Consider the following 57671-nt stretch of genomic DNA (forward strand, 5'->3'; position numbering starts at 1 on the left):
AGGTGACGTCCTTGCCTTCGCCTGCCATCCAGTCGTCGAGCGCCACGGCCTGCTTGTAGCGGAAGTGAGTGCCGATGAGGTCGGAATCGTTGACCCAGGCGTCGTAGATGTTGCGGCCCGACTGCATCTGGGTCTGGATCTTCTCCACCACGTCGCCTTCCTGGATCAGGTCGTGGGTGAGCTTGATGCCGGTGATTTCCGAGAAGGCTTTGGCAAGTGTCCGCGCCTCGTATTCATGGGTCGTGATGGTCTCGGAAACCACGTTGATCTCCATGCCGGCGAAGGGCTTCGCCGCATTCACGAACCATTCCATTTCCTTCAGCTGCTCGTCCTTCGAGAGCGTCGAGGGCTGGAACTCGCTGTCGATCCAGCGACGGGCTTCTTCCATGCCGGCGAAAGCGGCGCCGGTGCCGAGCGCCATGGCAAGGACGCTTGTCGAGACGAAGAGCTTCAAGCGCCTGTGTGACTGTGTCAGCTTCATTCAATCCTCCCAAGTTGTGCCCTGCCGGCTGAGACGCCGGTCTTGGTCCCTGGGGTCCGGGCGAACCGAAGGGCTATGATCGCGGGCTTGTCACACGTAGCGGAACACCGCCGCCGCATAGACAAGCGAAAGAGCAGAGGCCCACCACAGGTCCGGGCCGACAAGCCCTAGCCAGGCGAGGTGGATGAAGGCGGAGCCGAGGAGCGAGATGAAGAGCCGGTCGCCGCGCGTGGTGGGGATGCGTAAGGCTCCGACGCGCTCCGTCTCGGGCCGGTAGACGGCCAGCAGCGTCATGATCAACAGCAGGCTCGCGATGCCCACGAAGAAGAGGCCGGTCTGCCATGTCCAGGCCATCCAGGCGAGATCAAACATGGTGCTCTCCTTCAGACCCGTCCGAGGGCAAAGCCCTTGGCGATGTAGTTGCGGACGAACCAGATCACGAGGGCGCCCGGCACGATGGTCAGCACGCCGGCGGCGGCCAGGAGGCCCCAATCCATGCCGGCGGCCGAGACGGTGCGCGTCATGGTGGCGGCGATGGGTTTTGCCGTCACGGAGGTCAACGTGCGCGCCAGCAGCAACTCGACCCAGGAGAACATGAAGCAGAAGAAGGCCGCCACGCCGATGCCCGAGGCGATCAGCGGCATGAAGATCTTCACGAAGAAGCGTGGGAAGGAATAGCCGTCGATGGCTGCGGTCTCGTCAATCTCCCGCGGCACGCCTGACATGAAGCCTTCCAGAATCCACACGGCAAGGGGCACGTTGAACAGGCAATGGGCCAGCGCCACGGCCCAGGGCGTGTCGAAGAGGCCGATGGCCGAGTAGAGGTTGAAGAACGGGAGGGCGAAAACGGCCGGCGGCGCCATGCGGTTGGTGAGAAGCCAGAAGAACAGGTGCTTGTCGCCCAGAAACCGGTAGCGGGAAAAGGCATAGGCTGCCGGCAGTGCGAACGCGATCGACAGCACCGTGTTGATGACCACGTAGGTGAGCGAGTTGATATAACCCGAGTACCAGCTCTCATCCGTGAAGATCTTGATGTAGTTGTCGAAGGTGATCTCGCGTGGCCAAAGCGTGAGCCCTGAGGTGATTTCCATATTGGTCTTCAGGCTCATGTTCACGAGCCAGTAGATCGGCAGCATCAAAAACAGGAGGTAGAGCGTCATCACCACTATCCGCCCGGTCACCCGCGGGCCGGACAGCGCGCGGTTTGCGGCCAGCGGTGCCGCGACAGGCTTCACGTCCGAGGGGCCGACGGCGATGGTTCCGGTCATGCTTCGACTCTCTCGCGCTCGGCGTCCACATTGGTCATGACGGTGTAGAAGACCCAGCAGATGGCGAGGATGATCAGGTTGTAGACCAGCGACATGGCGGCGGCCTTGCCGAGATCGAACTGGCCGAGCGCCAGCTTCACCAGATCGATGGACAGAAAGGTAGTGGCATTGCCTGGACCGCCGCCGGTGAGCACGAAGGGCTCGGTATAGATCATGAAGGAATCCATGAACCGCAGCAGCACGGCGATCAGCAGAACGCGGCGCATCTTCGGCAGCTGGATCGTGCGGAACACGGCCCAGCGCGAGGCGCCGTCGATGCGGGCCGCCTGATAATACGCATCCGGTATGGATTTCAGCCCGGCATAGCAGAGAAGGGCCACGAGGCTCGTCCAGTGCCACACATCCATGACGATGATCGTCACCCAGGCGTCGATGGGATCGCCCGTATAGTTGTAGTCGATGCCGAGACGGTTGACGGTCCAGCCGAGGAGGCCGATGTCGCCGCGGCCGAAGACCTGCCAGATCGTGCCGACCACGTTCCACGGAATGAGCAGCGGCAGCGCCATGAGCACGAGGCAGAGCGCCACCGTCCAGCCCTCGCGCGGCATGGACAGAGCCACCGCGATGCCGAGCGGCACTTCGATGAGCAGGATGATGGCGGAGAACAGCAGCGTGCGCAGGAGCGAGGACAGGAACTGCTCGCCGAGCTGGCTCGACGGATCGAGCAGTTCCTGGAACCAGCCGATGCCGTTCCAGAAGAACTGGTTGTTGCCGAAGGTGTCCTGAACCGAGTAGTTCACCACGGTCATCAGCGGCAGGATCGCCGAGAATGCGACGATTAAGAAGACGGGCAGAACGAAGAACCAGGCCCTGTTGTTGAGGGTCTTCGTCATGCCCCATGCCCTCCGTTGGCTTCGCCTGCGACGAGATGCCCGTTGGCATAGATGTGCACATGGTTCGGATCGAGCACGAGCGAGGCCTCACTCCCTTCGATGGAGATGCCGTCCGGAACGCTTGCGGCAAGGGGGCGGCCGCTCATTTCCACACGGGCAATGCGCGCGCGCCCGATATCGTCGATGCGCCGCACCTGGACGGGCAGACCCGCCCCTTTCGGCTGGAGCCGAACGAATTCAGGCCGGATGCCGAGCTCGATGCGCTCGCCGCCGGAGAGCGTGCGATAGGAGCGCCGAAGGGAGATCATGGTGTTGCCGATGAAGGCGATGGCGCCCTCGACCCGACACGGCAGGATGTTCATGCCGGGCGACCCGATGAAGTGACCCACGAAAGTATGGGCAGGGCGTTCGAACAGCTCGTCCGGGGTGCCGGTCTGCACGACGGCGCCGTCATGCATCACCACGACCTTGTCGGCGAAGGTGAGCGCCTCGGTCTGGTCGTGCGTCACGTAAATCATGGTGATGTCCAGCGCCCGGTGGATCTCCTTCAGGGTGGAGCGCAGCTGCCACTTCAGATGCGGGTCGATCACCGTCAGCGGCTCGTCGAACAGGATTGCGGCCACGTCGGGGCGCACAAGGCCGCGTCCAAGGGAGATCTTCTGCTTCATGTCCGCCGTGAGATTGCTGGCCTTGCGGTCGAGCACGCGGGTGAGGTCGAGGAGGCCTGCAATCTCTTCCACCCGTCGGGCCGTCCTGTCGCGGGGCACGTTCCTGTTCTTGAGCGGAAAGGCGAGGTTCTCGCGCACGGTCATCGTGTCGTAGACCACCGGGAACTGGAACACCTGGGCGATGTTGCGCGCTTCCGTGGGCAGATCCGTCACATCGATTTCGTCGAAGAGCACACGCCCGCGCGTCGGGCGTACGAGGCCGGAGATGATGTTGAGAAGCGTGGTCTTGCCGCAGCCCGAAGGTCCCAGAAGGGCATAGGCTCCGCCCTGGCTCCAGACGTGTTTGATCTCCTTGAGGGCATAATCTTCCGCCGTGCGGGGATTGGCTCTATAGGCATGGGCGAGATGATCGAGCGTGATGCGGGCCATCCGTCTCTCCTCACGCGGCTTTCTGAGCGGGATCAGCTGCGGCGAGCCTGCCATCCGCATCGAAGAGGAAGAGGCGGCGGGGATCGAGATAGGCAGTCACCGGAGATTTCGGCTCCAGGCGCCGCACGCCGGGGACCAGAGCCACGAAGCGATGGTCGTCCGCATCGAGATGCACGTAGCTCTCCGATCCTGTGATCTCGGCGACGGATACGGTTGCGGGGATCGTGATCTCATGCGCGCCGGTGGGATCAAGACTCAGATGATGGGCTCGAAACCCGACCGTGTATTCGCCGTCGGGAACGCTGGCGAGAGGCCCGGTCGCAGGGATCTGCCCGCCGGTGCTCAAGGTGGCGCTGCCGTCCGCCTTGCGGGCTTTCAAGGTATTGAGCGGCGGATCGGAAAAGACCCGGGCGGTGATCAGATCATGCGGCTGGCGGTAGACCTGCGGAGTCGGGCCGAACTGCGTCATCCGGCCCTGAAACAGGGTAGCCGTGTTGCCGCCGAGCAGCAGGGCCTCCGACGGTTCGGTCGTGGCATAGACGAAGATCGCGCCCGAGGCCGCAAAGACGCGCGGCAACTCCTCCCTCAGTTCCTCGCGCAGCTTGTAATCGAGGTTCGCCAGCGGCTCGTCGAGGAGGACGAGGTCGGCACGCTTCACCAGGGCCCTGGCGATGGCGGTCCGCTGCTGCTGGCCGCCGGAGAGATTGAGCGGCTTGCGGTCGAGATAGGGCTCAAGCTTCAGAAGCTTGGCGGCATCGCGCACGCGCGCATCGACCTCGCTCTGGCTTGCGCCGGAGACACGCAAGGGCGAGGCGATGTTCTCGTAGACGGTGAGCGACGGGTAATTGATGAATTGCTGGTAGACCATCGCGACGCTGCGCCGTTGCACGGGCCAGCCGGTCACATCCTGACCCTCGACGAGGACACGGCCGCTCGTCGGGGCATCAAGCCCGGCCATGAGCCGCATGAGGGAGGTTTTGCCGGACAGGGTGGCGCCGAGCAGTACGTTGAGTGAACCGCGCTCCAGGGTGAGATTGACATCCTCGATGTGAGTGGAGGCTCCGACCTTCTTCGAGACGCCATCAAGCACGAGAGTCATCGGCACTTCCCTGGACATCGAGCGGCATCGAAGAGGCGGATAGACGGAAGGGGCGTGCTGATCTGCTCAGGTCGGGGTCTCAGAACCGTTCCGGCTTTGGCAAAGGCTGATCCTGCGGCATGTCCTGCCGCGTTTCGGGCTCTGTCATGCCCATATGCGCTATCCCTCACCGCGACGCATAGCGTCGCCGTTTCCTGTGGAACCAAGAGCGCTTCTCCCGACTGCCGACCCTCCGGGTCTGATCTGTCGTTATTGTTATGGCGAAGGTATCTTGCCCTCCGGGCGAAAGCAACCGGGTGGTACTGGCTTCCCACTGGTCTTTGACTGGACTGAGGTTGCTGTGTGACACGATACTTGGTGCAAGACTTGGTGCAAGTCGCGGCAAGCCATTGAACTCTCGCGTGCCTCAGGAGTTCAAGCCCATGTGCCGGGCTCACTCGTCTCCCGCAGTGGCCGGTTGAATACCGTCACACCTGCAAGAGAGAGCGTCATGCCGGATACATCCAGACCACTCGCCGTCGTCACCGGAGCCTCGACCGGCATCGGATATGAGCTTGCCAAGCTGTGCGCCCAGAACGGTCATGATCTGCTGATTGCTGCAGATCAGGCGGCCATTCACAACGCCGCGAAGGATTTCGAAGCACTCGGTGCTGCAGTCGATGCCGTCGAGGTTGACCTGGCCACGATTGAGGGCGTCGACCAGCTCTATGCGGCAATCAGAGGCCGGCCGGTCGGCGCGCTTCTGGCCAATGCGGGGCATGGGCTCGGGCATGCCTTCCTGGATCAGGACTTTGCCCAGGCTCGCCATGTGATCGACACCAACATCACCGGCACGATCTACCTCATCCATAAGGTCGGGCAGGATATGCGGGCGCGTGGTGAGGGGCGCATCCTGATTACCGGTTCCATTGCCGGCTTCATGCCGGGCTCGTTCCAGGCGGTCTATAACGGCACCAAGGCTTTCATCGATTCCTTCTCCTTCGCGCTCCGGAACGAGCTGAAGGACACGGGCGTGACGGTCACCTGCCTCATGCCCGGCGCGACCGACACCGAGTTTTTCGAGCGGGCCGACATGATGGATACGCAGGTCGGGCAGGACAAGAAGGACGATCCCGCCGACGTGGCCAAGGTCGGGTTTGACGCCATGATGCGCGGCGACGGCGACGTGGTGAGCGGGTGGAAGAACAAGTTTACCACCGTTCTGGCCTCCGTCACCCCGGCCGGTATGCTGGCTGAGCAGCACCGCAAGATGGCCGAGCCCGGATCAGGGAAGAAGTGAGCGCAACGCTGCTGCATTCACTCTGCCTCTCATGGATGTCGCGTTGACGTTCGCACCGTGATCCGTCAGGAGCGGTATCGAGCGCCGTGAATGAGACCGGCCATGAGGGTTTTGCGATGACGATGCCGATGGATCTCCTGCAGCGCCTGACGGGTCTTGTCGGATCGGCAGGTGTCGTCACAAACGCTTCCGATCTCGAACCCTATGCGGTGGACTGGCGTAAGCTCTTCCCGGGCAAGCCCGCCTGCGTCGTTCGCCCGACCTCGACCGAGCAGGTGGCCGGGATCGTGCAGATCTGCCGTGAGTCGGGGACTGCTATCGTGCCCCAGGGCGGTAATACAGGGCTCGCCGGCGGGGCGGTGCCGGATCCGTCAGGCACGCAGGTGGTCCTGTCCCTCAACCGCATGGCGGCCATCCGTCATGTCGATCCGGTGGGCCTGACCATCGAGGCGGAGGCCGGATGCATTCTCAAAGTCGCGCAGGACGCTGCCGCCGCTGCCGGCCGGCTTCTGCCGATCAGCCTGGCGGCGGAGGGCTCGGCCACCATCGGTGGGGTCGTGGCGGCGAATGCCGGCGGAGTGAACGTCCTGCGCTACGGCATGACCCGCAGCCTCGTGCTCGGCCTCGAGGTGGTGCTGCCGGACGGCACCGTCGCCAACGGGCTGCGCCGCCTGCGCAAGGACAATGCGGGCTATGATTGGAAGCAGCTCTTCATCGGCAGCGAGGGCACGCTCGGAATCGTGACGGCGGCGGTCTTAAGGCTGCTGCCGCGGCCCAAGCATGCCGCAACGGCGCTGCTGTCCGTCGCCGATCCTGCGGCCGCCCTGCGGCTCCTGGCGCTGGCCCAGGACGAACTGGGGGATCAGATCTCGGCCTTCGAGCTGATCTCTGCCACCTCCATGCAGCTCGTCGCCAGGCACGCCGGCCTGAAGGCGCCGATTGCCGAGGGCGAGTGGTTCGTGCTGATCGAGGCAGCCTCCAGCCTTGCAGGCCTGCGCGAGGCGGCCGAGACCATGCTCGGGGCAGCTTTCGAGCAGGGGATCGCGCTCGATGGCGTCATTGCCGAATCAGGCGCGCAGGCGGCCCAGCTCTGGGCCCTTCGCGAGCACGTGACGGAATCGGAGGCGCGCGAGGGCAAGAGCGTCAAGCATGACGTCTCAGTGCCGCTTACGGACGTGCCGCGCTTCCTGTCCGAAGCTGGCGAGGCGCTGGCCGCCGGAGCACCCGGAACCCGCGTGAATGCCTTCGGACATCTGGGCGACGGCAACATCCACTACAACGTCCTTGTCGGAGCGGACCATGACGCAGGTGTCGTGAACCGCATCGTTCACGATGTGGTGGCGGCCTTCGGCGGCAGCATCTCGGCGGAGCACGGCATCGGCCAGTATCGCGTCGGTGAACTCGCTCGCTACCGCCCATCAACTGAGATGGAACTCGCCCGCACGATCAAGCGGGCGCTCGATCCCGACAACCGGCTCAACCCGGGCAAGGTGCTGTTGCCTTAAGCCTGCTTTTCGACGCGGCCGAGCATGTAGAACTCGTCGTTCGGCCGCATGCTGCTGACATTGGCGAGACGGTTGGACATGGCGAAGAAGGCAGCGATCGCCGCGATGTCCCAGACGTCTTCTTCGCTGAAGCCGTGGCCGCTGAGAGCCGCTATGTCCGCGTCACCTGCGGTGTGGGCCTCAAGCGCCACCTTCATGGCGAAATCGAGCATCGCCCTCTGGCGGGGCGTGATGTCGGCCTTGCGGTAGTTGACGGCGACCTGATCGGCGATCAGCGGGTTCTTGGCCCGGATGCGCAGGATCGCTCCGTGCGCAATGACGCAATACTGGCACTGGTTCGCGTTGCTCGTCGCCACCACGATCATCTCGCGCTCGGCCTTCGTGAGATTGCCGGGCTTGTCCATCAGTGCGTCGTGGTAGGCGAAGAAGGCACGGAACTCGTCGGGCCGGCGGGCGAGGACCAGGAAGACGTTCGGCACGAAGCCCGATTTTTCCTGAACAGCCAGGATGCGCGTGCGGATGTCGTCCGGCAGGTCGGCGATCTCGGGGACGGGGAAACGGCTGATCGGCGGCTTGCTCACGGGACACCTCTTCTCAATGGGCTTCTCCGGAGGGGCATTCCAGAGGCTTCTTGCCAGATCGAGCTTATTCGGGTTGGATTCCGTAAACAATGTGCCCTGACCCGAAGGAGAGCATCCATGAGCGCCCAGCAGGCCTTGTCCCACGCGAGCATCCTGCTGCGAGAGGAGCAGGGCGGGGTGGTCACCCTCACCCTCAATCGCCCGGCTCAGTTCAATGCCCTGTCCGAGGAGATGCTGTCGGCCCTCCAAGAGTCGCTCGACGACCTGAAGCAGGACGAGACGGTTCGCTGCGTCGTGATCGCCGCATCGGGCAAGGCCTTCTGCGCCGGTCACGACCTCAAGCAGATGCGCGCCAATCCGCGCCAGGATTACTACGAGGCGCTGTTCGCCCGATGCAGCCGGGTCATGCAGGCCATCGTAAACCTGCCGGTTCCAGTCATTGCCCGCGTGCATGGCATGGCCACCGCCGCCGGCTGCCAGCTGGTGGCCTCCTGCGATCTGGCCATAGCCACCGAGAGCGCCACCTTCGCGGTCTCCGGCATCAATGTAGGTTTGTTCTGCTCCACCCCGGCGGTGGCGCTCTCGCGCAACGTTTCGCCCAAGCATGCCTTCGACATGCTCGTGACGGGCCGCTTCATCTCATCCGCCGAAGCTCTGTCCTTTGGGCTCGTCAGCCGTGTGGCGCCTGATGCTGAGCTGGACGAAGCAGTCGCCGCATTGACGGCAAGCATCTGCGCGAAGAGCCCGGTGGCGATCCGCACAGGCAAGGCCATGTTCGGCCGACAGCGCTCCATGAGCCTGGAAGAGGCCTATTCCTACGCCGGCAACGTCATGGCCTGCAACATGATGGCCGAGGATGCCGCGGAAGGCATCGACGCCTTCATCGAAAAGCGCAAGCCGGTGTGGAAGGGGCGCTGAAACGCCCCTCCGTCAGTTCGCAGTTTTATAAGCCCGCGCCATCTCGCGCAGCTGGAATTTCTGGATCTTGCCCGTAGAGGTCTTAGGCAGTTCCGTGAAGATCACCGTGCGCGGGCACTTGTAGGACGCGAGGTTCTGACGGCACCATGCGATGATGTCCTCAGGCGTTACCGACTGGTCGGGCTTCAGCTCCACGAAAGCGCAGGGCGTCTCGCCCCATTTCTCGTCGGGCATGGCCACGACTGCGGCCGCCTGAATGGCCGGGTGCTTGTAGAGCGCATCCTCCACCTCGATGGACGAGATGTTCTCGCCGCCGGAGATGATGATGTCCTTCGAGCGGTCCTTCAGCTGCACATAGCCGTCCGGGTACTTCACGCCGAGATCGCCGGAGTGGAACCAGCCGCCCTCGAAGGCCTTGGCCGTGCCGGCGGGGTTCTTGAGATAGCCCTTCATCACCACGTTGCCGCGGAACATCACTTCGCCCAGGGTCTGGCCGTCCGCCGGCACGGGCTGCATGGTCATCGGATCGAGCACATTGAGGGATTCGAGCACCGGATAACGCACACCCTGGCGTGCCTTCTTCGCCGCGTACTCGCCCGACTCGAGATTGTCCCATTCCTGGTGCCACTCGTTGACGACGGCAGGGCCGTAGACTTCCGTCAGGCCATAGACATGGGTGACGTCGAAGCCCGCTCTCTTCATGGCAGCGAGAACCGCTTCCGGCGGCGGGGCGGCCGCCGTCATGAACTTCACCGTATGCGGCACCGGCCGCTTCTCGGCCTCAGGCGCATTGAGCAGGGTCGACATGACGATGGGCGCACCGCAGAGATGCGTAACCTTGTGATCAGCGAGCGCATCGTACACGGGCTTGGCACGCACGGCCCGCAGGCACACATGGGTGCCGGCCACGATGGACAGCGACCAGGGGAAGCACCAGCCGTTGCAGTGGAACATGGGCAGGGTCCACAGATAGACCGGGTGCTGACCCATGCCGCCCGTGATGATGTTGCCCATGGCGAGCAGATAAGCGCCGCGATGGTGATAGACGACGCCTTTCGGATCGCCGGTGGTGCCGGAGGTGTAGTTCAGGGTGATGGCGTCCCACTCGTCCTGCGGCGGGCTCCAGGCGAAGTTCGGATCGCCATGGCTCACGAATTCCTCGTATTCCATGCTGCCGAGGCGCTCGCCCGACCCGGTAAATTCCGGATCGTCATAGTCGATCACCAGAGGCTTGTTCGCACTCAGTTCGAGGGCGGCTTTGACGGTGGCGGAGAACTCCCTGTCCGTGATCAGAACCTTGGCTTCGCTGTGCTCCAGCGAAAAGGCGATGATCTTCGCGTCCAGGCGCGTGTTGAGGGTGTTGAGCACCGCCCCGGCCATCGGTACGCCGTAATGGCACTCGAGCATGGCCGGCGTGTTCGGCAGCATGACCGAGACCGTATCGCCCCGCCCGATGCCGCGCTGGGCCAAGGCTGAGGCGAGGCGCCGCGCGCGCGCATAGAGGTCACTGTAGGTGCGCCTCAATGGACCGTGGATAACGGCGATCCGGTCAGGATGCACACTCGCTGCGCGCTCCAGGAAGCTGAGGGGCGTCAGCGGCTGGTAGTTCGCCGGGTTCTTGCCGAGATCGGTGTTGTAGATGCTCGGAGCCACGTCTGGTCCTCCCCCTTAGAGCATCGTGCGGAAAAGGGATTCCGGTTTCCCTGTCACACGATGCTCTCATCTAGAAGAAAGCATCGGATCTGATCCCAAAAGTGGTGTCCACTTTTGGGTCCGATGCTTTAGCCGTAAGTATTGCCATGAGCAGGGAGCCTGACAATCCTACCAAATGTGAGGAGCCGCGTTCACGCCTTGGCTGCTGCAACAGCCCTCTGCGCTTTCGCCGTGATCTCATCCCAGGCTCCGGCGCGGATGTCCGAGAGCGGGCAGATCCATGAGCCGCCGATGGCCACCACATTGGGGAGGGCGAGCCAATCCTTGGCGTTCTTCTCATCGACGCCGCCTGTGGGGCAGAAGCGCGCCTGCGGGAACGGACCTGCAAGAGCCTTCAGGGCAGGAATGCCTCCTGCGGCGACGGCGGGGAAGAACTTGACGGTCTGGAAGCCATGGGCCAGCGCCATCATCAGTTCCGACGCCGTGGCGATGCCGGGAATGAACGGCATCTCGCTTCGGGATGCGGCATCGAGCAGGTCCGGCGTTGCGCCGGGGCTCAGGGCATAGCGGGCACCGAGCGCCTGAGCCCGCTCCAGATCCTTCGGCGTCAGAACCGTTCCGATGCCGACGATGGCCTCCGGCACATCGTGGATGATGGCCGCCGCCGCATCGGCCGCCGCCGGTGTGCGCAGGGTGATCTCGAGGAGGCGCAGGCCGCCCGCCACGAGGGCGCGCGCGAGAGGAACCGCATCCTCCACACGCTCCAGAGTGATGACCGGAACGACGGGCCCGGAGCGGAGCAGATCGGCAAGCTGCCGGTCGCGGGATTCAGCGAGAGCTGACAGATCTTGGGTCATCCGAGGAACTCCTTGGGCCATGTGTTCATGCAGAGCGGCTTATAATTGGGGCATGGCATCGCGCGGAATGATTGCGCCACGGTAGCGCACAACCTGGCCGGCGAGGCGGTGGCCGGCCTGGGCCGCCGCCTCAGGGCCTTGTCCCAAAAGACGCGCGTGCAGATAGGCCGCCGCGAAGCTGTCTCCGGCTGCAGTCGTGTCGACCACATCGTCCGCAGGCGTGCCCTGAACGACGAACTCCTTACCCTTCAGCATAACCCGGCACGTGAGATCAGGATATTTGAGCACGATCTCTGCCCGGTCCGCGAAGGCCAGCACTTCATCGACTCCCGCGCTTCCAAACAGCAGATCGAGGTCTTCCGTCGAGGCGAGAATGATATCGGCGCACACGAAGGCCTGCCGGAACGCCGTCCGGGCGATCTCCCGATCGGGCCAGCCGCGCGGGCGGAAATTGGTATCGAAGGCCACACGCTTTCCAGCCGAGCGCACGTCACGAAGGGCGTCAAACAGGCGATCGCGCCCTTCATCCCCGTAGAGGGACAGCGAGATCCCCGAGAAATAGACGAGGTCGTCATTGGCAAGAGAGGTGATGATCGAGCGGGCTTCGGGAGCCTGGAAGAGCAGGCGGGCGGCTGCGGTCTCGCGCCAATACGAGAACCGGCGCTCGCCCTTGGAATCCGTCTGAATGATGTAAAGGCCTGGCAAGCGGCCGGCCAGGCGCAGCACGCGGCTCGTGCCCACGCCCTCCGCCTGCCACGCGGCCATCAGCCCGTCGCTCCAGCTGTCATCTCCCAAGGCCGTGACGTAATCGACCGGTGAACCGAGGCGGGCGAGATAGACGGCCGTATTGAGGGTGTCTCCGCCAAAGCTTCGGGACAGCCTGCCATCGGCCTCCTCCCGCAGCTCGATCATGCATTCCCCAATGCAGGCGACCCGTGTCATGCTTTCACCGTGGCGTTGTTCGATCCCGCTAGGGAATATGATGGGACGAGGCTCTTTGTCGATCCGAATATTGCAATCATCGGCTTGGCCCACCGAACGATGAAGATCAAGCCATGATGGCTGTAAAACTGATTCTCCCGTACGGCCTAAACCTCTGCCGCAATCGTCCGAAGTTGAACGAAATCGGCCGCGCAACAATCTGGAGCCCACGAAGGCAAGGCAGCAAACAGGCGGCTCTTGACGAGATATGAGCAAGTATCCCTTGTCAATTGTGCGTAAAACCAACTTTGCCACTTTAATTCCTGGCTGAACGCGCTAATGAGGATTTGCTGTCTTATGCATTCACCGTCGAAAACAAGGAGTTCCTGATGGCCAAGACTGCAACCAAGGTTTCCAAGAAGGCCCCGGCCAAGAAGGCTGCGGCGCCGAAGGCTGCAGCAAAGGCAACGTCGAAGACCGCAAAGGCGCCCGCCAAGGCTGCCGGCAAGGCGGCTGCGACGAAGGCTGCCAGCAAGACGTCGAAGGCTGCCGTGAAGAAGACCGCGAAGGCCTCGGCCTCGTCGGCTTCCCCGATCCTGACGCTGCGCAACATTGCCGATCGTCTGTCCGAGATGCACGAGGTTCCCAAGCGCCAGGCCAACGAGATGTTGACCCAGGTGGTCGAGATGATCGCCAAGAGCCTGAAGAAGGGCGACAAGATCCGCCTGGCCGGCCTCGGCATCCTGCAGGTGCGCAAGCGCGCCGCCCGCATGGGCCGCAATCCCCAGACCGGCGAACCGGTGAAGATCAAGGCTTCGAAGAAGATCGCCTTCCGCGCGGCCAAGGATCTCAAGGACTCCATCTGAGCGACCTCGATGGGTCGGAGGGATCTCTTCGACCACGGAAGACGCCGGATCTCTCTATAAGCAAGGCAGGAAGCTGCCTTGCTTTTTTGTTGCCCGGTGCTTGTGGCGCATGGGCTTTCCGGCTTTGACGTCGTCAGCAGATCCTTCCGCCGCGGCGTTCGGGTGGACCCTGAACGGATCAGCCCTAGAACAGGAGCGTGCATGATGATCGTCCTCAACAGCAGCGGCACAGCAGTATCGTAAGGGTTGTCGTCATCCGCTTGGCCCTTGCTCTCGTGCTCGGGCTGGCCGTCACGGCAGGATTGATCCGGGCTGGTTTTCTCGACATTCCGAGCAGGTTCAATCCATTCGCGCCTTTGCAGATCGCGGACGAGGTCAACTGGCTGACCCGATGGAAGCTCGCCCGTCTTGAGCGGGATCGCCGGCAATGCTTGGCCGTCCTGGATGGGTCACCGGTCTCGCACAGAGCCGTACCGGATCGCGCACCTGAGGAAGGCTGCGGATTGTCGAATGCCGTCGAGGTGTCGCGGTCCTCAGTCGGATTGAACGGGGGTTTTACGGCCACGTGTCCGCTGACGGTAGCCTGGGCCTTGTTCGAGCAGCACGTCCTGCGACCGGCCGCGCAGGAACACCTCAGCCAGGAAGTCGTGAGGGTCGCGCATCTCGGCACCTATGCCTGCCGAAACATCAATCACCGCGCCGGCGGGCGGCGCAGCGAACATGCCACCGCCAACGCCATCGATATTGCAGGCTTCGTGCTTGCCAGCGGGCAGCAGGTTACGGTGAGGGGTGACTGGACCGGAGGCGATCAAAACCGCGAGGCCTTCCTGCGCGCTCTGAGAGATGGGGCCTGTCGGTTCTTCGATGTGGTGCTCAGCCCCGATTACAACGAGGCTCACCATGATCATTTTCACTTCGATATGGGGTCTTACCGGGCGTGCCGGTGACAAGCCCGTCTTCGCTGAGAAGCAAGCGGCTTAGTTCATCGCGTAGCTGGGGGCCTCACCCATTTGAGCCGCTTTGGCGGCCAGAAGCAGGGCTTCGCCGAGTTCCCGCGCATGTTCGGGGGTCATGGCCACCGGCATCTGACGCCGAATGCCCTGCTCGTATTCCTCAGGAGTCGTCGCGAGTTCAATCACCATCATCGCGTCCCGGCCGTCCAACGTGCCGACGGAGAAGCTGGTGAGAGCACCGATCAGGTCCATATCCGGTTTCATGTTTAAAGCCCCTTGCGTAGCGTCATTGAACTTTAATGAACTCACCGGACCCTGTCTGCTCTGCGTATAGAGAGTGGATTTTGTTACGTTCCTGTTTTCCAAGCGATATCGTTGTATTCATTGCATTTTCTGCCGCATGTGAGGACTAAAAATAACCCGCCATCTCGTTGAGGCCTAAGATCCGCTGGCAGGATTTGTGATGATCCCGGCGCATCAAATGCTCGATTGGCGCGTTGACCTCGCGCAGCCTTGGCATTGATCGATGGATCGCGAGCCGGGAGCGGAGGTAGTCATGGCGAACAGGCTCCTGAGTACTCTCGCGTTCATTCTTCTGGCCGGTGAGGTTCTTGCGGCCGGCCCCATCGCCTCAGAGTCAGAACTCGATATTGCTCTCGTCATCGCCGTTGACGTATCCTCGTCCATGGAAGGCGAGGAGCAGGGCCTGCAGCGGGAAGGCTTCGTGGAGGCGTTCCGTTCGTCTCTCGTCCACGAAGCCATTGCAGGCGGCCTGAATGGCCGCATCGCCGTCACTTATGTGGAATGGTCGGGCGTGAAGGATCAGCGCGTTCTCGTGCCGTGGACCATCATCGACAGCCCCGAGAGAGCGACGTCATTCGCTAATCAACTTTCTTATCAGCCTATCCGCCAAGCAGGGATGACATCGATTTCCGGCATCATCGATCACAGCCGCAAGCTGTTCGATCAGCTGGGCGGGGATCCGATCCGCCGTGTCGTCGATGTGTCCGGGGACGGTCCCAACAACGACGGCCGTCATGTCACCTATGCGCGGGATGAGGCCGTGGCGGACGGTATCGTGATCAATGGTCTGCCGATCATGATCAGGCGAGCGTCAGGCAGCACGGAACAGCAGGATCTCGACCTCTACTTCAAGGAATGCGTGATCGGCGGTGTCGGCTCGTTCGTTCTGCCCCTGTACGATCCCGAGCAGTTCGCCATGGTCATTCGCACGAAGATCATGCGCGAGATCGCAGGAATCGATGATCCTGCACCTCGCATCATCCCGGCGCAGGCCAGCATGCCGAGCATGAATTGCGTGACAGGCGAGAAGCGCAAGCAGGAAGACCTGCTGAGTCAGGAGAGAAAACCACAGAAGTGAATGGACCGGGCTCCCACGGATGCCCGGCCCTCGGCCCTCGCTCGCGCGTTTTCCAGCCGACCTACTTCATCAAACCTGCCGCCCTGAGGGCCTTCGTGATCACCGCCCCCACATCCATGTGCGGTGCGCCCGGGTTGGGGGTATCTTGGCGCGGCTTGCGAGCGGCCCATTCATCTGCAGCGGGCCGCCTGCCGGTGAACACCGTGGGCAGGTCTTGCGGAACGTGCTCTGGTGCAGTGCGGTCCCGCGTGATGTCATCGGCCTGTTCGGTCAAACCCCAGAACTGTGCAATCCGGTAGCTTGATGAAATGCCCACGTCGAGCAGGAAGGGACCAGCCGCACCATAGCTGTTCTCATCGCGCCCAATGGCCAGAGGCGTGCCATGAGCCATGCCGGTGATGACATATTCCTCGATCACATCGTCGCCGGACGCATTGGTCCAGACGCGGCGCGGATAACCATCGACTGTCTCACTGAAGCTCGGGCTCGATTTGAGACCATGGACATCCGTCCATTGCTTGATGATCTCGCCGGCGTTCATCGGCTTCACGGTCGCGTCGGCGCTGCCATGCCAGACGGAGACCTTGGGCCATGGCCCCCGGTGGGATGAAGCGTTGCGCACGAGGCTGCCCCATTCCTGTGCCGACCGGGATTGTCCCTGAAACATGCATTCGAAGGCCTCGGGGACGCTGGTGGCGCAGCGATAGGGAAGACCTGCGACGATGGCGCCTGCCGCGAACACATCCGGATAGGTTGCGAGCATGGTGGAGGTCATGGCCCCGCCGGCCGACAATCCCGTGACGAAGACGCGGCTGCGATCCAGATCGTGCTGCTGGATCGCATGCTCCACCATCTGGCGGATCGAGTGAGCTTCGCCCTTGTTGCGATCGGTGTCTTGGACCTGGAACCAGTTGAAGCAGCGCTTGGGATTGTTCGCCTCCTGCTGCTCCGCATAGAGAATGACGAAGCCGTAACGGTCCGCCAGGGAGGACCAGCCGGAGCCATGGTCATAGCCGGCTGCCGTCTGCGTGCAGCCATGCAGAACCACGACGAGAGCCGGGGAGGGGGGCAGAGCCTCCGGCACATAGGTCAGCATGCGCAGATTGCCGGGGTTGGAACCGAAGCCGGCCGTCTCGGTCAGGCGGTTCGGCACGGCTGAGCTTTCGAAGGAGGACGCCGCTGTCTTGGCGGCTTTCATGGCGGTGTCCCACTGGCGGCGGTAACGCGCCAATTGCTGAATCATCTGACCTAAGCGTTGCATTATCGTTTGGCCCTTCCGGGTAAGATCTGAAGCTAACGCTGATATGGGGTCGTTGTTGCAATGCACAATGATTTTGGTGCAATGCAGCAGAAAAGTCCGTCTGCAGAGTTCGACCTGATCTGTGCCCGATGGAGAGCAGGATGGTTGCCCAATCCCTCAGCATCTTGACCGAGATCAATGTTGCACCTGAATGTATGGCTAAGCTTTGTCCCATCACCCTTAGCGAGCACCTTCCGGAGGAAAATTGCCATGCCCGACTTCGATGACCTCGTTCAAGACCTCAAGCGCACACGCGACGAGATCAGGGTCCAGATCCACCTGGCCTCCAAGGAGGCGCAGGAGGAATGGGAGCAGCTCGAAAGCCGGTGGAGCGCATTCGAGAGCAAGGCGGAACTCGAGAAGAGTGCCAAGGATGTGGGCGACGCGGTGAAGATTCTCGGAGCCGAGTTGAAGGAAGCCCTTACCAGGATCCGGAAGGCACTCTGATCATGGCCGAAGCCACCAGCCTCCGCGACGAGCTCAAAACCCTGCGGGAGGAACTCGCGCGCAAAGTGCCGAGGGAGCAGCCGGCATCGGTTGATCCGCTATCGACGAGGACCGGAGATGATCCTGCGTCGGAGCCACAGGCCATGGCCGACCTCACCGAGCACCTGGACGAATTGGGAAAGGCGCTCTCCGAACATACAGGCGGCATCGAGGAATTCGTGAAAGAGCGCCCGCTCGTGTCGGTGCTCGCCGCGTTCGCGCTGGGGATCGCTGTCGGACGGCTGTTGAGAAAGGCATGATACCATGATGGACAATCTCGTCCGCAATCTGCGCGTGCTGTGGCGCGCCGAGTCGATCATCGCGGATATTCGCTTTCAGCAGATGATGAAACGCTCCTCCTTGAAGGGCGTCGCGGCTCTTCTGGGAGCCTTTGCGTTCCTCATGGGGAATCTCGCCCTGTTCTTCGCCCTGGAGCAGGCCTGGGGAGCTGTCTGGGCCGCGGCCATGATCGGACTTGCCAATTTCCTGCTGGCGCTCGTCCTGCTGGTTGTCGCCGAAAGGTCGAAGCCCGGCCGGGAGATGGAACTGGCCCTCGAGGTGCGCAACACGGCCCTGCAGGCGCTGGAGACGGACGCCCAGGCCGTCCAGCAGCAGCTGATTGAATTCAGAGATGAGGTGCGCGGTGTTCGCGAGGCGGTCGTCGGCTTCGTTCGTCACCCGCTCGATGCCGTCCTGCCCAACATGCTCGTGCCGCTGGCCGGTGCCGTCATCAGGGGATTGAAGAAGCCCGAATAGGCCATCTTCTTTTTCTATCTCTCAAATGACGAGGCCGGGGCATGAGCGTGCCCCGGCCTGTTGCTTTGATCAGGAGCGCTTGTCGGTTGAGCGCTTCTTGTCCTTCGGTTTCTTGAAATCCTTTGGGCCCTTGAAGTCCTTCGGGCCCTTGCCGGCTGGTGGTCCCTTGCGTGCAGGGTGATCACTTCGCTCCTTAGAGCCATGGCTCTTGGGCCCATTGCCTTTCGGTCCGCTCCAGGGCTTGGCTTCGCGCGGCTTTCCGGGTCCTGTCTTGCCGGGTCCTGTTTTGCCGAATCCGGGCTTGCCGGGCCCTGCATCGGCGGGTTCGATCCGGATGTCTTCGTCATTGGTCTTGCGCACCGCTGAGGCGAATTTCGAGGCCTGCGACTTCACGATCTCGAACTTCGTCTCCCGGTCGAAGATTTTGATCGAGCCGATCTCCTTCTTGGTCACATGGCCGAGGCGGCAGATGATCGGAAGCAGCCAGCGGGGATCCGCGTTGTTGCGACGGCCGACGCTCATGCGGAACCACACCATGTCCTCGGACGAGCGCTCGAAGCCACCCTCCGACGATCCACGGTCCTTGAAGCCGCGGGTGCGCTCCTCGGTCCGCTCGCGCTTGTCCTTGCGCTGGCGCGGTTCGCGGTCGGCGCCCGCATCGACGATCTCTTCCGGGGCCGGCAGGCGGGCGCGGTGGAACTTCACCAGGGCGTTGGCGATCTCCTCGGCCGAGCGCTCGGCGAGAAGCGCTCGCGCCATGCCGAGATCTTCCTCTGTCGCTTCCTCGGCGAAGATCGGGTCCTGCATCAGCCGCTCGCGGTCGCGCAGGCGGATCTCGTCGGCCGAGGGAGCGCCGGCCCAGGTCACGTCGACGCCCGCCATGTCGATCAACCGCTCGGCCTTGCGGCGGCGGGTATAGGGCACGAGCATGACGCAGACGCCCTTGCGGCCGGCACGGCCCGTGCGGCCGCTGCGGTGCAGGAGCGTTTCGTGGTCGTTGGGCAGGTCGAAATGGATCACGAGGCCCAGATCCGGCAGGTCGATGCCGCGGGCCGCCACGTCGGTGGCGACGCAGACGCGGGCGCGCCCGTCACGGAGCGACTGGAGGGCGTTGCTGCGCTCGTTCTGGGTCAGCTCGCCCGAGATCGCCACGGCCGCGAAGCCGCGCTCGATCAGGCTCGCATGCAGGTGGCGCACCGCCTCGCGGGTATGGCAGAACACCATGGCGCCGCGGCTCTCGTAGAAGCGCAGCACGTTGACCACCGCATGCTCGACCTCGTTGGGCGCAATCCTGAGGGCGCGGTACTCGATGTCGCCGTGCGGTTCGTTCTCGACCAGGGTGTCGATGCGATGGGCATCGCGCTGGTAGCGCCGCGCCAGGGCGACGATATTCTTCGGCAGGGTGGCCGAGAACAGGAGCGTGCGGCGCTCCTCCGGCGTGGCATCGAGAATGAATTCCAGATCCTCGCGGAAGCCGAGATCGAGCATCTCGTCGGCCTCATCGAGAACCACGACACGCATCTTCGAGGTGTCGAGGCGTCCGCGCTCCAGGTGGTCGCGCAGGCGGCCCGGGGTGCCGACCACGATGTGGCAGCCATCCGCGAGCGCCCGCTGCTCGCGGCGCACATCCATGCCGCCGACGCAGGAGGCGACCCGCGCACCAGCCGGACCGTAGAGCCAGATCAGCTCCCGATTGACCTGGAGGGCGAGCTCGCGGGTGGGAGCGATGATCAGGGCGAGCGGCTCGCGGGGCGCCTCGAAGCGCTCGGCATCGCCCAGCAGGGTAGAGGCCATGGCGAGGCCGTAGGCAACCGTCTTGCCGGAACCCGTCTGGGCGGAAACGAGGAGATCCCGATCAACGGCCTCCGGCTGCAGCACGGCGGCCTGGACGGGAGTGGGGTCGTTGTAGCCTTTGTCGGCCAGGGCACGGTCGAGGCTGGGATTGGACTTGGGAAAAGGCATGAGAATGGGCTGAACCGTTTCAAGAGGAGCCCTCAAGGGCTCCGGTAAGGATGATCAGCCGGAGGCAGCGGCGTCGTCTATTTCGTCGATGGACACCAGGAACACGACATCGATATCGAGGCCGTCATCATCGTCTTCGCCGTCTTCGTCGTCCTCGTCCTCTTCGTCCAGGGCCTCATAGAAGGCATCGATCTCGTCTTCCGATGCGGGCCGTGTCGTCAAGGCAGCTGAGCCGTCCCAGAGGGAGCGGCCCTCGCTCTTAAACGACTTCAGGTCATCTTTAAAGCTCTCGCTGAGAAAGAGTTCGCGGGCCTGCCCCTCATCCGCGTTCGTCACGGCAACTGCCTTGCCGGCTATCTCCAGGGTGACCATGGCTCATCCTTTGCCGCTGCAATGGGATCCAAGTCACTAACGCTCAAGCCCCGAAATCGATCAAACCGATCCCTATTAAGCCTTTTCGGGTGCCAGGAAGTGTGTGAACAGCCCTTGAGACCAGTATGGACATGAGGCGACCAATATGAGACCAGTTAAGCTGTGAACGTGACTGGCTCCACCTCCTGCCTCCGGTCCATCGACCGGCTTTCCCTGACCGGCTCCCGCGTCAACGAGGACGGGGCCGGGCTGTACGGCCGTTTCGCCTGGATCATCGATGGAGCCACTGGTCTCTCGGACGAGCAGCTGACCTCCGGGGGCAGTGATGCGGCTTGGCTCGCTGCGCTCATGGACGAGAGGTTGGCTGCCCTGGCCGGAGCAGACCCCGCCGATAGACTGCTGCGGCAGCTTGAGGCCGATATCCGATCGGCTTTCGAGGAACAGACCGCGCATGTGCCGGATGTCAGCGACCATCACACTCCCTCTGCATGTCTCGGGTTGATCGAAACGACACCAGGGGAGGGCGATGTGCTTGGACTCCAAGGGCGTCTCCTGGGCGATGTGATCCTCCTCGTCCCGTCGGAGCACGGGGTCGCCCGCTGGACGGACGAGCGGGCGAAGCCTTTCGAGCGGAAGACCCTGGCGGCCCTCGGGACCCGGGAGCACGAGCCCGGATCCATCCCCGACGTCGTAAGGCGCCAGATTCTCGAGAACCGCGCCCGGCTCAACCAACAGGACGGCTATTGGGTCGTGAATCCGCGCCGGCCCTGGGCCGGACAGGAGCTGCGGTTCGAGGCGCAGGTGAGGCCGGGCGCGCCCATCGTGCTCGCCACTGACGGCTTCATGCGGCTCGTGGATGTGTTTGCGGCCTACACGGATGACGGGCTCTATCACCGGCTCGCCGCCGGAAAAGGGCGGGACCTGATGCAGGAATTGCGCGAAAGGGAGCGGGGCGACCTCATGGCAGGTGCTTATCCTCGTGTTAAGACGCACGACGACGCCACCTTTCTCGTCATTGCAGCCGAGCAATCGGGCTGAACGAGTTCCGCAGGGTTTGTCTCAAGGACAGGTTCTGCGGTGGGAGGACAAGGACTTCAACAATGAGGGAAACGACGATGAAACTGACCCGACGCATTCTGATGGGCGCTGCCGCCGGCAGCCTCCTGCTCTCGTCCGGCGCCGCCATGGCCCAGCAGACCGAGCTGACCTTCTGGAGCTGGCGCCAGGAAGACCGCGCTTTCTACCAGGACACCATCAAGAAGTTCCAGGAGAAGAACCCCGGCATCACGGTCAAGTTCGAGACCTATGCGCCTGAGAACTACCAGACGATCCTCTCCACGGCGCTCGCCGCCGGTCGCGGCCCGGACGTGATCCAGGTGCGCGCCTACGGCAACCTGGAGACCATCGCGACCCCGGGTTACCTGCTCGCCCTCGACCCGCAGAACGTACCGGAGCTGGCGAACTTCCCGGAACCGGCGCTCGCCGCCGAGACGCTGCGCTCCGACGGCAAGGTCTATGCCGTTCCCTTCGCCATGCAGGCGCAGCTCGTCGTCTATAACAAGAAGATCTTCAAGGATAACGGCGTGAACCCGCCGAAGACCTGGGACGAGCTGATGAGCCTCGCCCAGGCGTTGAAGGCCAAGAACATCACGCCGTTCGCCAACGGCACGGCCACCGCCTGGCAGAACGAGACCATCGTGGGCGGCCTGCTCTCGTCCATGCTCGGCAAGCAGTTCGAGGCCGATATCATCTCCGGCAAGGCGAACTTCACCGATCCGCGCTTCGTCAGCGCGCTCGCCAAGCTGAAGGATGTCAGCCAGTACTTCTCGCCGAACTTCACCGGTGTCGATTACCCGTCCTCGCAGCAGCTCTTCGTGGCAGGCCGCGCAGCCATGTTCGCGGGCGGCTCCTACGAGGTAGCGAATTTCAAGAACCAGAACCCGGCCCTCGACCTCGGCGTCTTTCCGGCTCCCGTCCTGAAGGCGGGCGACCAGGCGCTGATCGCCACCTATTACGACGGCGGCTATGCGGTGAACGCCAAGAGCGAGAAGAAGGACGCGGCGCTCAAGTTCGTTCGCTATCTCGCTACGCCGGAATATGGCACGGCCTTCACCAACACCCTGAAGAACCTGTCGCCGATCAAAGGCATCAAGATCGAGGACGCGATCACCCAGGAAGTGGCGAAGCTCGCCGAGAACTCCATGTCCTACCTGATGCTCGTGCGCTTCCGCTATCAGGAGCCGAGCGGCTCGGTGCTGCTGCAGTCGAACGTGCAAAAGATGCTTGCTGGTCAGCAGACCCCCGAGCAGGCCGCGGCCGAGATCAACAAGGGCATCGCGACCTACTACAAGCCTTTCCAGAAGTAAGCTTGTGACGCAGGGGCGGCGGGCTATCGGGCTGGCCGCCCCTTGAGTTCTGACAAACGCATCCAAAAGCCCTCATCCTGAGGAGGACCGTCAGGTCCGTCTCGAAGGATCGGGGCGTCTCCGGTGCTCGCTGGAGCCTCCTTCGAGACGCAGCCTGAAGGCTGCTCCTCAGGATGAGGGCGGGGTTTGTTGCGAACGTTGAATTGAAGGTTTTGAGTGAATGCTCCTCTCGCGCAAACAAGCCCCGTCGCTGAAGCGGCAATTATGGGTGGCGTTCCTCGTCGTTCCACCCATCGTGTTCATGTCGCTGTTCGTGGTCTATCCGATCCTGTCGGCCTTCGCCTATGCCTTCTACGACTGGCAGGGGCTGGCGCGCGGCGAGTTTGTGGGCTTGAAGAACTTCAGGGAAGTGCTGTTCGGCGCCACCATGGCGCCCGTGGTGTGGAACGCCTTCCTGCACAATGTCTACGCGCTGGTTGCGCTGATGATCATCCAGAACGGCGGCGGATTTCTCCTCGCATGGCTGCTCTACAAGGAGCCCTTCGGCTTCCGCTTCCATCGGATTGCCGTGTTCGTCCCGGTGGTGCTCTCCACCATTATCGTGGGCTTCCTCTGGAAGCTTTTTCTCAATCCCAATTTCGGCGTCATCAATCAGGCGCTCTACTCGCTCGGTCTCGACTCCTGGGCGAAGCCATGGCTCGGCGATTCCTCGACGGCGCTCGGTGCCCTCATCCTCGCCAATGCCTGGCACTTCGTGGGTTTCCCGACCCTGGTCTATCTCGCCGGCATGCAGCGCATCCCGCCTGAGATCATCGAGGCGGCGCGGCTCGACGGCACCAATGAATGGCAGCTCTTGAAGAACATCGTTTGGCCGCTCGTCGCGCCGAGCACGACCATCCTCTTCACGCTGCTCTTCATTGGCGCGTTCAACTGGTTCGAGATCCCCTATGTCATGGTAGGCCTCGACGGTTCGCCCTTCGGCACCACGGATGTGCTCGGCCTCGTCTTCTACCGCACGGCCTTCGGCAACCAGAGCGCCAGCATCCAGAATTTCGGCATGGGCTCGGCGCTGGCCACGCTCCTGTTCCTGTTCATCGTCGTCTTCGCGTCCATGCTGACCCTTTGGCTGCGCCGTCGGGAGATCCAGTTTTGACCGCCCTCACATCTCAGGCGCCCGCCTCACGCCAGCCAATCTCCTTCGCGCTGCTCGCGCAGGTCATCCTGATCGCCAACTCCTTCATCATGCTCTATCCGGTCGTGGTGATGGTGCTCTCCGCCTTCAAGACCACGGGCGAGATCTTCGAGCATCCCTTCGCGCTGCCCGATTTCACGCAGGTCGGAAACTTCGCCAAGGTGCTCGGCGAAACCGCGATGCCGACCTACTTCATAAACTCGATCCTGGTGACGGGCACGTCGGTTCTGCTGATCCTTGTGCTCGGCACCATGGCGGGCTATGCGGTGGCGCGCTACGAGTCGCGCACCAACACCTTCATCCTGCTGTTCTTCCTCGCCGGCCTGATGCTGCCGCTGAAGCTCGCGGTCATCCCGCTCTTCATCCTGCTGCGGGATCTCGGCCTGCTCGACAGCCGCTGGAGCCTCATCGTCACCTACACGGCCATCGGGTTGCCGTCCGCGGTCTTCATCATGGCGGGCTTCCTACGCACGCTGCCGTCTGAACTCGAGGATGCGGCGCGCATCGACGGCGCATCGGAGCCGCGCATCATGTGGTCGGTCATGCTGCCGCTGGCGCGCCCGCCCATGGCGATCGCGGCGATCCAGAACGCGGTGCCGATCTGGAACGACTTCTTCTTCCCGCTCGTCTTCATCCAGACCGACGCGCGCAAAACCCTGCCGCAGGGGCTCACCACCTTCATGGGCGAATACACCACCGACTGGGGCATGCTGTTCGCCGGCCTCACCATCGCGGCAGCGCCCATCACGCTTCTCTACATCGCCCTGTCGCGCCAGTTCATCCAGGGCATGACGGCCGGCGCGGTCAAATAGCATGCTGATCCCGAAGGGCGCGCTCGTCATCTCCTGCCAGGCCCGCGCCGACAACCCGCTGCACGGACCGGTCTATATGGCCGCCATGGCGCGTGCGGCGGAGCAGGGGGGCGCCCGGGGCATCCGCGCCAACGGGGCAGACGACATCGTGGCGATCCGGGCCGTGACCACGCTCCCGATCATCGGCATCGCGAAGGTCTGGGACGAGCGCTTCCCGGTCTACATCACACCTGGCTTCGCGCAGGCTGACGAGATCGCCAGGGCAGGGGCCGACATCATCGGGCTCGATGCCACGCCGCGTCCGCGTGACGGGGAGGCGGTGGAGCACTTGATCGGGCGCATCCGTTCCGAGCTTGGCTGCGAGGTCTTTGCCGATATCGCCACGCTGGAGGAGGGGCGGGCCGCTCATGCGGCCGGTGCCAGCTATGTCGCGACGACGCTCTCCGGCTACACGGAGGAGACAGTGTCCCGGAAAACCGAGGGACCCGACCTGGAACTCCTCTCCGCGCTCGTGGCCCAGGTGCCGGTTCCCATCGTGGCGGAGGGGCGCTTCGACACGCCGGAGCTTGTGGCCGAAGCCTTCAGGCGAGGCGCTCATGCAGTTGTGGTAGGCACCGCCATCACCAATCCGCGAGAGATCACGAGAAAGTTTGTCCGGGCAATCTCCTGAACGCCCATGAGGCAAGTGTGTAACGGAAACGTGAGAGCACCTCTGGCGTTCTCGGGTGTACCCATTCACAATGGGTTTCAACCGAGGTGATGCCGTGCTGATCCGCCGCCCTTCCGATATCCTGCCCTCCGAGATCACGCCTCGGGAGGTCTACCTCAACCGCCGCCAGTGGATGACCGGCGCCGCCGGGCTGGCCGTTGCGACCGCCCTGCCGATGGGTTCGGAAGCCGCGCCGCTGCAGGCGGCCAGGAGTCCGTTCTCGACGGACGAGAAGCTGACGAGCCGCGAGGACGTCACGAGCTACAACAATTTCTACGAATTCGGCACCGGCAAGGACGATCCGGCCGCCAAGGCCAAAAGCCTCAAGACCACGCCCTGGACGGTCAAAATCGACGGCATGGTGGGCAAGCCCGCCGAGTTCGCCATCGAGGATCTGATCAAGTCCTCGGCGCTTGAGGAGCGCATCTACCGCATGCGCTGTGTCGAGGGCTGGTCCATGGTCATCCCCTGGGTCGGCTTCCCGCTGGCGGACCTCATCAAGCGCGTGGAGCCCTTAGGCAGCGCGAAATATGTGGCCTTCGAGACGGCCTATCGTCCGGAGGAGATGCCGGGCATGGATTCCATCTTCCCGGTGCTCGAATGGCCCTATGTGGAGGGGCTGCGCCTGGACGAGGCCATGAATCCGCTCACCCTCCTGGCGGTCGGGCTCTACGGCGAGACCCTGCCGAACCAGAACGGCGCGCCCATCCGCCTCGTGGTGCCGTGGAAATACGGATTCAAGGGCATCAAGTCGATCACCCGCATCAGCTTCGTCGACAAGCAGCCGCCGACTTCCTGGAACAAGCAGGCTCCCAGTGAATACGGTTTCTATGCCAACGTGAATCCGAATGTGGACCATCCCCGCTGGAGCCAGGCGACCGAGCGGCGCATCGGAGAGGGCGGGTTGTTCGTGAAGCGCCGCCCGACGCTGATGTTCAACGGCTATGCCGAACAGGTGGCGAGCCTCTACACCGGCATGGATCTGCGGAAGCTCTACTGATGGCGGGAAGAGCTTCTGCCTCCGGCGCGCCAAAGGGCTTTACCCTGCCCCAGGTGCCGAAGATCCTCGTCTATATCGTCGGCTTCATCCCGGCCGTGTGGCTGTTCTATGCCGGCATCACCGACCAGCTCGGCGCCGACCCCATGCGGGTCCTGGAGCAGGAATTGGGTGAGTGGGCTCTGCGCTTCCTCATCGCGACATTGACGATCACGCCGCTGCGGCAGCTCTTCAGCATCAACCTGCTGCGCTACCGCCGGGCCATCGGCCTGCTGGCGTTCTATTACGCCGCCCTGCACCTCACCACCTATCTGGTGCTCGACCAGGGCCTCGACATGGCGGCCATCGTGGCCGACATCGTCAAGCGCCCCTACATCACCATCGGCATGGCAACCTTCGTCGTCCTCGTGCCTCTGGCCGTCACGTCCAACAATGCCGCCATCCGGCACATGGGCGGGCAGGCCTGGGCCAAGCTGCACCGCCTCGTCTATGTGGCGGCCATCGGGGCCGTGCTGCATTTCATCCTCGTGGTGAAATCCTGGCCGCCCGAGCCGCTGGTCTATGCCGCCATCGTTGCCGTACTCCTGGGCTACCGGCTGGTCCGCTCTCTGGTGAAGAAGCCCTCGCCCAGGCGGCGTCCCGCTTGAAGAGCCAGCCTGCTCGGCTAGGATGCTTCGATCAGGGCCGGAGGGTTCCATGGAGACAGACATGCATCCGGCGCGCATTGAATGGGGTGGCTTCACCAGAAGCCTTGTGCTGGGACTGGGCCTTGTGTGTTTCGCGCCGTTCGGCGGCGCCTCCGCCCAGACCGGGGATGCCCTGGTCTTCGCGGCGGCCAGCCTGAAGAACGCCCTTGACGAGGCCAGCGGCGCCTGGACGCGCGACACCGGCAAACGGGCTGTGGTGTCGTATGCAGCGAGCAATGCACTCGCGAAGCAGATCGAGGCAGGAGCCCCGGCCGATCTCTTCTTCTCCGCCGATCTCGAGTGGATGGATTTCGTCGCCTCGAAAGGATTGATAAAACCCGAGAGCCGCATCAGCCTCCTGGGCAACTCCCTCGTGCTCATCGCACCGAAAGGTTCGGCGATGCAGGTTGACCTCAAGCCCGGGCTCGATCTCGCGCCGGTCCTCGGCGGCAGCCGCTTGGCCATGGGCCATGCGGATGCGGTGCCGGCCGGCAAGTATGGGAAAGCCGCGCTCGAGCATCTCGGCGCATGGGCCGGCGTGAAGGACAGGATCGCCCAGACGGAGAATGTGCGTGCTGCGCTTCTTCTCGTGTCTCGCGGCGAGGCGCCGCTTGGCATCGTCTACAAGACCGATGCCGTATCCGACCCGAACGTGACCATCGTGGCGACATTCCCCGAAGGGAGCCATCCACCGATTGTGTATCCGGTGGCGCTCACGAAGGATTCGAGCAAACCCCAAGCTGCATCGTTTCTGGACTACCTGAGTTCCGACAAGGCCAAGCCCTTCTTCGAGAAGCAGGGCTTCACGGTCCTGAGCAAGGCGAGGCCGGGCTCCTGATGGAGGGGCTTTCTCCGGAAGAGTGGACGGCCGTGCGCCTCAGCCTGAAGGTTGCCTTCGTGGCGATGACGGCAAGCCTCGTCCCTGGCGTCGCCATCGCGTTCCTGCTGGAGCGCGGGCGCTTCTGGGGCCGGCAGGCGCTCGATGTCCTCGTGCATCTGCCGCTGGTGCTGCCGCCGGTTGTCGTAGGCTGGTTTCTGCTCATCGGCTTCGGGCGGCGCGGTCCCATCGGGGCGTTTCTCGACGAGCATTTCGGGATCGTGTTCTCGTTCCGCTGGACAGGCGCGGCGCTCGCCTGCGCGATCATGGGCTTTCCCCTGCTGGTACGCGCCATCCGCCTGTCCATCGCAGCCGTCGACCGCAGGCTGGAGGATGCGGCCGGCACGCTTGGCGCCCATCCCGTTTGGGTTTTTGGTGTCGTGACGCTCCCGCTCATCCTGCCCGGCATCATCGCCGGCATGGTGCTGTCCTTCGCGAAAGCCATGGGAGAGTTCGGCGCGACGATCACCTTCGTGTCCAGCATTCCCGGCGAGACGCAAACAATTCCAAGCGCGATCTATGCCTATACCCAGGTGCCGGGAGGCGAAGGCGGTGCGATGCGGCTGACGCTTGTGTCCATCGTCATCTCCATCGGTGCGCTGTGGCTGTCCGAATGGCTGGCGCGGCGTGTGCGTCGCAAGGTGCACGCCTGATGATCCTCGACGTCGATATCCGTCACCGGCAGGGCGGCTTCGCGCTTGACGCCTGTTTCCAGTCGGATGGAAGGCTGACCGCACTCTTCGGACCATCCGGCTCCGGCAAGACAACCATCGTGAACGCCGTCAGTGGTCTCGTGCGGCCGGATCACGGGCGCATCGCGGTGCAGGGGCGGGTGCTCGTCGATACGAAGAACGACATCGTCGTGCCCAAGCACAAACGGCGCATCGGCTACGTGTTCCAGGAGGGACGGCTCTTCCCGCATCTCGACGTGCGATACAACCTGCTCTTCGGCCGCTGGTTCACCCCGAGAGGGGAGCGGAAGGCGAGCTTCGATCATGTGGTCGATCTTCTCGGCATCGCGCATCTTCTCGACCGACGCCCATCGACATTGTCCGGCGGTGAGAAGCAGCGCGTGGCGATCGGCCGTGCGCTGCTCGCCGATCCTCACCTCCTGCTGATGGACGAACCGCTGGCGTCCCTCGATGAGGCTCGCAAGGCCGAGATTTATCCCTATATCGAACGCCTGCGCGACGAGGGCGGCGTTCCGATCGTGCTCGTCAGCCATTCCGTGGCCGAAATCGCCCGGCTGGCAACCTCCGTCGTCGTACTGTCCGAAGGTCAGGTGATTGCGTCAGGCCCTGCCGCCGAAGTCCTGCGGCACACGGGCTTCTTCGCACAGAGCGGTCTCACGGAGGCCGGCGCGCTGATCGAAGCACGGGTATCGAGGCATGATGAAGCTTATGACCTGACTGTGCTGCAGGCGAGAGCCGGTACTTTAAGCGTCCCGAGTCTCCTGCATCCCGTCGGGACGAGCCTGCGCGTGTGTCTGCGCGCCCGCGACATCATCCTGTCCTTGAAGGCTCCCGAAGGCATGAGCGCCCTGAACGTGCTGCCAGGATTGATTTCCTCCATCGACATCGGCGAAGGAGCAAGCGTTGACGTGCAGCTCGATTGCGGCGGGGATCCTGTCGTGGCCCGTGTGACCCGCAAGTCCGTAGAGGAGCTTGGCCTGAGGCCTGGCGTGGCCGTTCACGCCATCATCAAGAGCATCGCCTTCGATCCGGAGGCCCTTGGCGTCACGGGCGGCGAGAATATGTGAGATCCGAGCCGGTCGAGGTTGCATGAGCGGCAGGGCCGTGTAGCCTCTCCAACCACTTTTTTCTGTCTTGAAAGACCAGGATCATGAACGAACAAGTCCGGAATCTGCCCGATGCGGCCTCCCATGCCCAGCTTCTCGACCGCTTAGCGGAGGTCGCCGTTCGGGTCGGGCTTGGGCTAAAGCCGGGGCAGGAGCTGGTTCTGACCGCGCCGCTCGATGCCGTGGCCCTGGTGCGGCGCATCACGGAGCATGCCTACAAGGCCGGCGCCTCCCTGGTCACCACGATCTTTTCCGACGAGGAGAGCACGCTCATGCGCTTCCGCCATGGGCAGGACGAGGGCTTCGACACGGCTCCGGCCTGGCTCTACGAGGGCATGGCCGAGGCCTACAAGAAAGGTGCGGCCCGCCTTGCCATCGTGGGCGAGGACCCGTCGCTCCTCGCTAAGGAAGACCCGGAGAAGGTCTCCCGTGCCAACCGGGCCCGCTCGAAGGCCTACATGCCAGCCCTCAACATGATCGCGGGCTTCGACATCAACTGGACCATCGTGGCCGCCGCGACCCCGGCGTGGGCCAAGACCGTATTCCCGGACGACACGGATGAGGTGGCGCTGGCCAAGCTCTGGCAGGCGATCTTCTCGGCGTCCCGCGTCGATACGCCGGATCCGATTGCCGCCTGGGAGAAGCACAACAAAGCCCTGCAGGCGCGCACACGCATGCTGAACGGGAAGAACTATGCCGCGCTCCATTTCCGCGGTCCCGGCACCGACCTGCGCGTCGGCCTTGCCGATGGCCATGAATGGAATGGCGGCTCGACGACGGCGAAGAACGGCCTCGTCTGCAACGCGAACATCCCGACCGAGGAGGTCTTCACCACGCCGCACAAGGACCGCGTGGACGGCACGGTGACGAGCACCAAGCCGCTCTCCTATAACGGCACCCTGATCCAAGACATCCAGGTGCGGTTCGAGGGCGGGCGCATCGTGGAGAGCAGGGCACGCACCGGCGAGGCCGTGCTGAACAAGGTTCTGGATACGGACGAAGGCGCGCGCCGTCTCGGCGAGGTGGCCCTGGTGCCCTATTCCTCACCGATCTCGCAAAGCGGGCTCTTGTTCTTCAACACCCTGTTCGACGAGAACGCCTCCAGCCACATTGCGCTTGGCCAGGCCTACAGCAAGTGCATTGGGGGCGGCGGCGCCATGGGCGAGGACGAACTGGCGTCCCGCGGCTCGAACAAGAGCCTGATCCATATCGACTGGATGATCGGCTCCGATCAGGTCGATGTGGATGGTATCACACAGGACGGCAGGGCCGAGCCGCTGATGCGCGGCGGAGAATGGGTGACATCGTAACAAAGGACTCGCGCTTTACCCTGTGCAGGATCTATGATCCAGGTGATTGCCTGATCTGACGCAAACGTGCTTGACGTATCGGCATCATGGCTGTGATGGATAACAGGTATCAAAGAGGTACCGGTCTGATCCTGTGTCGGGCCGGTGCTGCCTCAAGAGCGTGGATGGATGTCGGACACACCCAATCGTCAATCTGAAGCCCTCCTGTCGGTCCGCTCCCTGTCGGTGGAGTTCGGCACGGGGAGCGGACCCTTCAAAGCCGTCAAGGAAGTCAGTTTCGACGTCAAGCCGGGCAGGACCCTGGCGGTCGTCGGTGAATCGGGATCGGGTAAGTCCGTCACATCGCTCGCGATCATGCGCCTGACCGACTACACGGGCGGGCGCATCGCCGGCGGGCAGGTGCTGTTCCGTCCCAATGGCCGCGAGGCCATCGATCTCGTTCAGGCCTCCGACGCCAGGCTCCGGGAGATCCGCGGCAACGACATCGCGATGATCTTCCAGGAGCCGATGACCTCGCTCAACCCGGTCTTCACCATCGGCAACCAGATCGCCGAGACGCTGATCCTGCACCAGGGCCTGAACGGGCGCGAGGCGCGGCTGCGCGCCAGAGACCTGCTGCAGAAGGTGCGCCTGCCGGATGCGGACAGGCTCCTCGACCGCTACCCGCACCAGCTCTCCGGCGGCATGCGCCAGCGCGTCATGATTGCCATGGCGCTCGCCTGCAACCCGAAGCTCCTCATTGCCGACGAGCCCACGACGGCCCTCGACGTGACGATCCAGGCGCAGATTCTCAACATCATCCGCGACCTGCAACAGGAGATGGGCACCGCCGTCATCTTCATCACGCACGACATGGGCGTGGTGGCCGAGATGGCCGACGACGTGGTGGTGATGTGGAAAGGCGAGAAGGTGGAGCAGGCGCCGGTGCGCGACATCTTCGCGTCGCCGCAGCACCCTTATACCAAAGCGCTTCTCTCGGCCGTCCCGCGCTTAGGAAGCCTCAAAGGCCAGCCGCTGCCGAAGCGAACGCCTGTCATGGTGATGGATGGCAGCGTGGCCAAGCCCGTCGGCGGCACGCACGAGCAGAACACCGCCGATTACACCAAGCCCATTCTCCAGGTCGACAAGCTCACCACGCGCTTCGACGTCGGCAAGACCTTCTTCGGCCGCGTGACCCACCGGGTTCATGCGGTGGAGGAGGTGAGCTTCGACATCTATCCCGGCGAGACGCTGGCGCTGGTGGGTGAATCCGGCAGCGGCAAGTCCACCATCGGGCGCACGCTGCAGCAGCTCGTCGAGCCGACCGGCGGTACGGTGCGCTTCGACGGACGCGACATGGGGACCATGAGCCCGGCCGATCGCCGCCGCCTGCGGCAGGAGATCCAGTACATCTTCCAGGATCCTTTCGCCGCGCTCGATCCGCGCCATACGGTGGGCTACAGCATCGCCGAGCCCATCATCGTTCATGGCCTGATCAATGACCGCAAGGCGCGCGAGCGGCGCGTGCACGAACTCCTGGAGCAGGTCGGCCTGCTGCCGCAGCATGCCAAGCGCTATCCGCACGAATTCTCCGGCGGCCAGCGCCAGCGTGTCTGTATCGCGCGCGCCCTCGCCAGTGACCCCAAGCTCGTGATCGCGGACGAGTCCGTGTCGGCGCTTGACGTGTCGATTCAGGCGCAGATCGTCAATCTGCTTATGGAACTGCAGGAGAAGCGGCGGCTGTCCTATCTCTTCATCACCCACGACATGGCCGTGGTGGAGAAGATCAGCCATCGCGTTGCGGTCATGTATCTCGGCCAGATCGTCGAGCTCGGGTCGCGGCAGGCGATTTTCGAAAACCCGCAGCATTCCTACACCCGCAAGCTGCTGGCCGCGGTGCCCATCGCCGATCCGCAGCGCGAGCGGGCCAAGGTGCGGATCGAGGGCGAGATCCCGAGCCCGGTGCGTCCGGTCGGGCAGGAGCCCGCCATTCATCGCATGCGCGAGGTCGCGCCAGGCCATTGGGTCGCCATCGAGGCGGGCACGCTTCGTGGTGCAGCGTAAAAGAAGTTTTCCAGAGGGAGACAATACAAGATGAAGTTATCGACAGCACTAAAGGCTCTCGGCCTGACGGCCGCAGTGGCTCTGGCGCCGCTGATGGCGTCCAGCGCGCAGGCGGCGGGAACCATTACGGTTGCAATCACCATCGATCCCGGCAGCTGGGATCCCATCGACAGCTTCCTCGTGCCGTGGTCGTCGGCCGCCAACAACATTTTCGACGGCCTGACCTCGCGCGGGCCCGACATGAAGCTCCAGCCGGCTCTCGCCACCTCCTGGGAGTTTCTCGACAACAACAACCGCATCCGCTTCAAGCTGCGCCAGAACGTGAAGTTCCACAACGGCGAGCCCTTCAACGCCGAGGCCGTGAAGTTCACCTTCGACCGCCTGCTCGGTGAGGAAGGCAAAAAGGGTCCGCAGCAGTCGAACTACAATTCCATCTCCAAGGTGGAGATCGTCGACGACTACACCGTTGACTTCATCATGAAGCAACCCGATCCCGTGCTGTTGACCAAGCTCGCCGGCTACGGCGGCATGATCGTGCCGCCGAAATACATCCAGGAGAAGGGCGATGCGCACTTCAACCTGAACCCGGTCGGCACCGGTCCGTTCAAGTTCGTGGAATACACCCCCAAGGTGAACCTGGTGCTCGAAGCATTCCCCGAGCATTGGGGCGGCGCGCCGAAGCTGGACAAGGTGGTGAACCGGTTCATTGCCGAGGCCAACACCCAGGTGGCGGAGCTCCAGGCCGGCCGCATCGACATCGCGACACTCATCCCCTTCGGCCTCGCGCCAACGGTGGAGAAGAGCCCGAACGCCACTCTGGTCAGCATCACGGGCCCGACGGTTGTGGCCCTGCGACTCAACACCAAGGAAGGCATCACCAAGGACATCAACGTCCGCAAGGCCCTCACCATGGCGGTGGACCGGGAAGCCATCATCAAGGCGGTGCTGCTCGGCCACGGCAAGCCGATTGCGAGCTTCCAGTCGGAGCTGTCGTTCGGCAATGACCCCACCCTGAAGCCGCTGCCCTTCGACCTCGCCAAGGCAAAGCAGATGCTCCAGCAGGCGAAGGTCCCGGCCGGCGCTCCGGTGCGCATCGACTTCCGCGGCAATGACGCGACCTTCCGCGAGGTGGCACAGGCGGCTGCCGGCTACTTCCAGGCACTGGGCCTCAAGCCCTCGCTCCAGCCGCACGAGCCCCCGGTTCTGCTCAACGACATCATCCCCAATGGCAAGACTGGCGAAGCCTGGCACAATTCCTGGGGCGGATGGACCTTCGACTACGACAACACTGCTTACCTGATGTATCACTCGGGTGAGAAGTGGAACCCGTACGACAACGATCCGAAGCTCAATGCCCTGCTCGAACAGCAGCGCACCATTTACGACACGGAGCAGCGCCAGAAGATCCTCCAGGAGGTCGCGCGCTACGTGGCCGATCAGGCGCTCGAGATCCCGCTCTACAATGAAAACACCGTGCTCGGCGTGAGCAAGCGGGTGAAGAACTTCGTGCCGCCGGCTGACCGGCGCTTCCGCTTCAACGACGTGACCGTCGAGTAAGCTCGTATCCTCAATGATGACCAAACAGGCCCTGTGAAAGCAGGGCCTGTTCCAGTGTAGAAGGAAACCCCGTGGCGGGCTTTATTTTCAAGCGATTGCTGCAAGCTATTTTCGTGATCCTCGCCGTCACGCTGATCGTCTCCTTCGCGATCAGATTGTCGGGCGATCCCGCCGTCATGCTGGTGGGCGGCGCCGGCAGCGTCACCGAGCAGGACCTGCAGAACATCCGGCAGGCGCTGGGTCTCGAGCGTCCGTTCTTCGTTCAATATTTCAGCTTTCTCGGAGGCATCCTGACAGGCGACTTCGGCAAGAGTTTCATGGGCGGCACACCCGTCTCCATGCTCATTGCCCGCGCGTTGCCCGCGACGCTTCTGTTGGCCTTCACCTCGCTTCTCACATCGATCATCCTGTCCGTTCCGCTCGGCATCTACGCAGCCGTGCATCGCGGCCGCTGGCCGGATCAGATGATCCGCATTCTCTCGCTGGTGGGCCTGTCGTTTCCGAATTTCTGGCTCGCCATCATGCTGGTGCTCCTGTTCTCCATCGTGCTCGGGATCCTGCCTCCGAGCGGCATGGAGGGGCCTGAGAGCTTCGTCATGCCGGCGCTCACCATGGCGGTCATTCTCACTGCCACCAATGTGCGCCTCGTGCGCACCTCCATGCTGGAGACGCTGTCGCAGCAATACATCATGGTGGCGCGCTCCAAGGGCCTGCGCGACCGGGTCGTTCTCTACAAGCACGCGCTGCGTAACTCGGCCATTCCGCTCGTCACCTATATCGGCTTGCAGTTCGGCGGCCTCATCGGCGGCATCGTGATCGTGGAGCGGGTGTTCAACTGGCCCGGCATGGGCACGCTCGCGTTCGATGCCATCTCCAACCGCGATTACCCAGTGCTTCAGGGCACCATCACGGTGCTGGCGCTGTTCATCATTCTCATCAATCTCCTGGTCGACATCGCCTATGGGTTGATCGACCCGCGCATCCGGACGGAGTAAGGCCCATGGCAACGGCTCAGGCCGTCTCCTCGTCGCGCTCGTGGTTCAAGTCCCTCGAGCTTGTCCTCGGCCTCATCTTCGCAGGTGGCATCGCGCTGGTCGTGCTGCTCTCTCCCGTGCTGTTTCCGGACGGCGGCGAGGGCATGGACCTCATGGCGAGGCTCATCCCGCCGTTTCAGAGCTGGCAACACATCCTCGGCACCGATCCCCTGGGCCGCGACGTGCTGGCCCGCGTCGCCGTGGGCGGCAAGATCTCCCTCATGGTCGGCTTTCTGTCGGTGCTCGGCGCCGTCATCATCGGCACGCTCGTCGGTCTGGTGGCGGGCTATTATCGCGGCATCGCCGAGATGTTCCTGATGCGCTTTGTCGACATCCAGCTCGCGCTGCCCTTCATCCTCGTGGCGATCATGTTCCTGGCTATCCTGGGCGCGGGCATCGACAAGGTGATCCTCGTTATGATCGCCACCCAATGGGTGCAATATGCCCGCCTCGTGCGCGGCTCCGTGCTGGCCCTGCGGGAGCGGGAGTTCATCCTCTCCGCCCGCGCCATCGGGGTCGGCAACGGACGCATCATCTTCACGCACGTGCTGCCCAACGTGCTCGGCCCCATCGTCATCCTGATGACCCTGCAGGTGGCCAACAACATCCTGCTTGAGAGCAGCCTGACCTTCCTCGGCCTCGGCGTCGATCCGCTCATTCCGAGCTGGGGCGGGATGCTGGCCGACGGGCGCACCTATCTGCAGACGGCCTGGTGGGTCAGCGTGTTTCCCGGACTTGCCATCATGTTCACCGTGCTCGGCCTCAACCTTCTGGGCGACTGGCTGCGCGATTTTCTCGACCCGACAGGACAGACCTCGAAATGACGATTTTGCTCGAAGAGCGGGTTCCGCGCACCCTCGACACCCTCGTGCGCGAATGGGCCGTGAGCGACCATCGCGGCATGATCCTCGAAGCCTGGTTGTTCGAGGACGAGGCGGCGCGCCGCCGGGCCGAACAGGTTTTTGCCGCATCCGGCATCCACGCCCGCCTGCGCAGCGCTTACAAGCCGCTCGTGCATGCCTTTCTCGAAGAGTTCAATATGGCGGGCGTGACCCGGGCAACCGTGCGCTATCCCGTGCATGAAAAGGCCGACCGCCTGCGCTTCCTCTCAGAGGCCTATCCCCTGGCGGCCCTGCTCGACGGCATCGAGACGCATTTCGAGCCCGGCGAGGCCGACCTGACTTATCAGATCACGCTCGACTACGCGGATGGAAGCGTCGCGGAGCATGAGGTCTTCGCGCCCAACCGCCTGCGCACCAACCATCTCGATCAGGTGGACCTTACCCCGGCCGGCTGGCTGAAGGTGACGGGACGGAGCGATGGCGGCGCCGACCTGGATGAGCCGCTCGAGACCGAGATCGAGCAGGTGTTCCAAAAGGTGATGGCGGCCGTCATGGCTCATGAATGGCCGGCAACCGAGCCTTATGTAGAGACGCTCGCTATCGATGTCGCCATTCCCGGTATCGAGCGCGAACTCGCTTATGGCGATGAGGTGATGAGCACCCGTGAGGCGCTGCACGAGGATTTCTATTTCTCGATCCTGGAGTTCTTCAAGCACCGCTCGGGCCGCGCGCCTGAGGACCGCGGCCTGCAGCCTGGGCAGATCGTGCCGGACATCCGGGCAGGCGAAGGCGATGCGGAAATCCGCGTGGCGCTGCGCTCCTTCGGCGCGCCGTCCGATCCGGCCCGGCCAGAGCAGGATATCGAGGCGGCGGACGCCGCACCGTCGCTCGCCCAGATCCATCGTGAGCTCGCGGAGCTACCGGGTGAAACCTTCGAGGGTGGCTCCCGTGAGGGGCGTCCCGTCCGCGGCATTTATCGTGCCGGGTCGCGCCCGGCCGTGCTCGTGACGAGCGGGCAGCACGCCAACGAGACCTCGGCTCCGGTCGGCACCTTGAGGGCCGTGCGCCGGCTCCTGGCCGCGCCTGAGGCGAATATCGCCTATATCCCGGTCGAGAACCCGGATGGCTATGCGCTGCATGGCCGCCTCTGCGAGGGCAGCCCGCGCCACATGCACCATGCTGCGCGCTACACCTCCCTGGGCAACGACCTGGAATACGGCCGCACCGAACCCGTCTACGAGATCGGTGCCCGCAACCAAGCCTTGTCCCTGTCGGGCGCGCAGCTGCACCTCAACCTGCACGGCTACCCGGCCCATGAATGGACCCGGCCCTTCACCGGCTACCTCCCGCGCGGATTCGAGCTCTGGACGATCCCGAAGGGCTTCTTCCTGATCATGAGGCACCACCCGGCCTGGGGCGAGACGGCCAGGACCCTGATCGAGGCCGTCACCAAGGGCTTGTCGGCCGTGCCTGGGCTGGCCGAGTTCAACCGTCGCCAGATCGAGATCTGCTCGATTCATTCCGGTGGAACGCCCTACGAGATCATCAACGACGTCCCCTGCCTGATCACGGCCGACGAGCGGCATCCGACCCCGATGACGCTGATCACGGAATTCCCGGACGAGACGATCTATGGCGACGCCTATCGCTTCGCCCATACGGTACAGATGGCCACCGTCATCGCCGCGGAAGAGGCCTTTGCCACGATCATGGCGAAGGTGGCCTGAGCCGGCACAGGACCAAGTCGGAGAGTGATCATTCCCTAAAGTAATTGGCTTTACCCTGGTAGCAGAGATAGGGTGCTCGGTCTTAGGAATCCTTTCCAGATCAAGGCTTTCTTAACCTGATTGCTGATTTCGCGCTTGCGAGAGGTCCTTATAAACGTTATAAAATATCTATATTTTCCGACGCTTTCCTGGCGCGGATTGACGTTTTGTAGGGGCCATTCCAGCATGCCTAAGTTATTCGATTTCCAGGCCGAAAGCCTTCCGTCCTGGTGGGATGGCAACTACCGGATGCCCTGGACGGACACGAATCTCGACCTGATCGCGGGCGATGGCGCCTCGCAGGTCGTGATCGTCCCGACCGTCTACATGGACAGCCTCACCTCGACCCGGGTCTATCGCGACAACAGCGACCCCGGCGGTCACAACGTCGACGGCGCGCCGCGCACGGAGAGCGACGGTTCGATCAAGGAGGCGATCGCCAAGGCTCAGGCCCGCGGGCTGGAAATCATCTTCAAGCTGCATGTGAACATGCAGAACGATGATTGGAACGCCCTCATCGGACCTCCGGAAGGATCGACTCCCGCACAGGCCAAGGCGTGGGCAGACGCCTGGTTCGCATCCTACAAGGAAGCGGTGGTGCATTATGCCAAGCTCGCGCAGGAGCAGGGCGTGACCGCCTTCGCCATCGGCAACGAATGCGAGAGCATGACGGTTGCCAAATATCGCGACTATTGGGTCGACATCATCGACGCCGTGCGCGATGTCTATGATGGGCAACTGACCTATGCCGCGACCTGGACCGAGGCGCTCACGGTCAGCTTCTGGGACAAGCTCGATTACATCGGCGCCAATCCTTACATTAGCTTCACGCAGGACAGCATCAATCCGAGCCTGCAGGAATTGATCGATGGATGGACCAAGCCGTCCGACATCTGGGGCGTGAGAACGCCCATCATGGAGAGGTTCGGCGAGAACATCTCCGCCATGGACGCGCTGAAGCGGATTGCCGAACAATACGGTAAGAAGCTGATCTTCACGGAGACCGGCTTCCGCAGCCTCGATGGCAGCAACGCCACGCCGTGGATGTGGGGCAATGGTGACATCGACGAGCGCGAGCAGTACATGATGCACCAGGCCTTCTACAAGATCATCACCGACCGCGCCGGTGAGGGTTGGATGGGCGGCTACTGGCTGTGGAACTACGATGCCAGCGAGGCGGTCTCCGATCCGAGCCCCGATGACGGCTTCTCCACCCATGGCAAGCGCACCGACGCGCTGGTCGAGCAATATTTCAAGAACCCGGTTTCCGTCATTGGCCGCTCCCTGATCGGCACGGCCGCGGATGACACCCTTCGTGGAGGCTTCAACCACGATACGCTGACCGGCGGTCTCGGGAACGACGTGCTGCTCGGCGGCGCCGGCGGCGACGTCTTCATGTATTATGCCGGAGACGGCGCCGATACGATCACCGACTTCAAGGCGTCCGAAGGCGACAAGATCGCCCTGATGAACACGGCGGCAACCGGCTACGGCGATCTGGACATTGCTGCCATTTCCGGCGGCTATCTCGTACGCTTCGTCGGCGGCGGCAGCCTCACCATCCGCACTGCCGAGACCGTGTCCGCCGAGTGGTTCGCCTTCAACAGCACCGGTCAGCCTGGTCCTTCGACCAAGCCGTCAGCCGGCAACGATGAAATCACCGGAACGTCCAAGGCCAACGTCATCGACGCGCTTGCGGGCCACGACCTCATCCAAGGTCTCGCCGGCAACGACAAGCTGACCGGCGGCAGCGGCGACGACACGATCGATGGCGGCGTCGGCAACGACGCGCTCTATGGCGGACTAGGCGACGATTTCATCGAGGGCGACAACGGCGTTGACCGAATCTATGGCGGCGATGGCTTCGATATTCTGCGCGGCGGTGCAGGCAATGACCAGATCCGCGGCGAGAACGACGAAGACATGCTCTATGGCGACGGCGGAAACGATCTTGTCCGCGGTGGAAACGGTCATGACCTCGTTGCCGGCGGCGACGGCGACGACAAGCTTTATGGCGATGCCGGCAACGACCAGCTGAAGGGTGGCGAAGGCAACGACCTCATCCAAGGCGGCGATGGAAAAGACAAGATCGAAGGCGAGAACGGCAACGACAAGCTCTACGGCGGCGCCGGCGACGACGTGCTGCTGGGCTGGTTCGGCGCGGACCAGCTCTGGGGCGGCGCCGGCGATGACGTGCTCGATCCGGGCGCCGGCAACGACACGCTCTGGGGCGGCACGGGTGCTGACCGCTATGTGTTCAACTCGGATATGGGTCAGGACACAGTCAAGGATTTCAAGGCCAAGCAGGGCGAAATGCTCCTGATCCGCCACGACATCAACCATTCCGGCATCGTCGATTTCGACACGCTCAAGCCGCACATGAAGCAGGTCGGAAAGAACGTGGTCATGGACCTCGGAACGGGCGAGTGGCTGAAGGGAGATGACCAGCTGACCCTGGTCAACGTCAAGCTGAAGGATCTGAAGGCCGAGCACTTCTACTTCTATTGGTAAGCTGTTCCTTCGAGGAAAAATCAACACAGCCGGGGCCGCGCCCCGGCTGTTTCGTTTTGAGCCCTGCCTGAACGGGAACAACGCGAGTCCTGCTGCCGTTTTCGGCCTGAACCGGGCATTGCCGCTCGGGTGGCGCGAGGCTTGCATCATGGCCCGGTTGTCCTGGAAGCAGAACGAGAACGAAGCGTCCATCAGCGAAGCCGTCAGGCTCGTGCGCGAGCACGGCGAGCCTTTGCCGCCGATTGCCGACGAGCAGGGGTTCGGGGGCATGTTCGACCGCTTTGCCGATGCCAAGGTGGTGCTGCTCGGCGAGGCCACGCACGGCACCTCGGAGTTTTATCGGGCGCGGGCTGCGATCACGAAACGCCTGATCGAACAGCATGGCTTCAGCATCGTGGCTGTCGAAGCCGACTGGCCCGATGCGGCGCGCATCGACGCCTATGTGCGCCATCGCGCTGTTCCCGATGGCGACGATGCGGCCTTCGAGCGCTTTCCCACCTGGATGTGGCGCAACGAGGAGGTGGCCGATTTCGTCAACTGGCTGCGCGAGCACAACAAGGACTTGGCCGAGGACGAGCGGGCCGAGTTCCGCGGGCTCGATGTCTACAGCCTGAACGCGTCGATCCGCTCCGTGCTCGATTATCTCGACAGGGTCGATCCGGATGCCGCCAAGGATGCGAGAGGGCGCTACGGCTGCCTCAGCCCCTGGCAGTCGGATCCGGCCCGCTACGGACGCGCCGTTTTGACAGGGCAGAAGAAGCCCTGCGACGAGGCTCTGCTGCGCCAGCTTCAGGACATTCTCGACCGACGGATGGAGTATCTCCAGGCCGACGGTGGCGAGGAATTTTTCGACGCGGTGCAGAACGCCAAGATCGTTCACGCGGCCGAGCATTATTACCGGATCATGTACGAAGGCGCGACGGAGTCCTGGAACCTGCGCGACCGCCACATGTTCGAGACCCTCCAGAGCCTGCTCGCCCGGCGTGACAACGCCAAGGCCGTGGTCTGGGCGCACAATTCCCACATCGGCAATGCCGCCGCCACGGCCATGGGCTGGCAGGGCGAGTTCAACATCGGTGAGCTCTGCCGCAAGACCTATCGGGGAGATGCGGTGCTCATCGGTTTTGGAACCGATCGCGGCACCGTGGCGGCAGCGGACGACTGGGACGAGCCCATGCAGGTCAAGAGCGTCCGCCCGGCGCGCCCCGACAGCCACGAGCGCATCTTCCGGGACACGGGCTTAAGCTGCTTTCTCACCGACTGGCGCGAGAACGGTCAGGCCGACCTGACCGGGGCTCTCTCCCGTCCTCGCCTGGAACGGGCCATCGGCGTGGTCTACCGGCCGGACACGGAACTCTACAGCCACTATTTCGAAGCGGTCCTGGCCGAGCAGTTCGATGCCTTCATCTGGTTCGACGAGACCAGGGCCGTGACGCCGCTGACCCATGCTCATGGCAAGGGCATGCCGGAGACTTATCCGTTCGGGCTTTGATGCGAATAACACTCTCCCTCCGTTTTCGCTCCGGCCAAGAAGGACACCCGTCTCGTCATCCCCGGACTTGGTCCGGGATTCCCGGCTCTGCTGTCCATCTTTCCAGCCTCATCCTGAGGAGCAGCAAAGCTGCGTCTCGAAGGATCGTCCAGCGCCCCCTGGAGCCTCCTTCGAGACGGTCGCTTAAGCGACCTCCTCAGGATGAGGGCTGCGGGTGTGAGGCTACGCCTTGTTCTCATTTTGTTCTTGACAACTCTCCTAACCTTGGATATAACATCACCCATCCTCGCCCGACGAGGGGCGCGCTCGCGAGGCGTCGCAAGAGTGGGGCGGGGAGCGGTCCTGCCGCAGGCCTCGCACGCCTGTGATCGCAGGTGGCCGATCTGGCATGTCTCCAGGTCCGCTGAAACAAACCGCGCGTGACGAGCAGTCTGGCTCTCACCTTCACCAAATAGCATCGAGCCGGGCTGCACGACACGCCACCCTCGATCGACCTGACGGCTTGAGGCCACCCGGCCTCAGGCCCGAAGGTGCTGGCTCTTCGGAACTCTACCGGCGACGAACCTGTGGCGACACTCCCCCGCCTTGCCCCGGTCGTCCGCCCCTGCTAACTGACGGCCAACTCCATTCACATCTCGATCAAGCAGGGCTTTTTCCCGTGTCCCGTCAATTCATCTACCACATGCGTGGCCTCACCAAGACCTATTCGGGCGGCAAGAAGGTCCTGGATAACATCCATCTCTCCTTCTACCCGGATGCCAAAATCGGCGTGCTTGGCGTCAACGGCGCCGGTAAGTCGACTTTGCTGCGCATCATGGCCGGCACCGATACGGACTGGACCGGCGAGGGCTGGGTGGCCGAGGGCGCCCGCGTCGGCTACCTGCCGCAGGAGCCGCAGCTCGATCCGTCGAAGACCGTTCGCGAGAACGTCATGGAGGGCGTGGCCGCCAAGAAGGCGATCCTCGACCGCTACAACGAGCTCGCCATGAACTATTCCGAAGAGACGATGGACGAGATGACCCGTCTCCAGGACGAAATCGAGGCCAAGGGCCTGTGGGATCTCGATTCCCAGGTCGACCAGGCCATGGACGCCCTGCGCTGCCCGCCGGACGACTGGTCCGTGGACAAGCTCTCGGGCGGCGAGCGCCGCCGCGTGGCGCTCTGCAAGCTGCTCCTGGAGCAGCCGGAGCTGCTGCTGCTCGACGAGCCCACCAACCACCTGGACGCCGAGACCACCGCCTGGCTCGAAGGCCACCTGCGCAATTATCCGGGCGCCATCCTGATCGTCACCCACGACCGCTACTTCCTCGACAACGTGACCGGCTGGATTCTTGAGCTCGACCGCGGCCGGGGCATCCCCTACGAGGGCAACTACTCCTCCTGGCTCGAGCAGAAGCAGAAGCGCCTCGAGCAGGAAGGCCGTGAGGACGCGGCCCACCAGCGCACCATCGAGCGCGAGCGCGAGTGGGTGTCGGCCTCGCCGAAGGCCCGTCAGGCCAAGTCGAAGGCCCGCATCCAGCGCTACGAGGAACTCGTGGCCAAGGCCAACGAGAAGGGCCCGACGACCGCTCAGATCATCATCCCGATCGCCGAGCGTCTGGGCAACAACGTCATCGAGTTCGATAACCTCAAGAAGGCCTTCGGCGACAAGCTCCTCATCGATGGCCTGTCGTTCAAGCTGCCGCCAGGCGGCATCGTCGGCATCATCGGTCCGAACGGCGCCGGCAAGACGACCCTGTTCCGCATGATCACCGGCCAGGAGCAGCCGGACGAGGGCTCGATCAAGATCGGCGAGAGTGTCAAGCTCGGATACGTCGACCAGAGCCGCGACTCGCTCGATCCCAACAAGACCCTCTACGAGGAGATCTCGGGCGGCAACGAAGTGCTCTATCTCGGCAAGCGCGAGATCAACGCCCGTGCCTATTGCGGCGCGTTCAACTTCAAGGGCTCCGACCAGCAGAAGAAGGTGGGCGTGCTCTCTGGCGGCGAGCGCAACCGCGTGCATCTGGCCAAGATCCTGAAGTCGGGCTCGAACGTGCTCCTCCTCGACGAGCCGACCAACGACCTCGACGTGGATACCCTGCGGGCGCTCGAAGAGGCGCTGGAGGATTACGCGGGCTGCGCCGTGATCATCTCGCACGATCGCTGGTTCCTCGACCGCATTGCCACGCACATCCTGGCCTTCGAAGGCGACAGCCACGTGGAGTGGTTCGAGGGCAACTTCGCCGATTACGAGGAGGACAAGAAGCGCCGCCTCGGCACGGATTCCACGATCCCGCACCGGATCAAGTACAAGAAGTTCTCGCGGTAATTCGATCAGCGATCTTCATTGAAAAAGGCGGTGAGCGTAGAGCGTTCACCGCCTTTTTCTTGGGCCCGTTTCTTCCGGGTTGGGTTCTTCAACGAAACAGTGTATGACCCTGGAGGCACGAGACATAAGAAAGAAGACGTTCCGTGCCAGTCGACAACATGTCCAGCTTCGAATCCGTTGCTACGCCTGAGGAAGCCGTTGGGCGCCTCATCGAGCTCCATGACCGCGCCATCGAGGCGCAGCGCCATGCGCTGGAGCATTTCTTCGCCACCGGCATCGCCCCGACACCCCTTGAGCGCTCCCGCTTCCGCTATCCGGAACTGCGTCTCGACTACCGCTCGACCGCTGTACCGCCCGTCAAGCAGCGGGCCTATGCCAAGTTCCAGGGGCCGGGCGTCTACGCCACGACCATCACGCAGCCGACCTTCTACCGCAACTACCTGCTGGAGCAGCTGAACTACCTCGTGCGCGATTACGGCGCCACCATCGAGGTCGGGGTCAGCGACCAGGAGATCCCTTACCCTTACGTCTTCGAGCGCGGCGACGAGCTGGGCCGGGGGGCGCATTCGGCTTCCGAACTCGCCCAGCACTTCCCGACGCCGCTGCTGGCCAAGGTGGGCGACGAGATCGCCGACGGCACGTGGATGTTCCACGAGAACGAGGCGCGGCCTCTAGCGCTGTTCGATGCGGCCCGGGTGGACTACTCGCTCCGCCGTCTCGTGCACTACACCGGTAGCGACTGGCGCTGCGTCCAGCCCTGGATCCTGCTGACCAACTATCACCGCTATGTGGACCAGTTCATCCGCTGGGCCGTGAAGGAACTGGCCGACGAGAACGGGCCCTATACGCGGCTCGAGCTCCCGGGCGGGATCACCGTCGAGCGCGGGTTGGACGAAGCGGCCACCGAGGAGCTGATCGCCTCCTCGCCCTGGCACCGGTTCCAGATGCCGGCCTATCACCTCATGCGCAAGGACGGGCAGGGCGTGACGCTCGTCAATATCGGCGTCGGACCGTCGAACGCGAAGAACATCACCGATCACTTGGCGGTGCTGCGGCCGCATTGCTGGCTCATGGTCGGCCATTGCGGCGGCCTGCGCCAGTCGCAGTCCATCGGCGACTACGTGCTGGCTCATGGCTATCTCCGGCGCGACCACATCCTCGACAGCGCCGTGCCGCCGGAAATCCCGATCCCGGCGCTCGCCGAAATCCAGGTCGCCCTTCAGGACGCTGCGGTGCAGGTCACCGGCGAGCGCGGCGAGGAGCTGAAGCGGCGCCTGCGCACCGGCACTGTGGTCACCTACGACGACCGGAACTGGGAGCTGCGCTGGAGCCAAGAGCGGCGCCAGATCAACCTCTCCCGCGCGATCGCGGTGGACATGGAAAGCGGCACCATCGCGGCCCAGGGCTATCGCCTGCGCGTCCCCTACGGAACGCTGCTCTGCGTGTCGGACAAGCCCCTCCATGGGGAGATCAAGCTGCCCGGCGCGGCGAATGCCTTCTATGAGCGGGCCGTGAGCGAACATCTCATGATCGGCTTGGCGGCCCTCGACATCCTCAGGGGACAGCGCACCTCTCTCCACTCGCGCAAGCTCCGCAGCTTCGACGAACCACCGTTCCGATAAGCTCTCGCTGAATGTCCCGCGAGAGTCTCGGTCTGCTCCTGGGCTTCGTCGGCGTGTGTATTTTCGCCGGCACGTTGCCGTTTACGCATATTGCCGTCGAGCATCTGAGCCCGCTCTTCGTGACGGCCGGCCGGGCGGCGGTCGCGGGGCTCTTGGCGCTGTCAACGCTTCTGCTGCTTCGGAAGCGCTGGCCATCGCTGCGGCAGGCGGGGGCTCTTGCACTCGTGGCCCTGTGCCTTGTGGCGGGGTTTCCCGGCTTCACGGCGCTTGCCATGCAGAGTGTCCCGGCTTCCCATGGCGGCGTGGTGCTCGGCATCCTGCCGCTCGCCACCTCGGCCGTCAGCACCCTGATCGCAGGCGAGCGCCCGAGCCCGGCCTTCTGGCTGGCCGCATTGGCCGGAGCGGCTCTCGTTGTCGGCTTTACCCTGCATGAGGGTGGCGGCTCGCTGGGGCAGGGGGACGTGTTTCTCCTGGGGGCCGCACTGTCGTCGGCCCTGGGCTACGTGCTGTCTGGCAAGCTCGCCCGTGCGGGTCTTGCCGGCTGGGAAGTCATCTCCTGGGTGCTGGTCGTCGCCCTGCCGGTCACGATTCCAGTGGCAGTCTGGAGCATGCCGGCTGAGCTGGGTGCAATCCCCAGCTGGAGCTGGATCAGCTTCGCGTATGTAGCCCTGATGAGCCAGTATCTGGGCTTCTTCGCCTGGAATGCGGGACTTGCCATCGGGGGCATCGCCCACGTCGCCCAAGTCCAGCTCCTGCAGACTTTCATCACCCTGCTGATTGCGTCCATCCTTAACGGGGAGGATATCGCACTGTCCGCCTGGTTCGTCGCCGGTGCGGTCTTTACCCTCGTTGTTCTGTCCGGACGCACAACAGTACGCAGAGAAAAGGCTTAGCGCGTCCGCTTGCTCTCGTTCCGAAAAAGATATAAACATATCTTTATATGTAAGAGCGAGTTTTGGTCGTGCCCGACACCCTGTCTCCATCGCTGGACCTGACCCTGGATGTCCTGCGCGCCGCTGCGGAGGAGACGCGCCTGCGGATCCTGGCCCTTTTGACGGAGGGCGAGCTTTCCGTCTCCGATCTCACGGACATCCTGGGCCAGTCCCAACCGCGCATCTCCCGCCACCTGAAGCTTCTGGTCGAGGCCGGTCTGGTGGAGCGGCACCGGGAGGGGGCCTGGGCCTTCTTCCGGCTCACCGATCGGGGCGTGGCCCTGCGCATCATCCGCCCAACCCTGGAAAGCCTCGACCGCTCCGACCCAAGATTGCTGGAGGATCGAACCCGGCTTCAGGCCGTGCGCGCCCAGCGTTCCCAGGCGGCGCAGGCCTTCTTCTCGCGCTTGGCGCCCGATTGGGATCGGATCCGCTCGCTCCACGCGCCTGAGGCGGTGGTCGAGGCCGCCGTGCTCGACGCTTTGGGTACACGGTCGATCCGCAACCTTGTCGATCTCGGCACCGGCACCGGCCGTATGCTGCAGCTGCTGGCGCCGCGCGCCCGACGGACGGTTGGCCTGGATGCCAGCCATGCCATGCTCTCGGTAGCTCGCGCCAATCTGGAAAAGGCAGGCTTGAGGGGAATCGAGCTGCGGCAGGGGGACATCTATGCCCCTCCGTTCCCGCGCGACACGTTCGATCTTGTGGTCATCCATCAGGTTCTGCACTACCTCGACGATCCGGCTCGTGCGATCCGCGAGGCGGCGCGCCTCGTGGCTCCGGGCGGGCGCATTCTCGTGGTGGATTTCGCGCCTCATAGCCTCGAATTCCTGCGCGAGGCGCAGGCTCATCGTCGCCTCGGCTTTGCCCCGGCTCAGGTCGCTGGCTGGCTCGATGAGGCCGGGCTCGACTGCACCTTTACCCGAGAAATCGCTCCGCCTCTGAAGGGTGACGAGCATCTGACCGTGTCCCTTTGGCTTGGCCAGGATCGCCGCACCGTGACGGATTGGCCCTTGAACGAACCCGATAGAGAGGTCGCCTGATGTCACCGCTCAGCCTCCGCCCCAGCCGTCAGGCCTCCCGTCCGATCAAGGTCTCCTTCGAATTCTTCCCGCCGAAGACCCTGGAGATGGAAGCGACCCTGTGGTCATCCATCCAGCGTCTTGCTCCGCTCAACCCGCAGTTCGTCTCGGTGACTTACGGTGCAGGCGGTTCGACCCGCGAGCGGACGCACGCCACAGTGTCCCGCCTCGTGCAGGAAACGCAGTTGAAGCCCGCCGCGCATCTCACCTGCGTGGCGGCCACGAAGGAGGAGGTCGATGAGGTCGTGCGCTCCTATTGGGATGCGGGCGTGCGCCACATCGTGGCTCTGCGTGGCGATCCGGTGGGCGGTATCGGCACGCAATACGAGGCTCACCCGGGTGGCTACCAGCAGACCTGCGATCTCGTCGCCGGCATCAAGGCCATCGGTGATTTCGAAGTGTCGGTTTCCGCTTATCCGGAAAAGCATCCTGAAGCCTCATCGCTGGATGCGGATATCGACGCGCTGCAGGCCAAGGTCGATTGCGGAGCGGACCGGGCGATCACGCAGTTCTTCTTCGACAACGATCACTATTTCCGCTTTCTCGATCGCGTGCGCGACCGCGGCATCAGCATCCCGATCGTACCTGGAATCGTGCCGGTGCAGAATTTCAAGCAGACGGCGAACTTTGCGTCAAAAACCGGCGCGAGCGTTCCCGCCTGGCTGGCAGCCCGCTTCGATGGCCTCGACAACGATGTGGAGACCCGCAAGCTCGTGGCCGCGGCGGTAGCCGCCGAGCAGGTGATCGACCTCGTCGACCGCGGCGTCAACGAGTTCCACTTCTACACCATGAACCGCGCCGATCTGGTCTACGCCATTTGCCATCTGCTTGGCCTGCGCGACCAGAGCGTGAAGGTTGCCGCCTGATATTGCCGAAATCAACGTCGACGGCCTACGAACCGGCTGCGATGCAACGAGAACAGATCGAATGACTGCATTCACTCCTCGCCTGGCCAATGGCCCCGACGTCCTCAAGGCGCTTCGGGATGCCGCCTCGCAGCGGATTCTGGTGCTCGACGGTGCCATGGGCACGGAACTGCAGCGTTCGCGCTTCTCGGAAGAGGATTTTCGCGGCGAGCGCTTCAAGGATTGGAGGCAGGACGTCAAGGGCAATAACGATCTGCTCATCCTCACGCAGCCCGATGCGGTACGCAAGGTTCACCTCGATTATTTCCGTGCGGGCGCTGACATTGTCGAGACCAACACTTTCTCCGGCACCTCCATCGCACAGGCCGATTACGGCATGGAGGAAATCGTCTACGAACTGAACTTCGATGGCGCGCGCCTCGCCCGTGAGGCCGCGTTGTTGGCGGAGAAGGAGGATGGCCGTCGCCGTTTCGTGGCTGGTGCGATCGGTCCGACGAACCGCACGCTTTCCATTTCGCCCGACGTGAACAATCCGGGCTACCGCGCCGTGACGTTCGATCAGGTGCGCGAGGCGTATGCCGAGCAGGTGAGGGGGCTCGTCGACGGTGGCTCCGAGATCATCCTGATCGAGACCATTTTCGACACGCTCAACGCCAAGGCCGCCATCGTCGCCACGCAACAGGTCTTTGCCGAGAAGGGCATCCGGCTACCCGTGATGATCTCGGGCACGATCACGGATCTCTCCGGCCGTACGCTTTCGGGCCAGACGCCTGAAGCTTTCTGGTATTCCGTGCGCCATGCGGAGCCGTTCTCCATCGGCCTCAACTGCGCTCTCGGGGCGCGGGAAATGCGCGCCCACATCCAGGAGATCGGCCGCGTGGCCGACACCCTCGTGTGCGCCTATCCGAATGCCGGCCTGCCAAACGAGTTCGGCCTCTATGACGAGCGTCCCGAAGCGACAGCGTCGATGTTGGCGGAGTTCGCCGATGCCGGCCTCGTCAATGTGGTCGGCGGCTGCTGCGGCACCACGCCGGACCATATCCGCGCCATTGCGGAGGCCGTTGCCGGCAAGGCGCCGCGCAAGGTACCGACGATGCAGCCGCTCATGCGCCTGTCCGGCCTCGAGCCCTTCACGCTCACCTCAGACATTCCCTTCGTGAATGTGGGCGAGCGCACGAATGTCACCGGCTCTGCCAAGTTCCGCAAGCTCATCACCAACAACGACTACGCTTCCGCGCTCGATGTGGCGCGCGATCAGGTGGCGAACGGCGCGCAGATCATCGACGTTAACATGGACGAGGGTCTGCTCGACTCCGAGAAGGCCATGGTGGAGTTCCTCAACCTCGTGGCGGCCGAGCCCGACATCGCCCGCGTGCCGGTGATGGTGGATTCCTCTAAGTTCCACGTCATCGAGGCCGGCCTTAAATGCCTGCAGGGCAAGGCCATCGTGAACTCGATCTCCATGAAGGAGGGCGTGGAAGCCTTCATCGAGCACGCGAAGGTCTGTCGCTCCTACGGCGCGGCGGTTGTGGTGATGGCCTTCGACGAGCAAGGTCAGGCGGATACGCTCGAGCGCAAGGTCGAAATCTGTACCCGTGCCTACAGGATCCTGACCGAGCAGGTCGGTTTCCCGCCGGAAGATATCATCTTCGATCCGAACGTGTTCGCGGTGGCAACCGGCATCGAGGAGCATAACGGATACGGCGTCGCTTTCCTCGAAGCGACACGCATCATCCGCGAGACGCTGCCGCATGCCCATATCTCCGGCGGCGTGTCGAACCTCTCGTTCTCCTTCCGCGGCAACGAGCCCGTGCGCGAGGCCATGCACTCGGTGTTCCTGTTCCACGCCATCAAGCTCGGCATGGACATGGGCATCGTCAATGCCGGTCAGCTCGCGGTCTATGATGAGATCGACCCGGAGCTGCGCGAATTGTGCGAGGACGTGGTGCTCAACCGTCGCCCCGACGCCACGGAGCGCCTTCTCGAAGCGGCTCCCCGCTTCAAGGGCGATGGAACAGGGGCCGTGAAGGCAGCTGATCTGGAGTGGCGGTCCTGGCCTGTCGGGAAACGCATCGAGCATGCCCTGGTCAACGGCATCACCGAGTTCATCGAGCAGGACACGGAAGAGGCACGACAGGAGGCGGACCGTCCGCTGCATGTGATCGAAGGCCCGCTCATGGCCGGCATGAACGTGGTGGGCGATCTCTTCGGCGCCGGAAAGATGTTCCTGCCGCAAGTGGTGAAATCCGCTCGCGTGATGAAGCAGGCGGTCGCCTATCTCATGCCTTTCATGGAGGCTGAGAAGGAGGCCTCGGGCGTCACCGAACGCTCCGCCGCCGGCAAGGTGCTGATGGCCACCGTGAAGGGTGACGTGCACGATATCGGCAAGAACATCGTCGGTGTCGTGCTCGCCTGCAACAACTACGAGGTCATCGACCTCGGCGTCATGGTGCCGGCGCAGAAGATCCTAGAGACCGCGCGCAAGGAGAAGGTCGATGTGATCGGCCTCTCGGGCCTTATCACGCCGTCCCTTGACGAGATGGTGAATGTGGCAAGCGAGATGGAGCGCGAGGGTTTCGAGATCCCGCTCCTCATCGGCGGCGCCACCACGAGCCGCGTGCATACGGCGGTGAAGATCCATCCGAACTACAACAAGGGACAGGCCGTCTATGTGACGGATGCAAGCCGCGCCGTCGGTGTCGTGTCGTCGCTGCTCTCGTCCGACATGAAGGACGGCTATGTGGAGACGCTCCGGGCCGAGTACCGGAAGGTGGCGGATGCCCATGCGCGCTCCGAAGCCGACAAACAGCGTCTCCCCATCGAGAGGGCGCGCACCAACAGCCTGAAGATCGACTGGTCGTCCTATCAGCCGCCGAAGCCCACCTTCACCGGTGCGCGCGTGTTCCGCAGCTACGATGTAGGCGAGCTTGTGCCCTATATCGATTGGACCCCGTTCTTCCAGACGTGGGAGCTGAAAGGCCGCTTTCCGGCAATCCTTGAAGACGAGAAGCAGGGCGAGGCCGCGCGCCAGCTCTGGGACGACGCCCAAGGAATGCTCAAGCAGCTCGTCGAGGAACGCTGGTTTAATCCGAAGGCGATCATCGGCTTCTGGCCGGCCAATACAGTGGGCGACGACATCCGCCTCTTCACGGGCGAGAGCCGATCGGAACAGCTGGCCACTTTCCACGGCTTGCGCCAGCAGCTCTCCAAGCGCGACGGTAAGCCGAATGTCTGCCTGTCCGATTTTGTCGCGCCCGCCGAGAGCGGCAAGCCCGACTGGATCGGCGCCTTCGTGGTGACGTCCGGCATCGAGGAGGTGCGCATTGCTGAGCGTTTCGAGCGCGCCAACGACGATTACCGCTCGATCATGGTGAAGGCGCTGGCCGACCGCATTGCGGAGGCTTTCGCCGAACGCATGCACGAGCGCGTGCGCAAGGAGTTCTGGGGCTATGCACCGGACGAGAGCCTCGGCAACGAGAGTCTGATCGGTGAGGAATACCAGGGCATCCGCCCGGCCCCCGGCTATCCTGCTCAGCCCGATCATACGGAGAAGGCAACGCTGTTCAGCCTGCTCGAAGCCGAGCGCCGCATCGGCGTCAAGCTCACGGAATCCTACGCCATGTGGCCAGGCTCCTCCGTGTCGGGCCTCTACCTGTCGCATCCGGAGGCGTATTACTTCGGCGTCGCCAAGGTCGAGCGCGATCAAGTGGAGGATTACGCCGAGCGCAAGGGCATGAGCGTGGCCGAGGTCGAGCGCTGGCTCAGCCCGATCCTGAATTACGATCCTGCGAGCTACCGGGTGATGGCGGCGGAGTAGACGTTCAATTGCGCTGTCATCCCGGACGGCGCAGCCGATCTGGGGTCGCTCGACGAGAGTGGCAACTACTCCCGCCGCAACGCCTCGATCGGATCGAGCTTCGCGGCACGCTGCGCGGGATAGAACCCGAAGAAGATGCCCACCAGCGCCGAGAAGCCCACAGCCATGAGGATGGCTTTCGTCGACACGAGCGAGGGCCAGCCGGCGAGCTGCGCCACGAGATAGGCGGCGCCGGCGCCCAGGCCAATGCCGAGTGCGCCGCCGATGGTGGATAGCGTCGTCGCCTCGATGAGGAACTGGCTGAGGATGTCGCGCGGACGCGCGCCGACAGCCAAGCGCAACCCGATCTCGCGGGTACGCTCCGTGACCGAAACCAGCATGATGTTCATGATGCCGATGCCGCCGACGAGCAGCGACACGGCGGCGACGGCGGCAAGTAGCATGGAGAGGGTGTTGGCGGAAGCCGTTGCCGTGTTGGCGATCTCGGTCAGGTTGCGGATCGAGAAATCGTCCTCCTGCTCTCCGATGATCCGATGACGCTGCCGCAGCAGCTCCGTCATGCTCTCGATGCCGGGCTCGATGTCGCCCTCGTTGGCGAACTTCACGAAGATCGACCCGACGGAGCGGTCCTTGGCGTAGTTGCGACCGATCACCCGGCGGCGGCCCGTGTCGAGCGGTACGAAGACCACGTCGTCCTGGTCCTGCCCGAAAGCCGACTGGCCCTTCGGCGCCATCACGCCGATGACGCGGAATGGCACGTTGCGCACGCGCACGATCTGGTCGATGGGATCGTCCTCGCCGAAGAGGTTGCGCGCCACCGTCTGTCCGAGAAGAATGACAATGTCGCCGCGGCGCACCTCTTCCGGGTCGAAAGTGCGCCCGGTGGCGACATCCCATTCGCGGGCGGCGAACCAGTCGAGGTCGATGCCGTAGATCCGCGTGCCCCAGTTGCTGCCCCCGGCCACCACCTGCGCGCCGCCCTGCACGAAGGGGGCTGCCGCCACTACGCCATCGATCTCTCGCCGGATCGCCCGTGCGTCCTCGTCGGTCAGCGATGAGGCCGCGCCTGCGCCGAGCCGTGCGCCGCCCTGCGTCACGTTGCCGGGCGTGACAATGGCGAGGTTGGCGCCGAGCGAGCGGATCTGCTGGTCGACGAGGTTGCGCGCGCCGGAGCCGATCGCCACCATGGCGATGACGGCTGCGACGCCGATCACAATGCCGAGCATCGTGAGCAGGCTGCGCAGGGCATTGGCCATGATGGCCGAGAGGGCTGAGCGGATCGCTTCGATCAATCTCATTCGGCTGCCTCCGATGCGAGATCGCGGGCATCGACGGGTGTCTGGTGATGATCCTCGGTCACATGACCGTCGCGGAAGCGAACGAGGCGGTGGGCATGTCGCCCCACCTCCGCATCGTGCGTCACGAGCACGATGGTGACGCCTTCGCGGTTGAGCTCCTGGAACAGTGCCATGATCTCGTTGGCCGTGCGGCTGTCGAGGGCGCCCGTCGGCTCGTCGGCGAGCAGGAGACTCGGGCTGTTGACGAGGGCACGAGCAATCGCCACGCGCTGCTGCTGGCCGCCGGAGAGCTGCATAGGCCGGTGATGGGCGCGGTCCGCAAGACCGACACGGCCGAGGGCCTGCAAGGCGCACTCGCGGCGGGTCCTGCGATCGAAGCCAGCATAAATCATCGGCAATTCCACATTGCCCAGGGCGTCGACACGCGGCAGCAGGTTGAACTGCTGAAACACGAAGCCGATCTCGCGGTTGCGCAGGCGCGCCAAGCCGTCCGCATCGAGGCTCTCGACGGCGGTGCCGGCGAGCCGGTAATGACCGCCCGTCGGCCGGTCGAGGCAGCCGACGAGGTTCATGAAGGTGGACTTGCCTGAACCGGACGGGCCCATGACGGCCACGAAATCACCCTGGTCGATATCGAGCGACACGCCGTCGAGCGCCACGACGCGTCCGGCATCGAGGTCATAGACCCGGCTGAGATCGCGCGTTTCGATGAGAGCCACAGGCCGTGTTCCTAGAACATCCGCGGCGGGCGCGGGCGGCGGTTGCCGGCGCCCCCGTTCGTATCGTCTGCCGCGTCGGCGCGCAGCGCGCCGATGATGACGGCAGCGCCTTTCTCCAGGTCGCCGCGAAGGATTTCCGTATAGGCTCCGTCCGTCACGCCAAGCCGCACATGGATGGGCTGCGGATTGCCGTCAGGTCCGACGCGGTAAATGCGCGCCCTGGTGCCCTCGTCCTGCATGGACCCGGTCTGCTCGCCACGGGGCCGCCGCCGCAGATCTTGGCCGTTAGCCGCCACGCCCCTTGCTTCGCCATTTCCGGCCTGCTCATCCGGCACACGCGGCCGCCGTCTAGGCGTCTCGCCATCCGGCGTGCCGTCTCCTGTCTCGCTCGTTGCTATCGTGATTGCAGGCCGGAAGCGCAAAGCCGCATTCGGAATGCGCAGCACATCCTCGCGCTCGTCGGTGATGATCTGGAGGTTGGCGGTCATGCCGGGCAGCAGAGCCTGGTCCTGGTTGCGCACGCTGATGACCGCCGTGTAGGTGACCACGTTCTGAACCGTCTGCGCGGCGAGGCGCACCATGCGCACCCTGCCATTGAAGGTGCGGTTCGGATAGGCGTTGACTGTGAAGGAGACCTTCTGCCCGTCCTTGAGACGACCCACATCGGCCTCGTCGATATTGGCATAGATGTCGATCTCTCTGAGATCCTGCGCGATGGTGAACAGGGTCGGCGCCGAGAGCGAGGCGGCCACCGTCTGCCCAAGCTCGATGTCGCGTTTGACCACAACGCCGTCGACCGGCGATTTGATCTCCGTGCGGGCGAGATCGATCTCGATGTCCTTCAGCTTTGCCTGCCGCTGCAGGATGATTGCCTCGGAGGATTTCACATTCGCTTCCGACAATGCGAGATCGGCCTTCAGCCCAAGCGTCTCTGCCTGGTTGGACGCGATCTGCGCGTCGGCGGAAGCAAGGTTTGCCGTCTGAATGTCCACCTGCGTACGGGCCTGCTCCAGGGCCGTCTGGGTTCCCACCGCGCGGGTGTTGAGTTCCGTCTGCCGCTCGAGGCTGCGTCGGGCTTCCTCCAACTGGGCCTGAATGCGGTCCTTCTGAGCTCGAAGGTCGGCGGCCTGCGCTTCGGCGCGCTGAAGCGCGGAACGGGCCTTGTCGATCTGGGCCCGTCTAGTGTCGAGATCGGCCTTGGCCTGGGCGAGGTCCGCCAGCGCTGCATCCCGGCGCGACTTGATCTGCTCCGCATAGAGACGGGCCACCACCTGGCCTTCCTTTACGGGCGTGTTGTAGTCGGCGAGGATTTCAACCACTTGGCCGGATAATTGGGAGCCCACGAGAACCGTGGTGACGGGGTTGAGCGTCCCGGTCGCACGCACGCTTGCGATGACCTGGCCGCGATCAACCGCACCGAGCCGATACGCTTGATCCGAGGCATTGCCGCCCGTCGGCTTCCACAGGAGGAAGCCGGCGCTCCCAGCCACCAGAAGAATGATGATCAGCCACAACCAGACGCGACGCACCCAACAACCCTCAGCAAGACATGATCATTCATGCGGGGCGATTGTGGCCGATTTCCTATAGTGTTGCGAGTTAACTCTTTGTCATGCTGCCGCCTGCGGCCGGGCTGCGATCAGGTTGCGCAGGGTCGTGATCGTGGAGGCATCCGCCACGCCATCCACGCGCTCGGGCCGGAAATGGCGCTGGAAGGCGGCGACCACCTTTTCCGTGTCCTCGTCGAAGACGCCGTTGATCTTCAGACCGTAGCCGTACATCACCAGCATGGCCTGCAGGGCCTCGATGGGCATGCCCTGATCGCCGCGGGAGAAGAAGCGGCCATCGCTCGTGGCGGCCGGGGCGACCCAGTGGCCGACGCCTGCCTCATGCAGCTTTTTCCAGGGAAAGAGCTCGCCCGGGTCGACCTTCCTTCCCGGCGCCACGTCCGAATGGCCGAGCACGCGCGTGGCCGGGATGCGCCAGCGGGTGACGATGTCCTTGGCCAAGGCCGCTACGCTCTCGATCTGCTCCTCGGGGAAGGGCGGCAGGCCGCCCGGATGGCCGGGATTGGCAATCTCGATGCCGATGGAGCAGGAATTGATGTCGTGCTCCCCGTCCCAGGAAGAGAGGCCTGCATGCCAGGCCCGGCGCGATTCCGGCACCAGCTGCAGCACGCGCCCGTCGCCGAACACGAAGTAATGGGCCGAGACCTGCGAGACCGGATTGCACAGCCACTGCAGGGCTTCGCCTTCATGGGGCATGCCCGTGTAGTGAAGGATTAGCATGCTGGGGCGCTGGCCATCTTTACGCTCCCCGTGGTTGGGGGATGGAAACACCTTGCTGGCGAGGGGGCTTTCCGGGGTCAGCGCGCTCACGCGATCACCTGAGGTTCCGCTCGGCG

The 57671-nt window shown here is 63.7% G+C and carries 52 protein-coding genes (2 of these 52 only partly in view); 33 read left to right on the forward strand and 19 right to left on the reverse strand.

Going from position 1 to position 57671, the window contains the following annotated elements; translation table 11 throughout:
• The 6 genes from FHR70_RS05040 to FHR70_RS05065 form a co-directional block, all read right to left on the reverse strand.
• A protein-coding gene (locus FHR70_RS05040; RefSeq protein ID WP_246407880.1) for an ABC transporter substrate-binding protein crosses the window boundary here: on the reverse strand, nucleotides 1–421 show its beginning. Its footprint begins 1283 nt before the window's first position; only the first 421 of its 1704 coding nucleotides appear in the window; it begins with the start codon at nucleotides 419–421; its stop codon lies beyond the left edge, outside the window.
• A gap of 150 nt (nucleotides 422–571) precedes the next feature.
• The gene (locus tag FHR70_RS05045) at nucleotides 572–853 is read right to left on the reverse strand and encodes a DUF2160 domain-containing protein (RefSeq protein ID WP_183447695.1); all 282 of its coding nucleotides are present in this window, start codon (nucleotides 851–853) and stop codon (nucleotides 572–574) included.
• 11 nt (nucleotides 854–864) lie between these two features.
• Nucleotides 865–1641 carry a carbohydrate ABC transporter permease gene (locus tag FHR70_RS05050; protein ID WP_183448518.1) on the reverse strand — a complete coding sequence of 259 codons (777 nt, stop codon included), beginning with the start codon at nucleotides 1639–1641 and terminating at the stop codon, nucleotides 865–867.
• Between the two features lie 104 nt (nucleotides 1642–1745).
• Nucleotides 1746–2642, reverse strand: coding sequence for a carbohydrate ABC transporter permease (locus FHR70_RS05055; protein ID WP_183447697.1), 897 nt, complete (start codon nucleotides 2640–2642; stop codon nucleotides 1746–1748).
• Nucleotides 2639–3739 (reverse strand): ABC transporter ATP-binding protein, encoded by a 1101-nt coding sequence (locus FHR70_RS05060; RefSeq protein WP_183447698.1) that lies wholly within the window; start codon nucleotides 3737–3739, stop codon nucleotides 2639–2641. The genes FHR70_RS05055 and FHR70_RS05060 overlap by 4 nt, the downstream gene beginning before the upstream one ends.
• Nucleotides 3740–3749: 10 nt before the next feature.
• Nucleotides 3750–4838, reverse strand: coding sequence for an ABC transporter ATP-binding protein (locus FHR70_RS05065; RefSeq protein WP_183447700.1), 1089 nt, complete (start codon nucleotides 4836–4838; stop codon nucleotides 3750–3752).
• 490 nt (nucleotides 4839–5328) lie between these two features.
• Here FHR70_RS05065 and FHR70_RS05070 point away from each other — a divergent pair, with 490 nt between their 5' ends.
• Both FHR70_RS05070 and FHR70_RS05075 read left to right on the forward strand, forming a co-directional pair.
• The gene (locus FHR70_RS05070; RefSeq protein ID WP_183447702.1) at nucleotides 5329–6117 is read left to right on the forward strand and encodes an SDR family NAD(P)-dependent oxidoreductase; all 789 of its coding nucleotides are present in this window, start codon (nucleotides 5329–5331) and stop codon (nucleotides 6115–6117) included.
• 116 nt (nucleotides 6118–6233) lie between these two features.
• Complete coding sequence (locus tag FHR70_RS05075) at nucleotides 6234–7622, forward strand: FAD-binding oxidoreductase (RefSeq protein ID WP_183447704.1); 1389 nt, start codon at nucleotides 6234–6236, stop codon at nucleotides 7620–7622.
• Here the strand turns inward: FHR70_RS05075 and FHR70_RS05080 are convergent.
• Nucleotides 7619–8203: a peroxidase-related enzyme gene (locus FHR70_RS05080; RefSeq protein ID WP_183447706.1), complete on the reverse strand. Its 585-nt coding sequence runs from the start codon at nucleotides 8201–8203 to the stop codon at nucleotides 7619–7621. The two genes, FHR70_RS05075 and FHR70_RS05080, sit on opposite strands and share 4 nt — an antisense overlap.
• Nucleotides 8204–8320: 117 nt before the next feature.
• On the opposite strand from FHR70_RS05080, the gene FHR70_RS05085 reads away from it, so the two are divergent.
• Entirely contained in the window at nucleotides 8321–9121 is an 801-nt protein-coding gene (locus tag FHR70_RS05085) for an enoyl-CoA hydratase (protein WP_183447708.1), read from the forward strand.
• Nucleotides 9122–9133: 12 nt separating this feature from the next.
• Here FHR70_RS05085 and FHR70_RS05090 read toward each other — a convergent pair whose 3' ends face one another.
• The 3 genes from FHR70_RS05090 to FHR70_RS05100 all read right to left on the reverse strand — a co-directional run bounded on the left by FHR70_RS05090 (nucleotide 9134) and on the right by FHR70_RS05100 (nucleotide 12573).
• On the reverse strand, nucleotides 9134–10774 hold the full coding sequence (locus FHR70_RS05090) for an AMP-binding protein (protein ID WP_183447710.1): 1641 nt from the start codon (nucleotides 10772–10774) through the stop codon (nucleotides 9134–9136).
• A 191-nt stretch (nucleotides 10775–10965) separates the two neighbouring features.
• The gene (gene eda, locus FHR70_RS05095) at nucleotides 10966–11631 is read right to left on the reverse strand and encodes a bifunctional 4-hydroxy-2-oxoglutarate aldolase/2-dehydro-3-deoxy-phosphogluconate aldolase (RefSeq protein ID WP_183447712.1); all 666 of its coding nucleotides are present in this window, start codon (nucleotides 11629–11631) and stop codon (nucleotides 10966–10968) included.
• A gap of 39 nt (nucleotides 11632–11670) precedes the next feature.
• Complete coding sequence (locus FHR70_RS05100; protein ID WP_183447714.1) at nucleotides 11671–12573, reverse strand: sugar kinase; 903 nt, start codon at nucleotides 12571–12573, stop codon at nucleotides 11671–11673.
• 368 nt (nucleotides 12574–12941) lie between these two features.
• Here FHR70_RS05100 and FHR70_RS24280 point away from each other — a divergent pair, with 368 nt between their 5' ends.
• Entirely contained in the window at nucleotides 12942–13418 is a 477-nt protein-coding gene (locus tag FHR70_RS24280) for an HU family DNA-binding protein (protein ID WP_183447717.1), read from the forward strand.
• A gap of 197 nt (nucleotides 13419–13615) precedes the next feature.
• Nucleotides 13616–14365 (forward strand): extensin family protein, encoded by a 750-nt coding sequence (locus FHR70_RS05110; RefSeq protein WP_210277470.1) that lies wholly within the window; start codon nucleotides 13616–13618, stop codon nucleotides 14363–14365.
• 30 nt (nucleotides 14366–14395) lie between these two features.
• Here the strand turns inward: FHR70_RS05110 and FHR70_RS05115 are convergent, their stop codons facing one another.
• Nucleotides 14396–14635, reverse strand: a complete 240-nt coding sequence (locus FHR70_RS05115; protein ID WP_183447719.1) for a hypothetical protein — start codon at nucleotides 14633–14635, stop codon at nucleotides 14396–14398.
• A gap of 292 nt (nucleotides 14636–14927) precedes the next feature.
• Between FHR70_RS05115 and FHR70_RS05120 the strand changes: the two genes are divergently transcribed.
• Nucleotides 14928–15752 (forward strand): DUF1194 domain-containing protein, encoded by an 825-nt coding sequence (locus tag FHR70_RS05120; protein WP_183447721.1) that lies wholly within the window; start codon nucleotides 14928–14930, stop codon nucleotides 15750–15752.
• A 61-nt stretch (nucleotides 15753–15813) separates the two neighbouring features.
• On the opposite strand, the gene FHR70_RS05125 is transcribed toward FHR70_RS05120, so the two are convergent.
• Complete coding sequence (locus tag FHR70_RS05125) at nucleotides 15814–17013, reverse strand: extracellular catalytic domain type 1 short-chain-length polyhydroxyalkanoate depolymerase (RefSeq protein ID WP_183447723.1); 1200 nt, start codon at nucleotides 17011–17013, stop codon at nucleotides 15814–15816.
• 249 nt (nucleotides 17014–17262) lie between these two features.
• Between FHR70_RS05125 and FHR70_RS05130 the strand changes: the two genes are divergently transcribed.
• The 3 genes from FHR70_RS05130 to FHR70_RS05140 are packed head-to-tail and all read left to right on the forward strand — an operon-like array spanning nucleotide 17263 to nucleotide 18294.
• Nucleotides 17263–17499: a hypothetical protein gene (locus tag FHR70_RS05130; protein ID WP_183447725.1), complete on the forward strand. Its 237-nt coding sequence runs from the start codon at nucleotides 17263–17265 to the stop codon at nucleotides 17497–17499.
• Nucleotides 17500–17501: 2 nt separating this feature from the next.
• Complete coding sequence (locus FHR70_RS05135; protein ID WP_183447727.1) at nucleotides 17502–17798, forward strand: hypothetical protein; 297 nt, start codon at nucleotides 17502–17504, stop codon at nucleotides 17796–17798.
• A gap of 7 nt (nucleotides 17799–17805) precedes the next feature.
• A complete protein-coding gene (locus tag FHR70_RS05140) occupies nucleotides 17806–18294 on the forward strand; it encodes a phage holin family protein (RefSeq protein ID WP_210277471.1) in 489 nt (162 codons plus the stop codon).
• A gap of 69 nt (nucleotides 18295–18363) precedes the next feature.
• Here FHR70_RS05140 and FHR70_RS05145 read toward each other — a convergent pair whose 3' ends face one another.
• Together FHR70_RS05145 and FHR70_RS05150 are read right to left on the reverse strand one after the other, a co-directional pair.
• Complete coding sequence (locus FHR70_RS05145) at nucleotides 18364–20256, reverse strand: DEAD/DEAH box helicase (RefSeq protein ID WP_183447737.1); 1893 nt, start codon at nucleotides 20254–20256, stop codon at nucleotides 18364–18366.
• A 54-nt stretch (nucleotides 20257–20310) separates the two neighbouring features.
• Nucleotides 20311–20628, reverse strand: coding sequence for a hypothetical protein (locus FHR70_RS05150; protein WP_183447740.1), 318 nt, complete (start codon nucleotides 20626–20628; stop codon nucleotides 20311–20313).
• Between the two features lie 168 nt (nucleotides 20629–20796).
• Here FHR70_RS05150 and FHR70_RS05155 point away from each other — a divergent pair, with 168 nt between their 5' ends.
• The 24 genes from FHR70_RS05155 (at nucleotide 20797) to metH (ending at nucleotide 53250) form a co-directional block, all read left to right on the forward strand.
• The gene (locus tag FHR70_RS05155) at nucleotides 20797–21666 is read left to right on the forward strand and encodes a protein phosphatase 2C domain-containing protein (RefSeq protein ID WP_210277472.1); all 870 of its coding nucleotides are present in this window, start codon (nucleotides 20797–20799) and stop codon (nucleotides 21664–21666) included.
• 77 nt (nucleotides 21667–21743) lie between these two features.
• Nucleotides 21744–22994, forward strand: a complete 1251-nt coding sequence (locus FHR70_RS05160) for an extracellular solute-binding protein (RefSeq protein ID WP_183447744.1) — start codon at nucleotides 21744–21746, stop codon at nucleotides 22992–22994.
• Between the two features lie 220 nt (nucleotides 22995–23214).
• Nucleotides 23215–24147, forward strand: coding sequence for a carbohydrate ABC transporter permease (locus FHR70_RS05165; protein WP_183447745.1), 933 nt, complete (start codon nucleotides 23215–23217; stop codon nucleotides 24145–24147).
• Entirely contained in the window at nucleotides 24144–24998 is an 855-nt protein-coding gene (locus tag FHR70_RS05170) for a carbohydrate ABC transporter permease (RefSeq protein ID WP_183447747.1), read from the forward strand. The genes FHR70_RS05165 and FHR70_RS05170 overlap by 4 nt, the downstream gene beginning before the upstream one ends.
• Nucleotide 24999: 1 nt before the next feature.
• Nucleotides 25000–25668, forward strand: coding sequence for an N-acetylmannosamine-6-phosphate 2-epimerase (locus FHR70_RS05175; protein WP_183447749.1), 669 nt, complete (start codon nucleotides 25000–25002; stop codon nucleotides 25666–25668).
• 70 nt (nucleotides 25669–25738) lie between these two features.
• Entirely contained in the window at nucleotides 25739–26707 is a 969-nt protein-coding gene (gene msrP / locus FHR70_RS05180; RefSeq protein WP_210277473.1) for a protein-methionine-sulfoxide reductase catalytic subunit MsrP, read from the forward strand.
• Nucleotides 26707–27351, forward strand: coding sequence for a protein-methionine-sulfoxide reductase heme-binding subunit MsrQ (gene msrQ / locus FHR70_RS05185; protein WP_183447751.1), 645 nt, complete (start codon nucleotides 26707–26709; stop codon nucleotides 27349–27351). Before msrP ends, msrQ begins: the two co-directional genes overlap by 1 nt.
• 61 nt (nucleotides 27352–27412) lie before the next feature.
• On the forward strand, nucleotides 27413–28228 hold the full coding sequence (gene modA / locus FHR70_RS05190; RefSeq protein WP_183448524.1) for a molybdate ABC transporter substrate-binding protein: 816 nt from the start codon (nucleotides 27413–27415) through the stop codon (nucleotides 28226–28228).
• On the forward strand, nucleotides 28228–28920 hold the full coding sequence (gene modB / locus FHR70_RS05195) for a molybdate ABC transporter permease subunit (RefSeq protein WP_183447753.1): 693 nt from the start codon (nucleotides 28228–28230) through the stop codon (nucleotides 28918–28920). Before modA ends, modB begins: the two co-directional genes overlap by 1 nt.
• Nucleotides 28920–30026 carry a molybdenum ABC transporter ATP-binding protein gene (modC, locus tag FHR70_RS05200; protein ID WP_183447755.1) on the forward strand — a complete coding sequence of 369 codons (1107 nt, stop codon included), beginning with the start codon at nucleotides 28920–28922 and terminating at the stop codon, nucleotides 30024–30026. The genes modB and modC overlap by 1 nt, the downstream gene beginning before the upstream one ends.
• Nucleotides 30027–30109: 83 nt before the next feature.
• Nucleotides 30110–31375, forward strand: coding sequence for an aminopeptidase (locus FHR70_RS05205; protein WP_183447757.1), 1266 nt, complete (start codon nucleotides 30110–30112; stop codon nucleotides 31373–31375).
• Nucleotides 31376–31543: 168 nt separating this feature from the next.
• Entirely contained in the window at nucleotides 31544–33418 is a 1875-nt protein-coding gene (locus FHR70_RS05210; RefSeq protein WP_183447759.1) for an ABC transporter ATP-binding protein, read from the forward strand.
• A gap of 30 nt (nucleotides 33419–33448) precedes the next feature.
• Nucleotides 33449–34975 carry an ABC transporter substrate-binding protein gene (locus FHR70_RS05215; RefSeq protein ID WP_183447761.1) on the forward strand — a complete coding sequence of 509 codons (1527 nt, stop codon included), beginning with the start codon at nucleotides 33449–33451 and terminating at the stop codon, nucleotides 34973–34975.
• A gap of 71 nt (nucleotides 34976–35046) precedes the next feature.
• The gene (locus FHR70_RS05220; protein WP_183447763.1) at nucleotides 35047–35970 is read left to right on the forward strand and encodes an ABC transporter permease subunit; all 924 of its coding nucleotides are present in this window, start codon (nucleotides 35047–35049) and stop codon (nucleotides 35968–35970) included.
• A 5-nt stretch (nucleotides 35971–35975) separates the two neighbouring features.
• Nucleotides 35976–36833: an ABC transporter permease gene (locus FHR70_RS05225; protein WP_183447764.1), complete on the forward strand. Its 858-nt coding sequence runs from the start codon at nucleotides 35976–35978 to the stop codon at nucleotides 36831–36833.
• Nucleotides 36830–38578 (forward strand): M14 family metallopeptidase, encoded by a 1749-nt coding sequence (locus FHR70_RS05230; RefSeq protein ID WP_183447766.1) that lies wholly within the window; start codon nucleotides 36830–36832, stop codon nucleotides 38576–38578. Before FHR70_RS05225 ends, FHR70_RS05230 begins: the two co-directional genes overlap by 4 nt.
• Before the next feature lie 225 nt (nucleotides 38579–38803).
• Complete coding sequence (locus tag FHR70_RS05235; RefSeq protein WP_183447768.1) at nucleotides 38804–41128, forward strand: glycoside hydrolase family 113; 2325 nt, start codon at nucleotides 38804–38806, stop codon at nucleotides 41126–41128.
• Between the two features lie 148 nt (nucleotides 41129–41276).
• Nucleotides 41277–42620, forward strand: coding sequence for an erythromycin esterase family protein (locus tag FHR70_RS05240; RefSeq protein WP_183447769.1), 1344 nt, complete (start codon nucleotides 41277–41279; stop codon nucleotides 42618–42620).
• Between the two features lie 658 nt (nucleotides 42621–43278).
• Nucleotides 43279–44931: an energy-dependent translational throttle protein EttA gene (ettA, locus tag FHR70_RS05245; protein WP_183447771.1), complete on the forward strand. Its 1653-nt coding sequence runs from the start codon at nucleotides 43279–43281 to the stop codon at nucleotides 44929–44931.
• 143 nt (nucleotides 44932–45074) lie between these two features.
• Entirely contained in the window at nucleotides 45075–46553 is a 1479-nt protein-coding gene (locus FHR70_RS05250; protein ID WP_425487839.1) for an AMP nucleosidase, read from the forward strand.
• Between the two features lie 11 nt (nucleotides 46554–46564).
• The gene (locus FHR70_RS05255; RefSeq protein WP_183447773.1) at nucleotides 46565–47446 is read left to right on the forward strand and encodes a DMT family transporter; all 882 of its coding nucleotides are present in this window, start codon (nucleotides 46565–46567) and stop codon (nucleotides 47444–47446) included.
• Between the two features lie 68 nt (nucleotides 47447–47514).
• Nucleotides 47515–48528 carry a metalloregulator ArsR/SmtB family transcription factor gene (locus tag FHR70_RS05260; RefSeq protein WP_183447775.1) on the forward strand — a complete coding sequence of 338 codons (1014 nt, stop codon included), beginning with the start codon at nucleotides 47515–47517 and terminating at the stop codon, nucleotides 48526–48528.
• Nucleotides 48528–49433 carry a methylenetetrahydrofolate reductase [NAD(P)H] gene (metF, locus tag FHR70_RS05265; RefSeq protein ID WP_183447777.1) on the forward strand — a complete coding sequence of 302 codons (906 nt, stop codon included), beginning with the start codon at nucleotides 48528–48530 and terminating at the stop codon, nucleotides 49431–49433. The genes FHR70_RS05260 and metF overlap by 1 nt, the downstream gene beginning before the upstream one ends.
• Before the next feature lie 61 nt (nucleotides 49434–49494).
• The gene (gene metH, locus FHR70_RS05270) at nucleotides 49495–53250 is read left to right on the forward strand and encodes a methionine synthase (RefSeq protein ID WP_183447779.1); all 3756 of its coding nucleotides are present in this window, start codon (nucleotides 49495–49497) and stop codon (nucleotides 53248–53250) included.
• A 65-nt stretch (nucleotides 53251–53315) separates the two neighbouring features.
• Here metH and FHR70_RS05275 read toward each other — a convergent pair whose 3' ends face one another.
• The 5 genes from FHR70_RS05275 to FHR70_RS05295 all read right to left on the reverse strand — a co-directional run.
• Nucleotides 53316–54548, reverse strand: coding sequence for an ABC transporter permease (locus tag FHR70_RS05275; RefSeq protein WP_183447781.1), 1233 nt, complete (start codon nucleotides 54546–54548; stop codon nucleotides 53316–53318).
• Entirely contained in the window at nucleotides 54545–55267 is a 723-nt protein-coding gene (locus tag FHR70_RS05280) for an ATP-binding cassette domain-containing protein (protein ID WP_183447782.1), read from the reverse strand. The genes FHR70_RS05275 and FHR70_RS05280 overlap by 4 nt, the downstream gene beginning before the upstream one ends.
• 11 nt (nucleotides 55268–55278) lie before the next feature.
• Complete coding sequence (locus FHR70_RS24485; RefSeq protein ID WP_183447784.1) at nucleotides 55279–56796, reverse strand: efflux RND transporter periplasmic adaptor subunit; 1518 nt, start codon at nucleotides 56794–56796, stop codon at nucleotides 55279–55281.
• Nucleotides 56797–56877: 81 nt separating this feature from the next.
• Complete coding sequence (locus tag FHR70_RS05290; RefSeq protein WP_183447786.1) at nucleotides 56878–57645, reverse strand: N-acetylmuramoyl-L-alanine amidase; 768 nt, start codon at nucleotides 57643–57645, stop codon at nucleotides 56878–56880.
• Nucleotides 57646–57649: 4 nt separating this feature from the next.
• On the reverse strand, nucleotides 57650–57671 hold the end of the coding sequence (locus FHR70_RS05295; RefSeq protein WP_183447788.1) for a TerB family tellurite resistance protein. The gene runs 704 nt beyond the window's last position; only the last 22 of its 726 coding nucleotides appear in the window; its start codon lies off the right edge, out of view — the gene reads right to left on this strand; the stop codon is at nucleotides 57650–57652.

It is taken from the genome of Microvirga lupini (genome assembly GCF_014191055.1).
GTDB classification, from domain to species: Bacteria; Pseudomonadota; Alphaproteobacteria; order Rhizobiales; family Beijerinckiaceae; genus Microvirga; species Microvirga lupini_A.

Excerpts from the sequence above, each read along its gene's own strand:
- FHR70_RS05045 (WP_183447695.1), bottom strand. The coding sequence starts at position 853 with ATGTTTGATCTCGCCTGGATGGCCTGGACATGGCAGACCGGCCTCTTC.
- FHR70_RS05050 (WP_183448518.1), bottom strand. The coding sequence starts at position 1,641 with ATGACGCTCTACCTCCTGTTTTTGATGCTGCCGATCTACTGGCTCGTG.
- FHR70_RS05055 (WP_183447697.1), bottom strand. The coding sequence starts at position 2,642 with ATGACGAAGACCCTCAACAACAGGGCCTGGTTCTTCGTTCTGCCCGTC.
- FHR70_RS05060 (WP_183447698.1), bottom strand. The coding sequence starts at position 3,739 with ATGGCCCGCATCACGCTCGATCATCTCGCCCATGCCTATAGAGCCAAT.
- FHR70_RS05065 (WP_183447700.1), bottom strand. The coding sequence starts at position 4,838 with ATGACTCTCGTGCTTGATGGCGTCTCGAAGAAGGTCGGAGCCTCCACT.
- FHR70_RS05070 (WP_183447702.1), top strand. The coding sequence starts at position 5,329 with ATGCCGGATACATCCAGACCACTCGCCGTCGTCACCGGAGCCTCGACC.
- FHR70_RS05075 (WP_183447704.1), top strand. The coding sequence starts at position 6,234 with ATGACGATGCCGATGGATCTCCTGCAGCGCCTGACGGGTCTTGTCGGA.
- FHR70_RS05085 (WP_183447708.1), top strand. The coding sequence starts at position 8,321 with ATGAGCGCCCAGCAGGCCTTGTCCCACGCGAGCATCCTGCTGCGAGAG.
- eda (WP_183447712.1), bottom strand. The coding sequence starts at position 11,631 with ATGACCCAAGATCTGTCAGCTCTCGCTGAATCCCGCGACCGGCAGCTT.
- FHR70_RS05100 (WP_183447714.1), bottom strand. The coding sequence starts at position 12,573 with ATGACACGGGTCGCCTGCATTGGGGAATGCATGATCGAGCTGCGGGAG.
- FHR70_RS24280 (WP_183447717.1), top strand. The coding sequence starts at position 12,942 with ATGGCCAAGACTGCAACCAAGGTTTCCAAGAAGGCCCCGGCCAAGAAG.
- FHR70_RS05115 (WP_183447719.1), bottom strand. The coding sequence starts at position 14,635 with ATGAAACCGGATATGGACCTGATCGGTGCTCTCACCAGCTTCTCCGTC.
- FHR70_RS05120 (WP_183447721.1), top strand. The coding sequence starts at position 14,928 with ATGGCGAACAGGCTCCTGAGTACTCTCGCGTTCATTCTTCTGGCCGGT.
- FHR70_RS05125 (WP_183447723.1), bottom strand. The coding sequence starts at position 17,013 with ATGCAACGCTTAGGTCAGATGATTCAGCAATTGGCGCGTTACCGCCGC.
- FHR70_RS05130 (WP_183447725.1), top strand. The coding sequence starts at position 17,263 with ATGCCCGACTTCGATGACCTCGTTCAAGACCTCAAGCGCACACGCGAC.
- FHR70_RS05135 (WP_183447727.1), top strand. The coding sequence starts at position 17,502 with ATGGCCGAAGCCACCAGCCTCCGCGACGAGCTCAAAACCCTGCGGGAG.
- FHR70_RS05140 (WP_210277471.1), top strand. The coding sequence starts at position 17,806 with ATGGACAATCTCGTCCGCAATCTGCGCGTGCTGTGGCGCGCCGAGTCG.
- FHR70_RS05145 (WP_183447737.1), bottom strand. The coding sequence starts at position 20,256 with ATGCCTTTTCCCAAGTCCAATCCCAGCCTCGACCGTGCCCTGGCCGAC.
- FHR70_RS05150 (WP_183447740.1), bottom strand. The coding sequence starts at position 20,628 with ATGGTCACCCTGGAGATAGCCGGCAAGGCAGTTGCCGTGACGAACGCG.
- FHR70_RS05160 (WP_183447744.1), top strand. The coding sequence starts at position 21,744 with ATGAAACTGACCCGACGCATTCTGATGGGCGCTGCCGCCGGCAGCCTC.
- FHR70_RS05165 (WP_183447745.1), top strand. The coding sequence starts at position 23,215 with ATGCTCCTCTCGCGCAAACAAGCCCCGTCGCTGAAGCGGCAATTATGG.
- FHR70_RS05175 (WP_183447749.1), top strand. The coding sequence starts at position 25,000 with ATGCTGATCCCGAAGGGCGCGCTCGTCATCTCCTGCCAGGCCCGCGCC.
- msrP (WP_210277473.1), top strand. The coding sequence starts at position 25,739 with ATGGGTTTCAACCGAGGTGATGCCGTGCTGATCCGCCGCCCTTCCGAT.
- msrQ (WP_183447751.1), top strand. The coding sequence starts at position 26,707 with ATGGCGGGAAGAGCTTCTGCCTCCGGCGCGCCAAAGGGCTTTACCCTG.
- modA (WP_183448524.1), top strand. The coding sequence starts at position 27,413 with ATGCATCCGGCGCGCATTGAATGGGGTGGCTTCACCAGAAGCCTTGTG.
- modB (WP_183447753.1), top strand. The coding sequence starts at position 28,228 with ATGGAGGGGCTTTCTCCGGAAGAGTGGACGGCCGTGCGCCTCAGCCTG.
- modC (WP_183447755.1), top strand. The coding sequence starts at position 28,920 with ATGATCCTCGACGTCGATATCCGTCACCGGCAGGGCGGCTTCGCGCTT.
- FHR70_RS05205 (WP_183447757.1), top strand. The coding sequence starts at position 30,110 with ATGAACGAACAAGTCCGGAATCTGCCCGATGCGGCCTCCCATGCCCAG.
- FHR70_RS05210 (WP_183447759.1), top strand. The coding sequence starts at position 31,544 with ATGTCGGACACACCCAATCGTCAATCTGAAGCCCTCCTGTCGGTCCGC.
- FHR70_RS05215 (WP_183447761.1), top strand. The coding sequence starts at position 33,449 with ATGAAGTTATCGACAGCACTAAAGGCTCTCGGCCTGACGGCCGCAGTG.
- FHR70_RS05225 (WP_183447764.1), top strand. The coding sequence starts at position 35,976 with ATGGCAACGGCTCAGGCCGTCTCCTCGTCGCGCTCGTGGTTCAAGTCC.
- FHR70_RS05230 (WP_183447766.1), top strand. The coding sequence starts at position 36,830 with ATGACGATTTTGCTCGAAGAGCGGGTTCCGCGCACCCTCGACACCCTC.
- FHR70_RS05235 (WP_183447768.1), top strand. The coding sequence starts at position 38,804 with ATGCCTAAGTTATTCGATTTCCAGGCCGAAAGCCTTCCGTCCTGGTGG.
- FHR70_RS05240 (WP_183447769.1), top strand. The coding sequence starts at position 41,277 with ATGGCCCGGTTGTCCTGGAAGCAGAACGAGAACGAAGCGTCCATCAGC.
- FHR70_RS05255 (WP_183447773.1), top strand. The coding sequence starts at position 46,565 with ATGTCCCGCGAGAGTCTCGGTCTGCTCCTGGGCTTCGTCGGCGTGTGT.
- metF (WP_183447777.1), top strand. The coding sequence starts at position 48,528 with ATGTCACCGCTCAGCCTCCGCCCCAGCCGTCAGGCCTCCCGTCCGATC.
- metH (WP_183447779.1), top strand. The coding sequence starts at position 49,495 with ATGACTGCATTCACTCCTCGCCTGGCCAATGGCCCCGACGTCCTCAAG.
- FHR70_RS05275 (WP_183447781.1), bottom strand. The coding sequence starts at position 54,548 with ATGAGATTGATCGAAGCGATCCGCTCAGCCCTCTCGGCCATCATGGCC.